The following is a 56,968-nucleotide window of genomic DNA, read 5'->3' as shown; positions in this document are numbered from 1 at the left end:
CACCCTGCGCCATCTCGGCTTCCGGGCGGCGGAGACCGTGGCCGAGACCGTGCGCGGCTGGCATTTCGGGCGCCGGGCCGCCGTGCGCAGCCCGCGGGCGCGGGAGGTGCTGACCGAGCTGACCCCGGCCCTGCTCAAGGCGCTCGCCGGCACGCCCGACCCAGATGCGGCGCTCGCCGCCCTCGACCGCGCCTTCGGCCGCATGCCCGCGGCGGTGGAGCTGCTCACCATCCTGCGCGAGCACGAGCGGCTGCGGCTGCTCTTCGCCGACCTCCTCGGCAGCGCCCCGCGGCTCGCCGAGACCGTGGCCTTCAGCCCCCACGTGCTCGACGCGGTGATCGATCCGGGCTTCGTCGAGCCGGCCACCGACGCGGCGGAGATCGCGGCGCAGTACCGGGCGCTGCTCGGCCGGCCTGGGAGCTTCGAGGAGTTCCTGGACCGCAGCCGCGACGCCGCCCGCCAGCTCCGCTTCTCGGCGGGCGCCCGCCTGCTCTCCGGCATTCTGACGCCGGAAAGCGCCGGCCGGGCCCATGCCGCCATCGCCGACACGGCGGTGGCCACGGCCCTGGAGGCGGTCTCGGCGGCCTTCTTCGCCGAGCACGGCGCCGTGCCGAAGGGGCGGCTCGCCATCCTCGGCTATGGCCGCCTCGGCGCCCGCCAGCTCACGGCGGAATCCGACCTCGACCTCGTGGTGCTCTACGATTTCGACCCCGAGGACCGCATGAGCGCCGGCCCCCGGCCCCTCGATGCGGCGGTGGCCTATAACCGCCTGACCCAGCGCCTCGTGGCCGCGCTCACGGCGCCGACCCGGCGGGGCCGGCTCTACGAGATCGACCTGCGCCTGCGCCCCGGCGGCGGCCAGGGCTCGGTGGCGACCCAGTTCCGCGCCTTCCGGGCCTATCAGGAGGGCGAGGCGGAGCTGTGGGAGCACATGGCGCTCACCCGCGCCCGGGTGATCGCGGGCGATGCGGGCCTCGCCGCGGAGGCCGAGGCGGCGATCCGCGCGGCGCTCGCCCGCCCGCGGGAGGCAGCCGAGGTCGCCCGCGCGGTGCGGGGCATGCGCGCCCTCGTCGAGACGCAGAAGGGCGACAAGGGCCCCCTCGACCTCAAGATGGCCCCGGGCGGCCTGCTCGACCTCGACTTCCTGGCCCAGGCCCTGGTGCTCGCCCATGCGGCCCGGGACCCGGACCTGATCGGCCGCGACACCGGCGGCGTCCTCGCCCGCGCCGGGGAGACCGGCCTGCTCGACCGGGCGGAGGCGGAGCACCTCGTCGCCGCCCATCGCTGGCTCGACGGCATCCACCATTGGCAGCGCCTGATGGTGGAGGGCGACCCCGACACGGCCTCCCCCGTGGCGCTGGCGCGCCTCGCCCGTGCCGCCTCCCTGCCCGATGCCCGGGCGCTCACCGCCCAGATCGAGGCCGAGCGGCGCTTCGTGCGCGACGCCTTCGACCGGGCGCTCGGGCGCGGCGCCAAGCCTGTGCCGTGACGCGCGCCCCGCCGAACTCGGCGGTCGCGGGGCGGTTGTCCTCGGGAGGGCGGGCGCACGGTGCCGGCTGGAAGGCCTCTGTTGGGACGGCCCAGCATCCCGGAGACCGGAGCCCCGCGAAGGGCCAGCCTGTCCGGGAGAGCGCGCCATGACCGTCGAACCAACTCTCAGGGGCCAGCGCATCCTGGTCGTGGAGGACGAGTATTTCATCGCGACCGATACCGCGCGCACCCTCCGGGAGGCCGGGGCCGCGGTGATCGGGCCGGTCCCCAGCGAGGAGGCGGCGCGGTTCCGGCTGGCGCGGGAGCGCCCCGACGCGGCCGTGCTCGACATCAATCTCGGCCTGGGAGCCTCCTTCACCCTCGCCGGGAGCCTGAAGGAGCGCGGCATCCCCTTCGTCTTCGTCACGGGCTACGACCAGTCCGTGATCCCGGCGGCCTTCGGCGGGGTCGAACGGCTGGAGAAGCCGATCCAGACCCGGCGCATCGTCGGTGCCCTGTCGAAGCTGCTGATGCAGACGGCTTGAGCCGGGCCTCCGGTGCTGCCTGGATCCTGCAGCCTCAGCGTGCTTCGGGCCGGTTCGGGGACGGGACCCCTCCCGACTTGCGCCGCCCCGCCAGGCGGGCCGCGATCCGCGCCGTGACGCGTGTGCGTCAGATGTGGCCAGGGCCGGTCCAGACATGGCCGGTCGGGAAGCGGCCAAGCGGCAAACGCATCCGTGATGTCGCCGCTGCGGCAGGATCGATCGCCGATCGATCCGCGGGCGTATGACACGAAAATACCAAACCTAATCCATGAAATTCGTTCCATGCGCCTCAGAAAATCGGGGCGAAAGGGACGAATTTCTGACGAAATCACAGTGTCATCATCGAGGAATATGGTGAATGGGCGTGAAAACGTTTCCATTTTCTTAACTGCATCGCCAGGAACGCAGGAGCGCCGCAACTGCAGCGGGCATTCCTTTAACATGCAGGCAAGCGCTCAAGCCCAAAGTCGACAGAACCGCGGAACAGCGGGTGTGGTCCAGATGATGTTGCTGTCGCTTCTGATCGATACGGATGGCGGAGGGCGCCCCCGGGACGGGAGCCTCGATCGCCGCGTGCGCATCGAGCAGGTCGACGTGGCCCTGCGGCTCGCCCCCTTCACCGTGCTCGTCAGCCTGAGCGTGGTCCAGGTCGTGACCTGGCTGTTCTGGTCACCGGCGACCGCGCTCTATCTCGGCGGCCTCGACGCCGTGACCATCGGGTTCTCGGTGGTCGCGATCGACCAGTGCCGGCGCTGGCCCACCCGGCCCAAGCCGGAGGCGCTGTCGCGGTTCTACCTGCTCGGCGTCTACGGCCTCTCCCTGGCCTTCGGCATCCTGCTCGCCTCGATCCCGGTCATGCTCTTCGTCGATAGCGACCCGCAGGAGCGGCTGCTGATCGCCTGCACCTGCGCCGGCCTGATCGCCTGCGGCATGAGCGCGGCCGTGCTGCCGGGCGCCGCGATCGGCTATTCCGGGCCGATCGTGCTGGGCTCCTATCTCGCCCTCGGGCTGACCCGCGACGTGTTCTACGCCTATGTCGCGGTGCTCCTGACCTTCTACGCGTCCTTCATCTTCGCCACGATCCTGCATTTCAGCCGGCTCGTGCGTATGCGCGTTGAGGTGCAGGTCGATCTCGAGCGCCAGCAGGAGCTGACCAGCCTGCTCCTGAACGACTTCGAGGAGAATGCGAGCGACTGGCTCTGGGAGACGGATGCCAATCTGCGGCTCCAGCACGTCTCGGCCCGCTTCGCCGAAGTGTCCGGCTTTCCGGCCTACGCCCTTCAGGACCTCTCCCTCGAACGGCTTTTCGCCCGGGCGGGGTCGGCCCCCGGCGCCGCGCAGATCTGGGACTGCATCGCGGACCGCCACGCCTTCCGCGCCGTGATGCTGCCGATGGAGATCGGCGGGCGCAGCCGCTGGTGGGAGGTGAGCGGCAAGCCGATCTTCGACCGCCGGGGCATCTTCACCGGCTATCGCGGGGTCGGCTCCGACATCACCGAGCGCAAGCTCTCGGAGAACCGGCTCTCCCACCTCGCCACGCACGATTCCCTGACGGAGCTGCCCAACCGCGTGCTGTTCCAGGAGCGCCTGGACACGGCCCTGGACGCCCTCGGCGCCGACGGGCGCCTCGCCGTGCTCTGTCTCGATCTCGACGAGGTCAAGGCGGTCAACGACGCCTTCGGGCACGGGGCCGGCGATGCGCTGCTCCAGGGGGTCGCCAACCGCCTGCGGGTGGTCTCCGGCAGCGGCGCGCTGGTGGCGCGGCTCGCCGGCGACGAATTCGCGATGCTGGTCGAGGGGCGCATCGCCCGGGACCGCCACGCGACCGGGGCGCTGGCGGCGCAGGTGGTCGACGCCCTTGCCATGCCCTTCTTCCTGGACGGCATCCGCGTCAGCATCGGCGTGAGCATCGGCATCGCCGTCGCGCCCGAGGACGGCAAGCAGGACATCATGCGCAAGGCCGACCTCGCCCTCTACCGGGCGAAGAGCGAGGGCCGGAAGGCCCACCGCTTCTACGAGGCGGAGATGGACGAGGTGATCGAGGCGCGCCGCGCGCTCACCGCCGACCTGCGGGGCGCCCTGGAGCGCCACGAATTCGTGCTCTACTTCCAGCCCCTCGTCTCCGCGGAGAGCGGGCGCATCCAGGGCTTCGAAGCGCTGGTGCGCTGGCGCCACCCGGCCCGCGGCTTCGTCTCCCCGGCCGAGTTCATTCCGCTGGCGGAGGAGACCGGCGTCGTCATCCCGCTCGGCGAATGGATCATCCGCGAGGCCTGCCGGATCGCGGCCGCCTGGGGCAGCCCCTTGAGCGTCGCGGTGAACCTCTCCGCGGTGCAGTTCCGCCATTCCGACCTCGCCGGGATCGTACGGGAGGCCCTGCGCGAGAGCGGGCTGCCGGCCGAGCGGCTGGAGCTGGAGGTGACGGAATCGGTCTTCCTGGCGGCGACGCCGGCGGTGCACGAGGTGCTGCGCGCCCTGCGGGGCCTGGGCCTGCGCCTGTCGCTCGACGATTTCGGGACCGGCTATTCCTCGCTCAGCTATCTGCGCCGGGTCGCCTTCGACAAGATCAAGATCGACCGCAGCTTCGTGAACGACCTGCCGGACGATGCCAGCGACATCGCCATCGTGCGCGCCATCATCGACCTGGCCTCGGCCCTCGGCATGACGGTGACGGCGGAGGGGGTCGAGACCGAGGCCCAGCGGGACTGCCTGATGCGCCAGGGCTGCCGGCAGTTCCAGGGCTACCTGTTCGGCCGCCCGATGCCCGCCGCCGAAGCCGCCGCGCTCGCCGCCCGCGGCGGCCTCACGGACCGGAAGCCGTACGCGGCGTGAGGGCTGTCTCCCATAGGGGACGGTCCGCTGAGGCGATTATTGATTGAGCGAGGGGGCGGGCCTGGCTCCCTCGTCCCGGTTGTGGGGATGAGGAGGCCTCCACCCCTCACATCAGCAGCGCGTCGCCGGACATGCCGACATCGCCGGAGAGGTTCGGGCGGTCGCCGGAATGGGGCGATTCCTTGGGCCAGTAGCGCAGGAAGCCCTGGATGATGGCTCCGGGGATGTCGAGCGGGTGGTAGGTCTTCACGTCCACGAACATCAGCGACTGCTCGCCCCGGCCGAGCAGGCCGTGGGTCTCGCTGTGGATCTCGTGGGCGAGGGTGACGAATTTCCGATTGTGCTTGGCGATGCGGATCCGCACCGTCACCGGCTCGAACTCCATCGCCTCCCGGCGGAACTCGTGCTGGAAGTTGCGGGTGAGGATGTAATAGCTCGTCGTCTTCAGGTCGAAATCCGGCATGCAGATGTTGAAGAACATCTCCCGCGCCTTGCCGACCCAGCGCACGTAGTTGGCGAAGTACACGTTCCCGACGGAGTTGGTGTCGTCGTAGGTCGGCAGCAGGTGCATGACGAACCACTGCCCGTCGAAGCCGAAGGAGGCGGCGGCGTCGGTGTTGGAGACCGTCAGCACCGCGACCTTCGCCTCGGGGGAAGCCGTGGCGGCGGGGGCGGCGGCCGGGGCGGGCTCGGGGCCGCCGAACAGAGCGTTGGCGGTGGGGATCGCCCCGAGCAGGGCGAGAAGCGGGGACAGGGCGAGCAGCGCCGGGCTCGGTGCCACGTAGCCGAGCAGGAAGATCAGCGCCGCGGTCACGCCGATCAGCCAGCACAGCATGGCGTCGTAGCGGCGCGGGGCGCCCAGGGTCTCGCCGACGAGGCAGGCGGCGGCCCCGACCAGCACCGTGGCGTAGGGCAGCATCAGGTAGATCATCGACAGCCCGGCCGAGACCATGGCCGTGGTGACCGCGAGGGCGGCCAGGACGATCCAGAGGGGGGAGGCCACGAAGCCGGCGGGGATGATGGCGAGCAGCGGCGAGACGCTGCGGCCGGTGGCGGAGGTGAGCCACCAGCGGGTCGCCGCGTAGAAGCCGTCGATCGTCGAGAGCGCCGCGATCACCACCCAGGTGACGTAGGCCGCGCGCCCGATCCCCGAAGGATGCTGCAGGAAGGCGAGCGTCACGGCGGCCTGCGCCCCGGCGACGCCGTCCGCGGCGACGATGCTCCCCTCCGGCCCCGCGGCGGCGGCGAGCAGGGCGTTGAGGACGAGGAGGCCGAGGAAGATCAGGGCGCCGAGGGCGTAGGCGGCGCGCACCGAGCCGCCGCCGCGGTGGATCTCCACCGCCCGCTGCCATTGCTGCACGTCGGTCCAGGGGCCGAGCAGGAAGCCGACCAGGGAGGGCAGGACGAGGCCGTAGAAGCGCCCGTCGAAGGCGGCCAGCGGCAGCGGGGCGGCGGCGGCGTTCTCGCGCAGGGCGGCGAGGGCGATCAGCGCGGCGGCGACCCCGACGACGAGGTAGGCCAAGTGGAGGAAGCGCAGGCGGGCGATCGGCACCGCATGCCCCACGGCGCAGGCCACGAGCACGAGCAGGCCCACGGCGACGGCGGGGCTCGCCCCGCTCAGGGGCAACCAGAGATAGGCGACGAAGGCGAAGAGGGTGATCGCGACCGCGCCGAGTTGGCCGAGCAGGAACAGCCCAGCATAGCCCGATTCCGCGCTGCGGAAGACCTTGGCTGGGTCGCGGCCCGGCGCCCCGAGCAGCCAGCCGAACAGGAACAGGCCGAAGGCATTGGGCAGGGCGAAGGCGAGGAAGCCCAGCCAGCCATAGGTGAGGGTGACGTGGAAGGCGTAGAAGAAGCCGAGGCCCCAGAGCCAGGACAGCCCGATCGTCGGGGCCCAGGAAACGGAACGGGATAATTGCGCAAAATCGGGCCGTGCGCCTGCTCCGCCGGGAGACGACATCGCCTGATACTCCAACACTACCCCCGTCGAGAGGTATGTCGGGGTTCGTGCCGGATGGCACGAACTTCATGCTCACAATCAGTGGTTTCTTCGGCAGTGTTGCCGGCGGGTTAAGGGGCCGCCGCGAATCCGGGCGAATCCGGCGGGTCTTCGCTGCGGTGCAATATCAGAAGACCGGAACGGCGCCCGGGCACTCCGCCTCGGGCCGCGCGGTCGCGCCCGCCGCCTCGAGCAGGGAGGCGACCGTCTCGCTGGCCCGGCCCCGGGCGGCCTCGTCCCCCGGTGCCTCCACCGGCAGGCGCACCAGCACGATCGTGCCCACGCCCTCCTCGGAGCGGATGCGCAGGGTGCCCCCATGCATCTCGGCGGTGGAGCGGGCGATGGCGAGGCCGAGGCCCGAGCCCTTGTGGGTGCGGGTGAGATTGGTCTCGACCTGCTCGAAGGGCCGGCCGAGCTTGTGGATCGCGGATTTCGGGATGCCGATCCCGGTATCCTCGATGAAGACGTGGACGAAGCCGTGGCAGGGGCGCGCCCGCACGCTGACGCGGCCGCCGGCGGGGGTGAACTTCACCGCGTTCTGGAGCACGTTGACGAGGATGTGCTGCAGGCCGCGCTCGTCCGCATGCACCTGGAGGTTCGGGGCGATCTCCACGTCGAGGGCGACGCCCTTGGCGCGGGCGCCCTCGGTGACGAGCATCAGGGCCCGGGAGACCGCACCCTCGATCGGGAGGCCGCGGCAGGACAGCTTCACCCGCTTCGCCTCGATGCGCGACATGTGCAGGATGTCGTCGATCACCGAGAGCAGGTAGGTGCCGCTGGTGCGGATGTCGCGGCAATAGTCGAGGTAGCGCTGCGAGCCGAGCGCGCCGAACACCTCGCTCTCCATCAGCTCGGCGAAGCCCATGATGGCGTTGAGCGGCGTGCGCAGCTCGTGGCTCATGGTGGCGAGGAACTCGGATTTCGCCTGGTTGGCGATCTCGGCCTGGGCCTTCTGGTCGAGATGGCGCTCGGCGAGATCGGCGAGTTGCTGGGTCTGCAATTCGAGGGTGCGGCGGGAGCGCTTGAGGTCCTTGACCGTGCCGATCAGCTCGCGCTCGGAGGCGACGAGCTGCTCCTGGTGGCGTTTCAGGCTGGTGATGTCGGTGCCGACGGAGACGTAGCCGCCGTCCTTGGTGCGGCGCTCGCTCACCTGGAGCCAGCGGCCGTCGGTGAGCTCCACCTCGAAGGTGCGGGCGGCGTTGCCGGGGCCGCCGCGCTCGGGCAGCTCCCGGCGGATCGGCGGCAGCACCCCGCGGCCCATGATTTCCTGATAGCGCCGGCCCGGCGTCGCGTCGTCGGCGGAGAGGGCGTGCAGGTCGCGGAACTTGGAATTGCACAGGACGAGGCGGTTGGCGTCGTCCCAGAGCACGAAGGCCTCGGAGATCGCCTCGACCGCGTCGCGCAGGCGCATATCCGCGGTGGCGGTGGTCTCGGCGAAGCGGCGCTGCTCGCTGACATCCACGGCGATGCCGACGAGGTGGCGGCTGCCGTCGCCGTGATCCTCCACGATCTCGGCCCGGGTGCGCAGCCAGATCCAGTCGCCGGCCGCGCCCCGCACCCGGAACTCGTGGTCCACGGTGGACTGGCTGGCGGCCAGCCCCTGGGCGAGGCTGTAGAGGTCGCCGTCCTCGGGATGGATCAGGGCGTTGACCCGGCCGAAGGACAGGACGCCCTCCGGCGGGTAGCCGAGCAGGGCGAACATCGAGTTGGACCAGAAGATCGTGCCCCGGGCGATGTCCCAGTCCCACAGGCCGCAGCGGCCGCGGCCCAGGGCCGTCTCGAGCCGCTGGCGGATCTGGTCGCAGACCGCATCGGCGGCTTCCGCCCGGCGGGATTGCAGGGCGTAGGCGAGGCCGGACCCGAGCACGACGCAGGCGACGGCCGCGAGCAGGATGGCCTGGTTGCGCAGCGCCAGCCACCATTGCGCGGTGACGTGGGTCACGGGCTGCAGCACCGCCACCTGACCGGTGCCGCCGAGGGTGCGGATGGCGGCGACCGCCTCGGTGCCGTCGGCGAGGCGCACCACCATCGGGCTCGCGCGCTCGCCCAGGAGGCCGAGGGGCTGCCCGTCCTCCAGCAGCCCGGTGAGGGTGGTCTCGCCGCCGGACAGGGCCGGATGCGCGGCCACGATCCGGTCGTCGGCGTCGATCACCAGGACCTGGCGCCCGGTCTCGAGGCTGCGCGGATGCAGCAGGCGGCGCAGGCTCTCGTTGGAGGACACGTCCCGGCCCTGGCCGAGGGCGCCCGTCGCGAGATGGGCATAGGCCTCGACGTCGAGGAGCGCCCGCCGCATCGCCTCCGTGTGCTGGGCCTGGAGCTGGAGGGCCGCGAAGCCGATGCTGCTGAGAAGGAAGAGGCCGAGGAGGATCGGGAAGGCGGTGCGCAGCCGCCGTTCGATGCGGGCCAGCCGCAGCTGGCCGGGGCTCAGCGGGCGGCGGATGCCCAGTATCGAGTCCGCGCGCAGGCGCGCGTCCAGAGAAGCGGTGGCCGCCCCCGGCATGAATCGACCTCAATGGCGTGGGTGAACGCCCGGAGTACGCGGCCTCAACCTCTCTCCGAATCGTATACATATTTGTGCATTTGCGGGGCCGATTTGTCCACGGGATTCACCGTACGCGATGCGGATTCTGAAACCCCATCGCTTGACTCTCGGAGGCGTCCGAGTCCGTTCAGGTGCCGGATTCGATTCGTAAATTTTTATCGAAATCAAGGCCTTAGCCGGCTCGGAGACTCCGCCCCACCATATCGGCCACATCGCGGGAAAGCTGCTTTGCGCCCGCAATCTCGCGGAGTGTCGCCTCGGCCACGGCCCGACGGACCGGCTCGAGCTGGCGCCAGGATCCGAAGGCCGTCATCAGGCGGGCCGCGGTCTGCGGATTGCGTGCGTCGACGGCCAGAACCGTCTCGGCGAGCAGGCGGAATCCGGCGCCGTCCGGACGGTTGAACTGGGTCTGATTGGCCAGGCTGAAGGCGCCCACCAGCGAGCGCACCCGATTCGGGTTGGTGACCGAATAGGCCGGGTCGGCCTGGAGAGCGCGGATGCGCGCCAGCGTGCCGTCCTCGGGAATCGTCGCCTGGATCGAGAACCACTTGTCTAGGACCAGGGGCTCGCCCCGCCAGTCCCGGCCGAAGGCGGCGAGCGCCGCCTCGCGCGCCTCCCCCGGGATCTGGGCGAGGCTCGCGAGCGCCGCGAGGCGGTCGGTCATGTTGCCGGCCGTCTCGAACTGCCGGGCGGCGAGCGCCGCGCCCCGCTCCGGATCGGCGGTGGCGATCAGATCGAGGGCCATGTTGCGCAGCGCCCGGCGTCCGGCCGAGGCCGCGTCCGGGCTGAAGGGGGCGCCGGCCGGGGCGTCGAGGGCCTCGCGCAGGGTTTCGAGCCGCGCGCCGAGCTGGCGGCCGATCTGCCGGCGCAGGGTGCGGCGCGCCGCAAAGATCGCGTCCGGATCGATGTCCGTGCCGATCTCGCTGGCGACGTCGCCCTCGCTCGGGAGGGTGAGGACCAGGGCGGCGAAGGCCGGGTCGGACAGGGCCTCGCCGTCGAGGAAGGCGCCCAGGGCCGCGACGAAGGCCTGCGCCTCGGGCCCGGCCTCCTCCGCCTCCGGCGCCCCGGCCCGGGTGCGGTCGATCATCAGGCGGAGGGCCACGCGCTGGGCCGCTTCCCAGCGGTTGAAGGGGTCGGTGTCGTGCCGCAGCAGGATCAGCCGCTCGGCATCGGTGACGGCCATGTCGACCCGCACCGGGGCGGAGAAGCCGCGGAACAGCGAGGGGACCGGAGGCGCCACGACCCCCTCGAAGACGAGGGAGTCCTCGGCCTTGTCGAGCACGAACACCCCGTCCTGCACCGGGGGCGAGGCCACCTCGATCGGGCCGGCCTCCCCGACGAGGCCGAGGGCGACCGGGACGACCAGGGGCGGCGCATCGGCACCGGCGCCCGGGCGGGTCTGGCGGAAATCGAGCCGGTAGCGCTGGCCGGCGGCGTCGTAATGGCCCTCGACCGCGATGCGCGGGGTGCCCGGGCGCTCGTACCATTGCGCGAAATGCGCGAGGTCGCGGCCCGTCACCGCGGCGAAGGCGGCCAGGAAATCCTCGACGGTGGCGGCGGTGCCGTCGTTCTCGGCGAAGTAGCGGTCCATGCCGGCGCGGAAGGCGGCCTCGCCGATCAGGGTGCGCAGCATGCGCACGATCTCCGCGCCCTTCTCGTAGACGGTCGCCGTGTAGAAGTTGTTGATCTCGGCATATTGCTTGGGCCGCACCGGATGGGCGAGCGGCCCGGCATCCTCCGGGAACTGGCGGGCGCGCAGGGTGCGCACCTCGCCGATGCGGTGCACCGCGCGGGAGCGCATGTCGGAGGAGAATTCCTGGTCGCGGAAGACCGTCAGGCCCTCCTTCAGGCAGAGCTGGAACCAGTCCCGGCAGGTGACGCGGTTGCCCGACCAGTTGTGGAAATACTCGTGGGCGATGATCGCCTCGATATTGGCGTAGTCCTGGTCGGTCGCCGTCTCGGGGCTGGCGAGGACGTATTTGTCGTTGAAGATGTTGAGGCCCTTGTTCTCCATCGCGCCCATGTTGAAGTCGGACACGGCGACGACGTTGAACACGTCGAGATCGTAGGCGCGGCCGAAGGCGCGCTCGTCCCAGGCCATGGAGCGCACCACGGCGTCGAGGGCATAGGCCGCGCGCGCCTCCTTGCCGGGCTCGACATAGACGCCGACCGCGACCGTGCGGCCTTCCATGGTGGTGAAGCGGGTCGAGACGGCGCCGAGCCGGCCGCCGACCAGGGCGAAGAGATAGGCGGGCTTGGGGTGCGGATCGTGCCAGACGGCGAAATGCCGGTCGGTGCCGGGCACGTCGCCGGCCTCGACCGGGTTGCCGTTGCCGAGGAGCACCGGCGCCTCGTCGCGGGGGGCCTCGATCCGGGTGGTGTAGACCGACATCACGTCTGGCCGGTCGAGGAAATAGGTGATGCGCCGGAAGCCGTCCGCCTCGCATTGCGTGCAGTAGACGCCGCTGGAGCGGTAGAGGCCCATCAGCTTGGTGTTGGCGGTCGGGTCGATCCGCGTCTCGATGGTGAGGGTGAAGGGGGCCTGCGGCGGCGCGTGCAGCACGAGGCCCGCGGGCCTCGCCTCGTAGGCCTCAGGCGCTAGGGGCGCGCCGTCGAGGGCGAGGGAGACGAGGTCGAGCTCGTCCCCGTCCAGCACGAGGGCCGCGCCCTCCCGCCCCGCCGGGTTCGGCCGGATCGCGAGCGTCGCCCTCACCCGGGTGGCATGGGGATCGAGGCGCACGTCGAGATCGACCCGGTCGATCAGGTGGTCGCTCGGCCGGTAATCCTCCAGGCGGATGGTCGGGGGCGTCTCGGTGCGCATCGGATCTCTGCCTCGCCGGAGGAAGGGGAAGCGCCCTCTATCGGCGGCTCGGACTCCGAGCGCAACGTGGCTCTCCGCATTGAAGCCCCGCCCCGCGGGCGCCAGATAGGCGCTCGGCAATCGGCAACCCCGGACGAACCGCAATGGAATACCTGCACACGATGGTCCGCGTGGCGGATCTCGACCGCGCGCTGGCCTTCTACGTCGACACCTTCGGGCTGCAGGAGGTGCGGCGCGTCGACAACGAGAAGGGGCGCTTCACCCTGGTCTTCCTCGCCGCCCCCGGCGACGTGGAGCGGGCCCGGGCCGAGAAGGCGCCGATGGTGGAGCTGACCTACAACTGGGACCCGGAGGAATATTCGGGCGGGCGCAATTTCGGGCACCTCGCCTACCGGGTCGAGGACATCTACGCCTTCTGCCAGAAGCTGAAGGATGCCGGCGTCACCATCAACCGGCCGCCGCGGGACGGCTACATGGCCTTCGTGAAGTCGCCGGACGGGATCTCCATCGAGATCCTGCAGAAGGGCGACGCGAAGCCGCCGCAGGAGCCCTGGGCCTCGATGGAGAACATCGGCACCTGGTGAGCGGTCAGCGCGTGGCGGCGGGGGTGATGCCGAGCTCGGCGAGCTTGGCATGCACCGCCTCCACCGGGCGCTTCAGCCTGAGGCTGATCACCTCCACCGGCACCTGCTCGCGGGCCAGGCTGCGCAGCTGCTGCACGGCGTCGAGGGTCCAGGTCGTCTCCGTCATGGCGTCCTCCGTGGTTGGCGGAAGGCGTGCCCTCGGGCCGGGCCCGGCGGCGCGTCCTTCGTTTGCGAAAGGTGGCGCTTCCCGGCCTGCGGGCAACGCGGGGCCCAAAATCCGTGCAGGCTCACGGAAGAGGCAGAGGCGGCGGCGGGCGCGATTCGTCGCCCGCGCTCTTGACCCCACGGGGCGCGGGGGCGCAGATCCGCCCCGGATCAGCCGGCCGGGCGGCCGCTCCGGGCTTCGGCCCGGGGAGGAAAGTCCGGGCTCCACGGAGAGACGGTGCCGGATAACGTCCGGCGGGGGCGACCCCAGGGACAGTGCCACAGAGAGCAGACCGCCTCGCGAAGGACGCGTTCTTCGCGAGGTAAGGGTGAAAGGGTGCGGTAAGAGCGCACCGCGGACGCGGTAACGCGGACGGCATGGCAAACCCCACCGGGTGCAAGACCGAATAGGGGCGACGCGCCTCTTCCCGAAAGGGGAGGGCAGGCCGGCTCTCCGGGCCGGTCGCCCGGGTTGGTTGCTCGAGGCGGTCGGCAACGACCGTCCCAGAGGAATGGCCGCCACGTCCGGCGCGCAGGCGCCGGGCCCTACAGAACCCGGCTTAAAGGCCGGCTGATCCGCCTGATTGCACGACGACTTTTTTCTCGCGCTCCGGTTCCGGCGCGGGCCGGCACATTGACGCTCGGTTAACCTTGATCGGGTCTGATCGCTCCGAAGCCACGGCCACGTTCGTTGACGGCCCTCGGAGCCCCATGGTACCCCGACCTCACCCGTTGACGATTTATTCAGGATCGGCGGGCACCCGCTCAGGTTCGAGGACGGGTGCCCGGAAGCGGGCCCATGGCCGCCGCATGGCCGGCGCCGCGACCCTCTCCGACGCCGCGCCTGCGCGGCTTCTCCGAGCTTCAGGACTGCATGACCCGGCTTTTCTCCGATCGCCCGGCGCCCTTTGCGATTCCCGATTCCGCGGGGGCGCGATGACCCGCGCGCCGAGGAAGGCGGCCGCCGCCGCGCCGGTCGAGGCGCCGCATGTGCCGGTGCTGCTGGCCGAGGTCCTGGCGGCCCTCGGCCCGGCCTCCGGTGAGGCGGCCCGCGTCCTCGTCGACGGCACCTTCGGGGCCGGCGGCTATACCCGCGCCCTGCTGGAGGCCGATCCCGCCGGCTCCGTCGTCGCCATCGACCGCGACCCCACCGCCATCGCCGCCGGGGCGAGCCTGGTCGCCGCCTCGGGCGGCCGGCTGAGCCTGGTGCAGGGCCGCTTCGGCGCCCTCGACGCGGCTCTGGAGGCGGCGGGCCTCGCCGCCGCCGACGGCGTCGTCCTCGATATCGGCGTCTCCTCGATGCAGCTCGACCAGGCCGAGCGCGGCTTCTCGTTCCGCCAGGACGGCCCCCTCGACATGCGCATGGAGCGCGCGGGGCCGAGCGCGGCCGATCTCGTCAACGAGGCGGACGAGGCCACGCTCGCCGACATCTTCTACCATTACGGCGAGGAGCGCCGCGCCCGGGCGGTGGCCCGCACCATCATCGAGACCCGGCGGCGCGGGCCGATCACCACGACCCTCGAACTGGCGGACCTGATCGCCGGCGTGGTCCGGGCCGATCCCGGCAGCGGCATCCACCCGGCCACCCGCAGCTTCCAGGGCCTGCGCATCGCGGTGAACGACGAGCTCGGCGAGCTGGTGCGGGCGCTGCACGCGGCCGAGCGCATCCTCAAGCCCGGCGGCCGTCTGGCGGTGGTGACCTTCCACTCGCTGGAGGACCGCATCGTCAAGCAGTTCCTCTCCGCGCGGTCCGGCCGGTCCGTGCAGGCCTCCCGCCACGTGCCGAGCGTGGCCAAGCCGCCGGAGAAGAGCTTCCGCCTGGTCACGAAGGGGCCGGTGCTGCCCTCCGAGGCCGAATGCGCCGCCAATCCGCGGGCGCGCTCGGCCAAGCTCCGGGCCGGCGAGCGCACCGAGGCGCCCGCGCCCGCGCCGCTGGCGGCGATCGAGATGCTGGCCGCGCTGCCCGGCGCGGCGTCCGGCGGTTCGGGCCGGGGAGGGACGCGGCGGTGATCCGGCTTCTCAACCTCATCGCGGTGATCGGGCTGATGGCCTCGGCGGTCTACGCCTACTCGATCAAGTACGACACGCTGTACCAGACCGCCCAGGTCGCCAAGCTGAAGAGCGCCCTGCACAAGGAGCGCCAGGCCATCGCCGTGCTGCGGGCCGAGTGGCAATTGCTGACGCGGCCCGACCGCCTGCAGGCGGCGGTGGAGCGCCACCTCGCCCTGGAGCTCATCGGCACCGGCCACCTTGCCCGGATGTCCGACCTGCCCGAGCGGCCCGACCGCGGCGACGAGATCGGCCGCCTGCTCGCCGCCACGGCGACGCCGAAGGACAAGCCGGGCGCCAAGGCCGACGAGCCGCGCACCACCGGCTCCATCACGACCCGCACCGTCAGCACCCGCACGCCGACCACGCCTTCGAGGTAGCTCCCGTGTCAGACGCGAACTCGCCCGATCCCGAGGCCGTCGCCGCGCCCGAGACGGCGCCGCTGCCCGAGGCCGCCCCCGGCCGCTTCCGCCTGGAGCCGGCCGAGAGCCCGCCCAAGCGGATCTGGCGCACCATGTTCCGCCTCGCCATCGAGCGCTCCTATGCCCGCGTCGGCCTGGTCGGGCTCGCCTTCGCCTGCGTGTTCGGGGCGATCAGCGTCCGCCTCGTGGTGATGGCGGCGACCCCCGGCAACAACAGCGATGACCACCGGGTCGCGGCCGCCGCCACCACGGCGATCCGCCCCGACATCATCGACCGCAACGGCGAGATCCTGGCCACCGACATCCGCACGGTCTCGGTCTTCGCCGAGCCGCGCAACATCTACGACAAGGACGAGGCGACCGAGCTGCTCACCGCCGTGCTGCCGGAGCTCAACGCCACGGAGCTGCGCGCCAAGCTCTCGACCAAGAAGGGCTTCGTCTGGGTCAAGCGCGAGATCACGCCCAAGCAGCAGGTCGAGATCCACCGCCTCGGCATCCCGGGCATCGGCTTCCTGCCCGACCACAAGCGCGTCTACCCGAACGGGGTCGCCGCCGCCCACGTGCTCGGCGTGACCAATCTCGACAATGTCGGCATCGCCGGCATGGAGAAATACATCGACTCGACCGGCCTGAAGGACCTCAACAGCCTCGGCTTCGTCGAGAAGCAGACCGACCTGAAGCCGGTGCAGCTCTCCATCGACCTGCGCGCCCAGTTCGCCGTGCGCGACGAGCTCGCCAAGGGCATCGAGCACTTCAAGGCCAAGGCCGGCGCCTCGATGATCCTGGACGTGAACACCGGCGAGGTGCTCGCTCTGGTCTCGATGCCGGATTTCGACCCCAACAATCCCGTCGACGCGCTCTCCGACGACAAGATCAACCGGATGAATGTCGGCGTCTACGAGATGGGCTCGACCTTCAAGGCGATGACCCTCGCCATGGCGCTCGATTCCGGCAAGTACAACGTCAACTCGACGTTCGATACCCGCGGCGGCGTGCTGAGCTGGGGCCGGCAGAAGATCCACGAATATCACGGCACCAACCGCGTCATCACCATGCCGGAGGTGTTCACCCACTCCTCCAATATCGGCTCGGCCAAGATGGCGCTCGGCATCGGCGTGCCCGGGCACAAGGCCTTCCTCAAGAAGATGGGCCTGCTCGACCGGCTGCGCACGGAGCTGCCCGAGAGCGCGAGCCCGATCATCCCGCCGCGCTGGACCGAGATCAACACGATCACCATCGCCTTCGGCCACGGCCTCGCCGTCGCCCCGCTCCAGGCGGCGGCCTCGGTGGCGGCCATCGTCAATGGCGGCGACCTGATGAAGCCGACCTTCCTCAAGACCGACGAGGAGACGGCCCGCGCCAAGGCGAGCCGCGTGATCCGGCCCGAGACCAGCGAGGCCATGCGCTTCATCATGCGCCTCAACGCGGTCGAGGGTTCGGCTAAGAAGGCGGCGATCCCCTACTACTTCGTCGGCGGCAAGACCGGGACGGCGGAGAAGGTGGTCGGCGGCCGCTACGTGAAGAACCGGCTGTTCACGACCTTCATGGCCGCCGCGCCCATGGACAACCCGAAATACCTCTTCGTGACGATCATGGACGAGCCCCAGGGCCTGCCGGAGAGCGGCGGCTACGCCACCGCGGCCTGGAATTCCGGCGTGGTCACGGGCAAGGTGATCGAGCGCGTCACGCCGATCCTCGGCCTGCCGCCCCGTTTCGAGCCGCCGTCGAAGCCGTTCCCGCTCATGGTCAAGCTCGGTGCCTATCACGCGACCCAGGTGGGCGGCCCATGACGGGGCCAACCCTCGGGGCGCTGTTTCCGGACGCCGCGCTCGCCGAGCCCGGCCGTCCCGTCGCGGGCCTCACCGCGGACAGCCGAAAGGTCGTCCCGGGCGGGGTCTTCGTCGCGGTGCCGGGCACGAAGGTCGACGGCCGGATCTTCGCCGCCAAGGCCGCCGCCTCCGGTGCGGTCGCGGTGGTGGGCGAGGGCGAGCGGCCCGCCGACCTTCCGGCCGAGACCGCGTGGGTCGCCGTTCCCGACGTGCGCCGCGCCCTGGCGCGGGCCGCCGCCCGCGTCTCGGGCCGCCAGCCCGAGACCGTGGTCGCCGTCACCGGCACCTCGGGCAAGAGCTCGGTCGCCGATTTCGTCCGCCAGATCCTCGCCCGCCTCGGCCGCGATGCGGCGAGCCTCGGCACGGTCGGCATCGTCACGAACCGGGGGGCGTCCTACGGCTCGCTGACCACGCCCGATCCCGTGAGCCTGCACGAGACCCTGGCCCGCCTGGCGGAGGAGGGCATCACGGATCTCGCCATGGAGGCCTCCTCCCACGGCATCGAGCAGCGCCGCCTCGACGGGGTGCGCCTCACCGCGGCGGGCTTCACCAATCTCGGCCGCGACCATCTCGACTATCATCCGAGCGTCGAGGCCTATCTCGAAGCCAAGCTCCGGCTGTTCACCACGCTCCTGCCGCAGGGCGGCCCGGCCATCGTCAATGCCGACGGCGCCTATGCCGAGCGGGTGATCGCCACGGCCGAGGCGGCGGGCCATGCCGTGCGCGCGACTGGCCGGGCGGGGGATTTCATCCGGCTCGTCGACGCGCGCACCGAAGGCTTCGCCCAGGCCCTGACCCTCTACGGCCCCGGCCCGACCGGCGGATCGGCCGAGTACAAGGTGGCCCTGCCCCTCGTCGGCGGCTTCCAGGTGGAGAACGCCCTGGTCGCGGCGGGGCTCGTGCTCTCGACCCCGGCCGGCGCGGCCGATCCCGCCGGCGTCTTCGCCGCCCTCGCCCATCTCATCGGCGTGCCGGGCCGCATGGAGCGCATCGGCGAGGCGAACGGGGGCCTCTGCCTCGTCGATTACGCCCACAAGCCCGAGGCGCTGGAGCACGTGCTCAAGGCCCTGCGCCCCTTCGCGACCGGCCGGCTCATCGTGGTCTTCGGCTGCGGCGGCGACCGGGACCGCGGCAAGCGGCCGATCATGGGCGGCATCGCCGTGCGGCTCGCCGACCGGGTCATCGTCACCGACGACAATCCCCGCACCGAGGAGCCGGCGGAGATCCGCGCGGCGATCCTCGCCGCCGCTCCGGGCGCCGAGGAGATCGGCGACCGCGCCCAGGCGATCCGCACCGCCGTGCGCGACCTGAAACCCGGCGACGTCCTGGTGGTGGCCGGAAAGGGCCATGAAACCGGCCAGATCGTGGGGGATCGCGTGCTCCCGTTCTCGGACCACGATGCGGTGCGCGCCGCGCTGGCGGAGCTGAAGGCATGACCGACGCCCCCCTCTGGACTCCGGCCGCCCTCGCGGCGGCGACCGGCGGCCGCCTGCTCGGCGAGGCCCGCCCGGTCACCGGCGCCTCGATCGACACCCGCAGCCTGCAGCCGGGCGACCTGTTCTTCGCGATCCGCGGGGAGGCGCGCGACGGCCACGACTTCGTGCGGGACGCCCTCGCCAAGGGGGCCGGCGCCGCCGTGGTGGCCGAGACCCGCGCGGAGGAATTCGCCGGGGCCGGCCCCGTGCTCGCGGTGCCGGGGCAGGGCGAGGATCCGGTCCTCGACGCCATGCGCGCCCTCGGCCGGGCCGCCCGCGCCCGCAGCCGGGCCGGCATCGTCGCGGTGACGGGCTCGGTCGGCAAGACCGGCACCAAGGAGGCCCTGCGCCACGTGCTCTCGGCACAGGGCGAGACCCATGCCTCCATCGCCTCCTACAACAACCATTGGGGCGTGCCGCTCACCCTCGCCCGCATGCCGGAGAGCGCCCGCTACGGCGTGTTCGAGATCGGCATGAACCACGCCGCCGAGATCGTGCCGCTCAGCGCCCAGGTGCGCCCGCAGGTGGCGCTGATCACCACGGTCGAGCCGGTCCATATCGAGCACTTCCCCTCGCTCTCGGCCATCGCCGACGCCAAGGGCGAGATCTTCTCCGGCATCGAGCCGGGCGGCGTCGCGGTGATCAACCGCGACAACCCGAATTACGAGCGCCTGCTCGCCCATGCCCGCGCCTCCCGCGCCGGGCGGGTCGTCAGCTTCGGCGAGCATGCGGAGGCCGATGTGCGGGCTTACCGCATCCTGACCCGGCCCGACGTCTCCGTGGTCGACGCCACGGTGATGGGTGTGCCGCTGGCCTACCAGCTCGGCACCCCGGGCCGGCACGTGGCGATGAATTCCCTCGGCGTGCTCGCCGTGGTGCATGCCCTCGGCGCCGACCTCGCCCGCGCCGCCCTGTCGCTCGCCGGGCTGAAGCCCCCGGTCGGGCGCGGCGAGCGCACGGCTCTGCTGATCGGGGAGGGCGAGGCCTATCTCGTCGACGAGAGCTACAACGCCAACCCCGCCTCCATGCGCGCGGCGATGGCGACGCTCGCCGGGATCGACACCCCGGGCAAGGGCCGCCGCATCGCCGTGCTCGGCGACATGCTGGAGCTCGGCGCCGCCGCGGAGGCCCATCACCGGGAGCTCGCCGAGGCCGTGAAGGCCAACGGCATCGATCTCGTCTTCACCGCCGGCGGCATGATGCGCCACCTGTTCGAGGCGCTGCCGGTGGCCCGTCGCGGCCTGCACGCGCCGACCTCCGCCGAGCTGACCGACGCCGTGGTCGCCGCCCTGCGCCCGGGCGACGCCGTGATGGTGAAGGGCTCCAACTCGATCCGCATGGGCCGGATTGTCGAGGCGGTGAAAGCCCGCTACGCGGTCGACCCGACCCTGCGGGCCGCCGCGATGCAGCGCGCGCCCTGACCGAATCTCCGCCCGGCGCCGCTCGTCCGCGCCGGCTTCCCTCCCGAACGCGAAGACGGCCCGGCCAACACCGATGCTCTATCTCCTGTCGGACCTGAGCGGCACGCTCACGCCCCTCAACGTCTTCCGCTACATCACCTTCCGCACGGGCGGCGCGCTGTTCACGGCGGGCCTGTTCGTGTTCTGGTTCGGCCCCTGGATCATCTCCCTGCTGCGCCTGCGCCAGGGCAAGGGCCAGCCGATCCGCGAGGACGGCCCGGCCACCCACCTGACCAAGCGCGGCACGCCGACCATGGGCGGCCTGATGATCCTGGCCGGCGCCGTGGTCTCGGTGCTGCTCTGGGCCAACCCGCGCAACCACTATGTCTGGGTGACGCTGGCCGTGACCCTCGGTTTCGGCGCGATCGGCTTCTACGACGACTACCTCAAGGTGACGAAGCAGTCCCACAAGGGCTTCTCCGGCCGCTTCCGGCTGGCCCTCGAATTCGCCATCGCCGGCGCGGCCTGCCTGCTGATCTCGGTCTACTCGCCCGCCGCCCTGCAGAACCAGCTCGCCTTCCCGGTCTTCAAGGACGCCCTGCTCAATCTCAGTTGGTTCTGGGTGCCCTTCGCCGCCTTCGTGATCGTGGGCGCGGGCAACGCCGTGAACATCACCGACGGCCTCGACGGACTCGCCATCGTGCCGGTGATGATCGCCTGCGGCACCTTCGGGGTGATCGCCTATCTCGTCGGCAACTCCTTCACCGCGGGCTACCTGCAGGTGAACTACGTCCGCGACACGGGCGAGCTCGCCGTGGTCTGCGGCGCGGTGATCGGGGCAGGGCTCGGCTTCCTCTGGTTCAACGCGCCCCCGGCCCAGATCTTCATGGGCGATACCGGCTCCCTGGCGCTGGGCGGCCTGCTCGGCACCATCGCGGTTGCCGCCAAGCACGAGATCGTGCTCGCCGTGGTGGGCGGCCTGTTCGTGCTGGAGATCATGTCGGTGATCATCCAGGTCGCCTCCTTCAAGCTCACGGGCAAGCGCGTCTTCCGGATGGCGCCGATCCACCACCACTTCGAGCAGAAGGGCTGGAAGGAGCCGCAGGTGGTGATCCGGTTCTGGATCATCGCCGTGATCCTGGCGCTGGCCGGCCTCGCCACCCTGAAGCTGCGCTGACCTCATCTCGCCGAGCGAACCGCCCATGACCCCAGCCACCACCTTCGCCGGACGAAAGGTCGCCCTGTTCGGCCTCGGCGGTTCCGGGCTCGCCACCGTCCGCGCGCTGCTGGCGGGGGGCGCCGACGTGCTCGCCTGGGACGACAGCCCGGAGAGCCAGGCCCGGGCGCGGGGGGAGGGCGTCACCGTCTCCGACCTGCGCGAGGCGGACTGGTCGGGTTTCGCCGCGCTGGTGCTCGCCCCCGGCGTGCCGCTGACCCACCCGGAGCCGCACTGGACCGTGGGGCTCGCCACGGCGGCGGGCATCCCGATCATCGGCGACATCGAGATCTTCTGCCGCGAGCGGGCGGCCGCGGCTTCGAAGGCGCCCTTCGTCGCCATTACCGGAACCAACGGGAAGTCCACCACCACGGCCCTGATCGCGCATATCCTCCGCGAAGCCGGCCGCGACGTGCAGATGGGCGGCAATATCGGCACCGCCATCCTCTCCCTGGAGCCGCCCGCCGAATCCCGCGTCCACGTGATCGAGCTGTCGACCTTCCAGATCGACCTGACGCCCTCCCTCGCCCCGAGCGTCGGCATCCTGCTCAACCTGACGCCGGACCATCTCGACCGGCACGGCACGATGGAGAACTACGCCGCGATCAAGGAGCGGGTGGTGGCCCGCGCCGACCTCGCCGTGGTGGGCGTGGACGACGCCTATTGCGCGGCCATCGCCGGACGCCGGGGCGCGCCGCGCCTGCGGGTGCATGTCGAGGGCCATGGCAGCGCCGAGGGCGACCTGATCGCCCGCGACGGCCGGGTCTTCGACCGGGACGGCCGCGTCCTGGCGGACGTGAACGGCATCGGCTCCCTGCGCGGCGCCCATAATTGGCAGAACGCCGCCATGGCGGTGGCCGTGGCGCAGGCGCTCGGCATCGAGGGCGAGATCCTGGCCGCCGCCCTGACAAGCTTCCCCGGCCTCGCCCATCGCATGGAGCAGGTCGGCCGGCGCGGGAAGGTGCTGTTCGTCAACGATTCCAAGGCGACCAACGCCGATTCCACCGAGAAGGCGCTGCTCGCCTTCCGCGACGTGCACTGGATCGTCGGCGGCAAGGCCAAGGAGGGCGGGATCGCGCCCCTGGCCCCGCTCTTCGACCGGGTCGCCCATGCCTACCTGATCGGCGCCTCGAGCGACGCCTTCGCGCAGACCCTGGAGGGCCGGGTGCCCTATACCCGCTGCGACACCCTCGAGGTGGCGACCGCCAAGGCGGCCGAGGCGGCGGCCGCTTCGCCCGCGGCCGAACCGGTGGTGCTGCTCTCCCCGGCCTGCGCCTCCTACGACCAGTTCCGCAACTTCGAGATCCGCGGCGACCGCTTCCGGGAACTGGTGAAGGCGCGGCCGGACTAAGTCGAGACCCGTTCCCGCGGCCGAACGACTGCTATCGCCCCTGCCGGAAGCACAGTAGAGTTCCGGCATATCGGCCGAAGGGCAGTCGAGACACCGTGCGACGCCTGCTGAAATTCCTCCACACGATGGGGGCGATCGGGCTGACGGGGGCGATGGCCTGCCTGCTGGTGATGCTCGCCCGCGCGCCCGCCCCGAGCGCGCTCTCCGAATATGCGGCGATGCGCGGCGCCATGGGCGCGGTGGCCACCTGGATCTTCTTCCCCTCCCTCGGGCTCACCCTGATCGCCGGGCTTTTGGGAATCGCGATCACCCGCGCCTACCACAATGCCGGCTGGGCCTGGCTGAAGGCCGCCACCGGCATCCTGGTCTTCGAGAGCGGCTTCGTCGGCGTGCTCGGGCCGATGCAGCACGAGGCCGAGCGCAGCGCCCTGGCGCTGGCGGGCCGGATCGACCCCGCCACCCTCGGCCTGACCCTCGGCCCCGAGCGCAACACCCTCTGGGTGCTGCTCGCCATCGCCGCCGCGAACGTCGCCCTCGGCATCTGGCGCCCGCGGCTGCGGCGTCGCCCGCTGCCCTCCGCCTGAGCGCCGGCGCGGATCAGCCGAACCGACCGGCGTGACGGCGGGCCCAGTCCTGGATCGCGGTGGGCGCGAAGCCGGGGAGGTCGGGCGAGGGTCGATGCGGCGCGGCCAGGATCCTGTCCGCGTCCTCCGGATGATCGGCGAGGTAGCGGAACTTCGACGCGACGCGGCGGCCCATCCCGGCGCCCATCGCCGCATCGATCTCCCGCTCGAAATCCGGGATCGGCTGTGCCCGATAGGCGATGGTCCGGCCCCACCCCGCCGAGAGACGCGCCGCGAGTTCGTCCCCGGTGACGCTCTCCGGGCCGGCGATCCGATGGTCCCCGCCGTAGCGCCCCTGCTCGATCAGCAGGATGCTGGCCCGCGCGCAATCGTCGGCACAGGTCCAGGCGATCCGCTGCCCGGCCGCGATCGGCGGCGCGAAGAGGCCCTTCGCGACGATCTCGGCCCGGGCGGAGGGCTTGAGCAGGTTGTCGAGATAGAGCGTGGGCCGCACCCGGGCGAAGGGGATGCCGGAATCGTGCAGGCGCCGCTCGAGGGCGGCATTGGCGACGAAGCTCGGCTCGTCGCAGGGCGCGCTGCGGCTCGCGCTGGCGAGCTTGAGGACGATCGAGCGGATGTGGCTCCGTTCGGCGGCCCGCAGGACGTTCCCGACCTGCCGCTCCATCGTCGCCTGCGCCCCGGTCGGCACCTGCAGCACGAGATGGGCGACGCCGTTCATCGCCGCCGCGAGGCTGGCGGGATCGTCGAGATCGCCCTGGACGAGATCGGAGGCGGGCAGGGCCACGGCGGCGCGGGGGTCGCGCACCAGGGCGCGCACGGGATGGCCCCGGTCGCGGGCAGCCCGGACCACGGCGCTTCCCTGGACGCCGTTGGCGAGAAAAACGAGAATCGATCCTGAAACGGACAAGGTTAGCTCCTTCGTCGGTCCGACCGAGGGAGCATCGCGTCGATGGCAGCCCGGACAGACCCGATGGCGCCGGAGGCGCCGGGACTGTCGGGGGTTCGCGGCCGGGGCCGGAACAGAGCTTCCGAAGGGGAAGGGCTTGGGCCTACCCAGACCAAGCCAGCCATTTTCGACGGGCCGATCGTCCGGCAGGCCGCGGGACCTGTCAAGCCGATGCGGCCCGGTCGGGCCGGTTTCCTACCGCGCCAGCACCTGCGCCGCCTCCCGGGTCGTCTCCACCGCGCCGGAGACCTGGGCGATGGCGGCGGAGATGGCGGTGATGTTGTCGGAGATGGCGCCGACCGCCCGGGCGGCCTCCTGCATGTTCACCGACATGTCGCGGGTCACCGCGCTCTGCTCCTCCACCGCCGTGGCGGTGGCGACGACGTGGCTGCGCATCGTGTCGACCGATCCGCTGATCGAGGCGAGGGCCGCGACCACCTCGGTGGAGATCGCCTGGACGCCGCCGATCTCGGTGTTGATCTGGCCCGTCGCCCGCGCCGCCTGGCTGGCGAGGTTCTTCACCTCCTGCGCCACCACGGCGAAGCCCCGGCCGGCCTCCCCCGCGCGGGCCGCCTCGATCGTGGCGTTGAGGGCGAGCAGGTTGATCTGCGCCGCGATGTTCTGGATGAGCCCGACGATGCCGGTCATGGCGCTGGCCGCGTCGGCGAGGCGCTTCGTGCGCTCTCCGGCGTCGCGAACGCGCTCGAAGGCGCTGTCGGTGGCCGCCTGCGACATCGCCATGCTCTGCGAGACCTCGGCCACCGAGGCGGCGAGCTCTTCCGAGGCGGCGGCCATGGTCTGCACGCTGCCCGCGGTGAGCCGGGCGGCATCGAGGGCGGAGCCGGATTCCTGCCGGGAGCGGCCGACCGCCTGGTCGATCTCGCCGAAGTTCCGGTCGATCATCGCCCGCAGCTGGGTGAGGAGCTCCGCCTGCCGGGTCACGTCCGTGGCGAACTTGACGATCTTGTAGGGCTTGCCCGCCTTGTCGAGCATCGGGTTGTAGGAGGCCTCGATCCAGATCTCGCGACCGCCCTTGCCGACGCGCTTGTACTGCGCCGCCTGGAACTCTCCCGCGCGCAGCCGATCCCAGAAATTGCGATACTCGAAGGATTCGCGGGTGGCGGGCTCGACGAACAGGCTATGATGCCGGCCCTTGATCTCGGGCAGCGTGTATCCGACCGCGTTGAGGAAGTTCTCGTTCGCCTCGAGGATCGTGCCCGAGAGGTCGAATTCGATCACGGCCTGTACGCGGTCGAGCGCGGCGAGCTTGGCCTGGATTTCGGAAGTGCTGTTCCGTGCGAACATCGTCTCTCAGGGCTCCGTCCGGGAGATGACGTCGATCCGGTAACCGGATCTGCCCGTTTTCGATCGGCGTCGTCTCGATCGCCACAGCGCGATTGCGCAACTTTGGCGTGTTATATTTCTGACGACACACGTTAATGAATGGCTTAAACGGTGCATTCTGGATACGGCTTTTCCGAATGCCCGCGGAAACGACCTTTCCGGCAAGAAGCCGCTAACCCTAAGGCGGTGTTAACCAATCGCTCCGAGAATCCCGGCCGGCCGCGGTCCGTCCCGCCTCCGCGGCCTGTCCGGAGGTCGGTTCACCCCATGATGTCGCGCGCGGAACGCACCCCCCTGACCGACTGGTGGTGGACGATCGATCGCGGCCTGCTGGCGGCGCTCGGTTGCCTGATGGTGGCCGGCCTCGTCTTCCTGATGGGCGGCGGCCCGCCGGTGGCGGAGCGGATCGGCCTGCCGACCTTCTACTTCCTCAACCGTCAGGCGATGTATCTCGTCCCGACGATACTGCTCATCATCGCCGTCTCCTTCCTGTCGGTGCGCCACATCCGCCGCTTCGCCCTCGTCACCTGGATGAGCGGCGTCGTGCTCTGCATCCTGGCCGGCAAGTTCGGCCCGGAGATCAAGGGCGCCCATCGCTGGATCCAGTTCGGCTCCTTCGGCCTGCAGCCCTCGGAATTCGTGAAGCCGGCCTTCGTGGTGGTGGCGGCCTGGGCCTTCTCGGAGGGGGCGCAGCGCCGGGACATGCCGGGCGGCCTGCTGGCCCTCGCCCTCCTGCCCGTCACCATCGTGCCCCTGATCCTGCAGCCGGATTTCGGGCAGACGATGCTCATCACCATCGTCTGGTGCACCCTGTTCTTCGTGGCCGGGCTGCACTGGTTTTGGGTCGCGGGCCTGGGCGCCGGCGGTCTCCTCGGGGTGTTTGCCGCCTACACCTTCCTGCACCACGTCCGCGAGCGCATCACCCGCTTCCTCGACAAGGATTCCGGCGACAGCTTCCAGGAATTCTGGTCGCGGGAATCCTTCAATTCCGGCGGCTGGCTCGGCACCGGCCCGGGGGAGGGCATCGCCAAGCGCCACCTGCCCGACGCGCATACCGACTTCATCTTCTCCGTGACCGGCGAGGAATTCGGCGTGCTGGTCTGCCTGGGCCTCGTCGCCCTCTTCGCCTACATCGTCATGCGCGGGCTCAAGCTCGCGCGGCGCACCGACGACACCTTCACGAGGCTCGCCATCACCGGTCTGACCACCCTCTTCGGCCTGCAGGCCTGTATCAACATGGCGGTGAACACGCAGCTGATGCCCGCCAAGGGCATGACCCTGCCCTTCGTCTCCTATGGCGGCTCCTCGCTGATCTCGCTGGCGCTCGGCATGGGCTTCCTCGTGGCGCTCACCCGCAAGCGGCCGCGCACCACGACGCTCAGCCAGCGCCCGCCGGGCACCGTGCCCTCCGCCGTGCCGGGGCTGATGCAGTGACGGTCTTCACCCCCCTCGTCCTGGTCTGCGCGGGCGGCACCGGCGGTCACCTGTTCCCCGCCGAGAGCCTCGCCCACGCCCTGCGCGCCCGCGGCATCCGGGTGGCGCTCGCCACCGACGCCCGCGTCGATTCCATCGCCGGCGACTTCCCGGCGGAGGAGATCGTCACCATCACCTCGGCGACGCCCTCGGGCCGCTCGCCCCTGCGCCGGGCCGGGGCCATGCTCAGCCTGGGCCGCGGCTTCGGCCAGGCGGCCCGGGCCGTGAAGCGGCTGAACCCGGCCGCGGTGGTCGGCTTCGGCGGCTACCCGACCGTGCCGCCCCTGCTCGCCGCCCAGCTCCTCAAGGTGCCGACCCTCCTGCACGAGCAGAACGCGGTGATGGGGCGGGCCAATGCCTTCCTCGCCCGCGGGGCCCGCACCATCGCCACCGGCTTCCGCGAGGTGCGGGGCATCCCGCCCCGGGCCACGGCGCGCCGGGTCCATACCGGCAATCCGATCCGCCCCGCGGTGCTCGCGGTGGCCGACGCGCCCTATCCGGCGCTCGCGGCCGGCGGCCCGCTGCATCTCCTCGTCTTCGGCGGCAGCCAGGGCGCCCGGGTGATGAGCGACGTGGTGCCCCCCGCGATCGAGGCGCTGCCCGCGGAACTGCGCAGCCGGCTCCACCTCGTGCAGCAGGCCCGCCCCGAGGATCTGACCGCGGTGCAGAACCGCTATCTCGCCCTCGGTCTCGCCGGCATCGAGGCCGCGCCCTTCTTCCGCGACCTGCCCGGGCGCATGGCGAAGAGCCATCTCGTGGTCGCCCGCTCCGGCGCCTCCACGGTCTCGGAGCTCGCCGCCATCGGCCGGCCCTCCCTGCTGGTGCCGCTGCCCGGCGCCCTCGACCAGGACCAGGCCGCCAACGCGGAGACGCTTTCGGCCATCGGCGCGGCGCTCGCCATCCCGCAGAGCGCCTTCACCCCGAGACGCCTGACCGCGGAGCTGGTCGACCTGTTCGGGAACCCGCAGAAATTGACCGCGGCGGCCGCTGCGGCCAAAACCGCCGGCATCCTCGACGCCGCCGAGCGTCTCGCCACGGTCGTCGTCGAGACGGCGGCCGCCACCTGACTCCGTGACGCCGGGCCGGCCCCGAGGCCGCCCGCGACCATCGCCCGAGACAAAGCAATGAAGCTGCCCGACAAGCTCGGCCCCATCCACTTCATCGGCATCGGCGGCATCGGCATGTCCGGCATCGCCGAGGTGATGCACAATCTCGGCTACACGGTTCAGGGCTCCGACGCCTCGGACAACGCCAATGTCCGCCGCCTCGCCGAGAAGGGCATCCGCACCTTCGTCGGGCATGCCGCGCCGAACGTCGAGGAGGCCGCCCTGGTGGTGGTCTCGACCGCGATCCGCCGCGACAACCCGGAACTCGAAGCCGCCCGCGAGCGCCGGCTGCCGGTGGTGCGCCGCGCCGAGATGCTCGCTGAGCTGATGCGCTTCAAATCCTGCGTCGCGGTGGCCGGCACCCACGGCAAGACCACGACGACCTCGCTGGTCGCGACGCTGCTCCTGGCGGGCGGCCTCGACCCGACCGTGATCAACGGCGGCATCATCAACGCCTTCGGCACCAATGCCCGCATGGGCGACGGCGACTGGATGGTGGTGGAGGCCGACGAATCCGACGGCACCTTCCTGAAGCTGCCGGCGGACGTCGCCATCGTCACCAACATCGACCCCGAGCATCTCGACCATTTCGGCTCGTTCGACGCGATCAAGGACGCCTTCCGGCGCTTCATCGACAACATCCCGTTCTACGGCTTCGCGGTGATGTGCATCGACCACCCGGCGGTGCAGGACCTCGTCGGCCGCATCGAGGACCGGCGCATCATCACCTACGGCGAGAACCCCCAGGCCGACGTGCGCCTGCTCGACGTGGACCTGCGCGGCGGTCAGAGCCGCTTCCGGGTGATGATCCGCGACCGCCGCCCGGGCTTCCGCCTGGAGATGGAGGATCTGGTGCTGCCGATGCCCGGCAAGCACAACGCGCTCAACGCCACCGCGGCGCTCGCCGTCGCCCACGAGCTCGGCGTCTCGCCGGACGCGATCCGCAAGGCGCTGGCCGGCTTCGGCGGCGTGAAGCGCCGCTTCACCCGCACCGGCGAGTGGAACGGCGCGGTGATCTTCGACGATTACGGCCATCACCCCGTCGAGATCGCCGCCGTGCTGCGCGCCGCCCGCGCCTCCACCGAGGGCCAGGTGATCGCCGTGGTGCAGCCGCACCGCTACTCGCGCCTGCACTCGCTGTTCGACGATTTCTGCACCTGCTTCAACGACGCTGACACGGTCATCGTCGCCCCCGTCTACGCGGCGGGCGAGGCGCCGATCCCCGGCATCGACCGCGACGGCCTCGTCTCGGGCCTGAAGTCCCGCGGCCACCGGGACGCCATCGCCCTGGAGAAGCCGGAAGACCTCGCCGGCCTCGTCGCCGCCCATGCCCGGCCGGGCGACTACGTCGTCTGCCTCGGCGCCGGCACGATCACCCAATGGGCCTACGCGCTGCCGGGGGAATTGGCGGCGCTGAAGGGGTGAGGGGATGCGTGCGGGCGAGCCGGAACGCACCCGGTTTCGGCGGTATCTCCGCTCGGCGCAGACCGAGGCCGAGCGCCGGCTCTGGTACCGTCTGCGCGACCGGCGCCTTGCTGGGTTCAAGTTCGTGCGTCAGGAAACGATCGGACGCTACGTGGCAGACTTCTGCTGTCGCGACGCCAAGCTGATTGTCGAGGTCGATGGCAGCCAGCATGCCGAGAGCGAACACGACCGCCTCCGGGATGCGTGGCTAGCGGCGCAGGGCTACCGTGTCCTGCGCTTCTGGAACGCGGAGATCGCCAACAACGTCGTCGGTGTCCTAGACACCATCCTTGCCGCGCTTCCCCCCTCTCCCCGCAAGCGGGGAGAGGGTCGCGACGACCCCGTCGTCGGCGCGACAAGCCCGAAGGGCGAAGGTGAGGGGGCGGCTCCGGAAGAGCCTTTGCCGGAGCCGCCCCCTCACCCTCGGCTGCCGCCTCGCTTCGGCGACGACAAGGTCGCCGAAGCCCTCTCCCCGCAAGCGGGGAGAGGGGAGATCACGTCATGACCAATCCTCTCTACGAATCGATCCGCGCCGCCGCGCCCCATCTCCGCGGGCGGCTTTTGGCCGATCAGCCCTTGTCGGAGCTGACCTGGTTCCGGGTCGGCGGGCCGGCGCAGGTGCTGTTCTCGCCGGCCGACGAGGAGGACTTGGCCGCGCTCCTCGCCGCCCTCGACCCGGCCGTGCCGGTCACGGTGATCGGGCTCGGCTCGAACCTGATCGTGCGCGACGGCGGCATCCCCGGCGTCACCATCCGGCTCGGCGGCAAGGCCTTCGGTTCAGTCGCGGTCGACGGCGACACCATGCGGGCGGGCACGGCCGTGCCGGACATGCGGCTCGCCAAGGCCGCGGCGGAGGCCGCCCTCGACGGGCTCGCCTTCTACCGGGGCATCCCCGGCTCCATCGGCGGGGCCCTGCGCATGAATGCCGGCGCCCATGGCGGCGAGACCACCGACGTGCTGATCGAGGCCCGCGGCATCGACCGCAGGGGCGAGCTCCGCCACTTCAGCCATGCCGAGATGGGCTTCACCTACCGCCATTCCGCGGCGCCCGAGGACGTGATCTTCACGAGCGCCCTGTTCCGCGGCAGGCCGGGCGACCGGGCCGAGATCGAGGCCGAGATGGAGCGGGTCACCGCCGCCCGGGAGGCCGCTCAGCCGATCCGCGAGCGCACCGGCGGCTCCACCTTCAAGAATCCCGAGGGCGGCAAGGCCTGGCAGCTCATCGACGCCGCCGGGTGCCGCGGCCTCGCCGTGGGCGGGGCGCAGGTCTCGGAGATGCACTGCAACTTCCTGATCAATCGCGGCGGCGCCACCGCGGCCGAGATCGAGGCCCTGGGCGAGGAGGTCCGCCGCCGGGTGCGGGAGACCTCCGGCGTCGAGCTGCACTGGGAGATCAAGCGGATCGGCGTGGCGGCGGCCGCCTGACGATCCGCCCCGAGACGAACGAAGCGCCTGCGGAGAAACCTCCATGTCCAAGCATGTCGCCGTCCTGATGGGCGGCTGGTCCTCGGAGCGCGAGATCTCGCTCCGTTCCGGCACCGCCTGCGCCCGCGCCCTGGAAGGGGAGGGCTACCGCGTCACCCCCGTCGATGTGGGGCCGGACATCGCCACCGTGCTGACCGCCCTGAAGCCCGACGTCGCCCTCAACGCGCTGCACGGCCCGGCGGGCGAGGACGGCACCATCCAGGGCCTCCTGGAGATCCTGAAGATCCCCTACACCCATTCCGGCGTGCTCGCCTCGGCCCTGGCCATGCACAAGGAGCGTGCCAAAACGGTCATGAAAGCGGCCGGCGTCGCCGTGCCGGAGGGCCGCGTCGTTAACCGTCATGATGCGGCGAAGTCACACCCGTTAACTCCTCCCTACGTGGTCAAGCCGATCGCGGAGGGGTCCTCCATGGGCGTGATCATCGTGCGCGAGGAGCGCTCGCATCCGCCCCAGATCCTGAGCTCGGACGAATGGGTCTACGGGGAGGAAGTCCTTGTGGAAACTTATGTTGCCGGCCGCGAGCTGACCTGCGCGGTGCTGGGCGACCGGGCCCTCGGGGTGATCGAGATCAAGCCCGCCTCGGGGGAGTGGTACGACTTCGACGCGAAGTACGCCGAAGGGGGGTCGATCCACGTCCTGCCCGCCGATCTTAAACCAAATGTTTACCAGCGTGTCCAAGAGTTGTCGTTAACGGCGCATCAAGCACTGGGCTGCCGCGGGGTCAGCCGTGCCGACCTTCGTTACGACGACACGCCCGGAGGCACGGGCGCCCTCGTCGTTCTGGAGGTCAACACGCAACCCGGCATGACCCAGACGAGCCTTGTGCCGGAAATTGCTGCCCACGCTGGCCTGAGTTTCGGTGAGCTCGTCCGATGGATGGTGGAGGACGCTTCTCTGAGTCGCTGAACGCCCCGGCTGCGTCCGGGCGCGCGCGTCTCACCCGCCTGCGGCTCCCGCGCGTCCTGCGCCGGTTCACCGCGGCGCGTCGCCTGCGCCCCGCCGTGCCGATCGAGGCGCGCGTGCCGCGCCATCTCGGCACGCCCCTGCTGGCCGGCACCCTCGCCGTCGTCGCCCTGTCGGGATTCGTCGCGAGCGGGCGCTACGACGCCTTCGTCGCCGAGAACGGCCGGCCCCTCGACGTCCTGGCCCGGATCGCCGGCTTCGGCGTCGAGAAGGTGACCATTTCCGGCATCTCGCGGATGTACGAGCGCGAGGTGCTGCACGCCGCCGGCATCGACTGGCGCACCTCCGTGCCCCTCCTCGACGTCGAGGCCGCCCGCCAGCGCCTCCTCGCCGAGCCGCTGATCGCCAGCGCCTCCGTGCGCAAGGTCTATCCCAACGAGATCGTCATCACCCAGGTCGAGCGGGAGCCCGCCGCCCTGTGGCAGCGCAACGGCGAGATCCAGGTGATCGCCGCCGACGGCACCGTGATCGACGAGATGCGCGACGACCGCTACGCGAGCCTGCCGCTCGTCGTGGGCGAGAACGCCAATGTCCACCTCAAGGAATACCTGTCGCTGATCGAGGCGGCGGGTCCCCTGGGCGAGCGCGTGAAGGCCGGCACCTACGTGTCCGGCCGGCGCTGGACCCTGAAGCTCGACGGCGTCGACATCCGCCTGCCGGAGGACGATCCCGTCGGGGCGCTCGGCCGCCTCGCCGATCTCGAGCGCAAGAACCGCCTGCTCGAGAAGGACATCATCGCGGTGGACCTGCGCATGCCGGACCGCGTCGTCGTCCGCTTGACCGAGGAGGCCGCCGCCGCCCGGGCGGAGAGCCAGAAGAAGACCAAGAAGGGCACCGCGACATGAGCCGCGACGCCCGCCACGCCCTCTCCCCGGTTCCCGCGTTCCTCGCCCGGTAGCGTCCGATGTTGTCCCATTCCGGCCTCACGCCGCGTCTGAAACCCCTCTCCGCCCGTCGGAGCGCGACGCTGTCGGTCCTCGACATCGGCACGAGCAAGATCGTGTGCCTGATCGCCGAGCTGCAGCCGGCCGAGCAGCTCTCGACCCTGCGTGGGCGCACCCATCTCGCCCGCATCATCGGCATCGGCCACCAGCGCTCGCTGGGCCTCAAGGGCGGCGCCATCGTCGACCTGGAGGCCGCCGAGGGCGCCATCCGCCAGGCGGTGCATGCCGCCGAGCGCATGGCCAAGGCCGAGGTCCAGTCGGTCATCGTCAACATGTCCGGGGGCCGGCTCGGCTCGCAGCATTTCGAGGCCCGCGTCGCCGTCCGCTCCGGCACGGTGACCGGCTCCGACGTGGAGCGGGTCCTCGAGACCGCGAGCGCCCACGGCGTCAGCCCCGGCCGGGCCGTTCTGCACGCCCTGCCCACCGGCTACGCCCTGGACGGTCAGGGCGCGGTCATCGACCCCTCGGGCATGATCGGCGACGCCCTGGGCGTCGACCTGCACGTCGTCACCGCCGAGGCCGCCGCCGCCCGCAACCTGATGCTCGCCGTCGAGCATTGCCATCTCGGCGTCGACGCCGTGATCGCCACCCCCTACGCCGCCGGCCTCTCGGCGCTCGTCGACGACGAGGCCGAGCTCGGCGTCGCCGTGGTCGACATGGGCGGCGGCACCACCAGCGTCGGCGTCTTCTCCGGCGGCCATCTCGTCCACACGGACGCGATCGCGGTCGGCGGCCATCACGTCACCATGGACATCGCCCGGGGCCTCTCGACCCGCGTCTCCGCGGCCGAGCGGCTGAAGACCCTCTACGGCTCGGCCATCGCCACGGCGTCCGACGAGCGCGACATGATCGCGGTCCACGGCGTCGGCGAGGACGAGAGCGACGCCCCGACCCACGTGCCGCGCTCGCACCTCGTGCGGATCATCAAGCCGCGGGTCGAGGAGGTGATCGAACTGGTGCGGGACCGCCTGCGCAATGCCGGCTTCGCCGGCCAGGCCGGGCGCCGGGTGGTGCTGACGGGGGGCGCGAGCCAGCTGGTCGGCCTGCCGGAGGTCGCCCGCCGGGTGCTCCAGGGCCAGGTCCGCATCGGCCGGCCGCTCGGCATCCGCGGCCTGCCGGAGGCGGCCAAGGGGCCGGCCTTCTCGGCCGCCGTCGGCCTGCTGATCTACCCGCAGGTCGCGCATGCGGAGCATTTCGAGCCGCGGGGGCACAGCGCCTTCGCCGGCACCGGAACCGACGGGTACTTCTCGCGGGTCGGACGCTGGATCCGCGAAAGCTTCTAGAGTTCTCGTATAAAAACAAAGAGTTAGGCGCCGCCGAGGGGCGCCGGTCGAAACAAGGTCACGAAAGGCTCGACACCATGGCCATCTCCCTGCAGGCGCCGGACATCCGGGAACTCAAGCCCCGCATCACCGTCTTCGGCGTCGGCGGCGCCGGAGGCAACGCGGTCAACAACATGATCGAATCCGGCCTGCTCGGCTGCGAATTCGTCGTGGCGAACACCGATGCCCAGGCGCTCACCTCCTCCAAGGCCGAGCGGGTCATCCAGATGGGTCTCAACGTCACCCAGGGCCTCGGCGCCGGCTCGCATCCGGAAGTCGGCTCGGCCGCGGCCGAGGAGGTGATCGACGAGATCCGCGATCAGCTCTCGGGCGCGCATATGTGCTTCATCACCGCCGGCATGGGCGGCGGCACCGGCACCGGCGCCGCCCCGGTCATCGCCCGGGCCGCCCGCGACATGGGCATCCTGACCGTGGGCGTGGTGACCAAGCCCTTCCAGTTCGAGGGCGTGCGCCGCATGCGCACGGCCGAGGCCGGCATCCAGGAGCTCCAGGCTGCCGTCGACACGCTGATCGTGATCCCGAACCAGAACCTGTTCCGGGTCGCCAACGAGAAGACCACCTTCGCCGACGCCTTCGCCATGGCCGACCAGGTGCTCTATTCGGGCGTCGCCTGCATCACCGACCTGATGGTGAAGGAGGGGCTCATCAACCTCGACTTCGCCGATGTCCGCGCGATCATGCGCGGCATGGGCAAGGCGATGATGGGCACCGGCGAGGCCTCCGGCGAGAAGCGCGCCAACCGCGCCGCGGAAGCCGCCATCGCCAACCCGCTCCTCGACGACGTCTCGATGAAGGGCGCCCGCGGCCTGCTGATCTCGATCACGGGCGGCGCCGACCTCACCCTCTACGAGCTCGACGAGGCCGCCACCCGCATCCGCGAGGAGGTCGATTCCGACGCCAACATCATCCTCGGCGCCACCTTCGACGAGAGCCTCGACGGCATCATCCGCGTGTCGGTGGTCGCCACGGGCATCGAGCCGGCGCTGATCTCGGCCCATTCGCCGAACAACCCGGCCGTGGTCGAGACCGAGCAGCGCATCGCCGAGGTGGCCGAGCGCCTGCGTGCCGAGGCCCGTGCCCGCGCCTCGACTTCGCAGCCGGCCCCGGTCGCCCGCCAGCCCGAGCCGCAGGCCGCCCCGGTCGCCCCGCGCTCGGTCCTGCCCGAGGCCGCCCCCGAGCCGGTCCGCGCCGAGGCTCCGGCTCCGGTGATGCGCGACGACGTGCTGCTGACCCAGGCCGCGCCCCGCGCCTCGATGCCCTACGAGCCCCAGCCCGTCGCCCCGGCCCCGGCGCCCGAGGCCGCTCCGGCCGCCGCCGGCCCCTACGTGCCGCCGCGTCCGCAGCTCGCCCGTCCGCCGCGCATGCCGCAGATCTCGGAGCTGCCGCCCCACACCCAGGCGCAGATCCGGGTGAGCCGGGGCGAGGAGCCGGCCGAGCAGGCCCAGGATTCCAAGCGCATGACGCTGCTGCGCCGCCTCGCCACGGTCGGCTTTGGCGGCCGCCGCGAGGAGGTCGAGGCGGCGCCGCTGCCGCCGATGCGCGCCCCGGCCGCCCCGCAGGCCGCCCATCCGGTCGCGCCGCCGGCGCCCCGCGCCGCCCCGAGCGTCCAGGCGCCCCAGTACCGCCCGGCCCAGGGCAACCTCGACGCCCAGGGCCGCGTCGCCCCGGCGCCGCGGATGATGGAGGACGACCACCTGGAGATCCCGGCCTTCCTGCGCCGCCAGGCGAACTGAGCCGGAGCCGGCCCTTCGGGACTTGTCCCGGCGGGCCGCCCCGCACCGATCGGCGAAGGCGCGCTGCGGGTTCCGCGGCGCGCCTTCGCGCGTGCGTCCGGCGCCGCCGGCCGGGGGTGTAGCGGCATTTATGCCACAGCGCCCGCGGCCGGAAAGGCGCTGTTAACCATTCGTTAATTGCTTGGGAAGTCACGGTTTTTTCTTAACTGTGTCGAAACCGTGGCTGTAACAGAACGTAAGAATCCGTGATTTGGCGGTGCAGTTCACCCCGTCTATACCAAGCCTCGGAACGACAAAGGCGCAGCGGCATGCACGGCCGCGAAGCGCCCGCAGAGGCTTCAAGCAGCGGACGGATCCCGATGTGACGTGCCCGAAAACGGGTGCGGGCGCTGGATCCTGGCCGAGGGCTAAGGGAATGCGGACGAACCAACAAACAACGATAAAATCGCCGGCGACCCTCAGCGGGATCGGCGTCCACTCCGGAAACCCGGTCGAGATCACCCTCCATCCAGCGCAAGCCAATCACGGAATAGCCTTCCTCCGCACGGGGACGCCCACCGGCAACGACCGGTTCATCAAGGCCCATCACGCCTGCGTCTCCGCCACCGAGCTCTGCACCGTCATCGGTGACAACGAGACCGGTGCCGTGGCCACCATCGAGCATCTGATGTCGGCCCTCTACGGGCTCGGGATCGACAACGTCCTCGTCGAGATCGACGGGCCGGAGATGCCGATCCTCGACGGCAGCGCCCGTCCCTTCGTCCAGGCCATCGACGCCGTCGGCATCGTCCATTGCGGCGCCGCCCGCCGCTGGATCAAGGTGCTGCGCCCGGTCCGCATCGAGGCCGGCCGCGGCTTCGCCGAGCTGCGCCCGATCGACCGGGGCTTCCGCCTCGACGTGGAGATCGATTTCGAGAGCCCGGTGATCGGCCGCAGCCGCAAGGCGCTGGACCTCACCCCCGCCGCCTATCGCCGCGAGATCGCCCCGGCCCGCACCTTCGGCATGATGCGGGACGTGGAGCGCTACTGGAAGGCGGGCTTCGCCCTCGGCGCCTCCCTCGAGAACACCGTGGCCGTCGGCGACACCGCCGTGGTCAACCCGGAAGGCCTCCGCTTCGCCGACGAGTTCGTCCGCCACAAGCTGCTCGACGCGGTCGGCGACCTCGCCCTGGCCGGCCTGCCGATCCAGGGGGCCTATCGCTCCTATTGCGGCGGCCACCGCATGAATGTCGGCGTGCTCACCGCCCTCTTCGCCGACCGGGCGAATTACTGCCTGGTCGAGGGCCAGGGCAGCCGCCGCGAGACCGCGCTGGCCGAGATCGGCGCCGGCCTGGGCCTCGCCGCCTTCGCCGCCGAGCTGTAACCCGCAAGCCACAGCCTTTCGCGGAAAGCGACGGCCCCCTTGCCGCCGCTTTCGCGCCCGAATCTGCTTCCACGGTAACCTCGCGTTAAGAGGGCGCGTCCCCCTGGCCCCCGGGGCCGGGGCGTGGCATCGGATGCCCCTGACGACGCGGTGTTGGCGTGGGAATGCGGGCCGGACGATGGTCGGCCGCGCCTGTTGAGGATGAGACCGGGATGCCTCTGAACTTCTCGACCCGCGGCGCCCTGGCGGTCGCGCTCCTGACCCTCGGCCTCGGTGGCTGCGACGGCTTCGATCCGACCGGCCTCTTCGCCGAGAAGTACGAGCCGAAGGTGATCGCCGACACCCCCGCGGACAAGCTCTACAGCGAGGGCTTGGCCAAGATGGAGGACCGGGACTACGAGGCGGCCACCAAGTCCTTCGAGCAGCTCGACAAGCAGTACGCCTATTCGGACTGGTCGCGCAAAGCGCTGCTGATGACGGCCTATTCGAACTACGAGGGCCAGAAGTACGACGACGCGATCAGCGCCTCGAAGCGCTATCTGCAGCGTCATCCGGCCAGCAAGGACGCGGCCTACGCCCAGTACCTGATGGCGATGTCGCAGTATAAGCAGATCCCGGACGTGACCCGCGACCAGGAGCGGTCCGAGCGGGCGCTCCAGGCGCTCCAGGAGCTGGTGCAGCGCTACCCGACCTCGGAATACGCCGCCGACGCCAAGGCCAAGATCCAGATCACCCGCGACCAGCTCGCCGGCAAGGAGATGGAGGTCGGTCGCTTCTACCTCGAGAAGCGCAACTTCCCGGCGGCGATCAACCGCTTCCGCAACGTGGTCAGCCAGTATCAGACCACCCGCCACGCCGAGGAAGCGCTGGAGCGCCTGACCGAGGCCTATATGGCGCTGGGCCTCACCGGCGAAGCGCAGACCGCGGCGGCCGTGCTCGGCCACAACTTCCCGGACAGCCCCTGGTACAAGGACGCCTTCGCCCTTCTCCAGAACGGCGGCCTGGAGCCCCGCGAGGAAAAGTCCTCCTGGCTCAGCAAGGTCTATCGCGGCGTCATCGGGCGCACGGCCGAGGCCAACTGACGGCCCGGACGGCGCGGACGGTCGGGGCGGTGCCAATGGCGCCGCCCTTTCTTTTGGAGAGGGCCCCGTCGTGCTCCGCTCCGACCCGCTTGGCCCCGACCCCGCTTGGCCCTAAACACGGGCCTCCTTCCACAGGCTTCCTTCCGCACGCGGCATGCTCGTCCAGCTCGCGATCCGCGACATCGTTCTGATCGACAAGCTCGAGCTGAACTTCGCCGACGGCCTGAGCGTCCTCACCGGCGAGACCGGCGCGGGCAAGTCGATCCTGCTCGACGCCTTCGCCCTGGCGCTCGGCGGCCGCGGCGACGGCAAGCTCGTGCGCCACGGCGAGGCGCAGGGCAGCGTCACTGCCGTGTTCGATGTCGGGCTCGACCATCCCGCCCGGGCGATCGCGGCGGAGGGCGGCCTCGACACCGAGGGCGACCTGATTCTGCGCCGGGTCCAGTTCGCCGACGGCCGCACCCGCGCCTTCGTCAACGACCAGCCCGCCGGCGTGCAGACGCTGAAGGCGATCGGCGCCGCCCTCGTGGAGATCCACGGCCAGCACGACGACCGGGCCCTGGCCGATCCGGCGAGCCATCGCACGATCCTCGACGCCTTCGGCGGCCTGGCCAAGCCCCTGGCCGAGGTGGCGGAGGCGTCCCGCCGGGTGCGGGGCGCCCGCACCGCTCTTGCCGAGCAGCGCGCCCGGGTCGAGGGCGCGCGCCGGGAGGCGGATTTCCTGCGCCACGCCGTCGAGGAGCTCGCCGCCCTCGATCCCCAGGCCGGGGAGGAGGCGACGCTGGCCGAGCGCCGCACGGTGATGCAGCAGAGCGAGAAGGTCGCCCGCGAGCTGAACGACGCCCTCGACGCGGTCGGCGGCCCGAACTCGATGGTGCCGCATCTCTCCTCGGCGGTGCGCCGGCTGGAGCGCCGCAGCGCGCAGCTGCCCGGCCTCGTCGATCCTTGCGTCGCCGCCCTCGACGCTGCCCTCGTCGCCCTCGACGAGGCCCGCAGCGTGCTCGACGCGGCGGTGCTCGCCGCGGAATTCGATCCCCGCGAGCTGGAGCGGGCCGAGGAGCGCCTGTTCGCCCTGCGCGCGGCCTCGCGGAAATACGACGTGCCCGCCGACGACCTCGCCGCCCTGCGTGCCCGCTACGAGGCGGACGTGGCGGCGATGGATGCCGGCGAGGAGGCCCTGGGCGGGCTCCAGACCGCCCTCGACGCGGCGGAGGCCGCCTATGCGGCGGCGGCGAAGAAGCTCGCCGACGGGCGGCGGCGGGCGGCCAAGGCCCTGGACGCGGCGGTGCAGAAGGAATTGCCGCCGCTGAAGCTGGAGCGTGCCCGCTTCATCACCGAGATCGCCACGGACGAGGCCTCCCGCGACCCCGCCGGCACGGAGCGGGTCGAGTTCTTCGCCCAGACCAATCCCGGCACGCGGCCCGGCCCGATGATGAAGGTCGCCTCCGGCGGCGAGCTCTCCCGCTTCATGCTGGCCCTGAAGGTGGTGCTCGCCGACCGCGGCTCGGCCCCGACCCTGATCTTCGACGAGATCGATACCGGCGTCGGCGGCGCGGTGGCCGATGCCATCGGCGCGCGCCTCGCCCGGCTCTCGGAGCGGGTGCAGGTCGTGGCCGTCACCCACGCGCCTCAGGTGGCCGCCCGGGCCGAGCGCCATTTCCTGATCGCCAAGGATCCCGTGAAGGGCGGCCGCGTCGCGACCCGGGTGAGCAGCCTCACCACCGAGGCGCGCCGGGAGGAGATCGCCCGCATGCTGGCCGGCGCCATCGTGACCGACGAGGCCCGCGCCGCCGCCGCCCGGCTTTTGATGAGCGCCGAGGCCTGATCCGCCCCGGTGGCGGTGACGTTCGGGTAACCTTAACAATAAGGAAATGTTAACCAAGCCGCGCGAGGCTGGTCCCGGACGCATCGACGACGATTGCCAGGGTCGGAGCATGGGCAAGGCGATGTCACGGGATTGGGCCGGCATTCTCGGGATCGGCGGAAACGTGCCGCCCCGGTTGAGCACCGATACGCGGATGCATCTCGGCACGACGCTCCGCGCGGTCTACGCGGAGAGCTGCGACCGTCAGCCGATCACCGACACGCAGGTCGATCTTCTCCTGCGCCTGCGCCACAAGGAGCGCGACCGCCGGCGGGGCGAATAGGGCGAGCGGGCTACTGCCAGCGGCGGCCGCCGGGCCGGCGCTTGATCTCCGCGGCGCGGATCATGGTGAGGATGCGGTCGAGATCCTTGAGGAGGCTCGCCTCCTCCATCCGTGCCGCCTCGATCTCCGCCGGGTTCGACCCGAATTGCTGCCGCTGACGGGCGAGGGTGAGGGCGCGCTCCAGCTCGGCCCGCTCGCCATGCAGGGCGAGATAGACCGCCTCCTGGGCGTTCGCGGCGCGACTCGGCCGCTCCGACGACGGTGAGGGCGGTGAATCCGCCACCTCGGCCTCCCGCATTCCACAACGACAACCGGCATGTCCTCAACGCACGGGCATCCTGGCAGGGTTCCTTCCCCGGCTCCGTGATCTCGGGCAGGGCGTTGTCACGTCCTTGTCATGTCATCGTCATATGCGCGGTGCGTCGGGTGATTACCGCAGCGCAGGCCGTGAGGTACGCGCAGGGTCCGCCTCAGCAGCGGGCCGGCGTCCCGCGCCCCCGGTGCCCGACACGACACGGAGATGCACGTGAAACCCTTCGCTTACGCGCTGGCCCTCGGTCTCGCGACCGCTCAGCTCGCCTTCCCCGCCCTGGCCGCCGATATCACCGGCGCCGGCGCGACCTTCCCCTTCCCGGTCTATTCCAAGTGGGCCGAGGCCTACCGCAAGGAGACCGGCACGGGCCTGAACTACCAGTCGATCGGTTCCGGCGGCGGCATCAAGCAGATCCAGGCCAAGACGGTCGATTTCGGCGCCACCGACGCCCCGCTGAAGGGCGCGCAGCTCGAGAAGGACGGCCTCGTCCAGTTCCCGACCGTGATGGGCGGCGTGGTCCCGGTGGTGAACATCGCCGGCCTGGAGCCGGGCAAGCTGAAGCTCAACGGTGAGCTGCTCGCCGACATCTACGCCGGCAAGATCGCCAAGTGGTCCGACCCGAAGATCGCCAAGCTGAACGAGGGCGTGAAGCTCCCCGACTCGCCGATCACCCCGGTCTACCGCTCCGACGCCTCCGGTACGACCAACATCTTCACGACCTATCTCTCCGGCGTCTCCGAGAGCTGGAAGAAGGAATACGGCGCGGCCACTACGATCAGCTGGCCGGTGGGTCAGGGCGGTAAGGGCAACGAGGGCGTCACCGCCACCGTCAAGCAGGTCCCGAACGCCATCGGCTACGTCGAGTCGGCCTATGCCAAGCAGAACAAGCTCGGCTACGCCCTCCTCGAGAACAAGGCCGGCAAGTTCCCGCAGCCCGACGACAAGGCGTTCCAGGCCGCCGCCGCCAGCGCCGACTGGAAGGCCGCCCCGGGCTTCGGCATCTCCCTGACCAACCAGGCTGGCGAAGGCGCGTGGCCGATCACCGCCGCGACCTTCATCCTGGTCTACAAGGAGCCCGCCGACGCGGCCAAGACCGCCGACGTGCTCAAGTTCTTCGACTGGGCCTACAAGAACGGCGACAAGCTCGCGACCGAGCTCGACTACGTGCCGCTGCCCGACAACGTCGTCGCCCAGATCCACGAGGAGTGGAAGACCATCAAGGGCAAGGACGGCAAGCCCGTCTTCGGGATGTAATCCCCTCGGCCTTCCCCCGCTCCGGCGGGGGAAGGCATTTTCAGGATCGGGCGTGCCGAGCACCCGGCCGTCGACGATCTTCGAGACCAGTTCCGCCTTTCCCCACAGATGGGGTGAGGGAAGACGACGGGACCCGCTCGCGCCCGCGGCTTCGGCGCGCTAAACGCCACCCCTTCGACAGAGCATGAGCGGATGACCGCGTTGACCCAAGAGATCGCCCTGGCGCGCAGCGAGCGAGCGGCCCGGACCGTTCCGAGCCGGAGCCTCGACAGCCTGTTCCGCGCCTGCGCCTACGGCGCGGCCCTCCTCGTCCTCCTCGTTCTGGTCGGCATCATCGGCTCGATCGTCTGGGGGGCCTGGCCGGCCTTCAGCGAGTTCGGCCCCGGCTTCGTCACCTCCAGCGCCTGGAATGTCGGCACCGAGCAGTTCGGCGCCCTGGTCGCCGTGATAGGCACCCTGGTCTCGGCCCTGATCGCCCTGGTGATCGGCGTGCCCCTCTCCCTGGCCATCGCCATCTACCTGACGCAGCTCGCCCCCGGCTGGGCGCGCAAGCCGGTCGCCATGGTGATCGAGCTGCTCGCCGCCGTGCCGAGCATCATCTACGGCATGTGGGGCCTGTTCGTGTTCGCGCCTCTCTTCGCCCATTACGTGCAGATGCCGGTCTCGAACCTCGTCGAGGGCCTGCCGATCGTCGGCACGCTGCTCTATTCCCGGGTGCCCTCCGGCGTCGGTGTGCTCACCGCGGGCATCATCCTCGCGATCATGATCGTGCCCTTCGTGGCCTCGATCACCCGCGACATGCTCGACCAGATCCCGACCGTGCTGCGCGAGAGCGCCTTCGGCATCGGCTGCACGACCTGGGAGGTGGTGCGCCACGTGCTGGTGCCGCAGGCCTCCGTCTCGATCATCGGCGCCGTCATGCTCGGCCTCGGCCGCGCCCTCGGCGAGACCATGGCGGTCACCTTCGTGATCGGCAACGCGAACCGGCTCTCCGCCTCGATCTTCGATCCGGGCTCCACCATCGCCTCGCGCATCGCCAACGAGTTCAACGAGGCGGACGGCCTGCAGCTCAACGCCCTGATGGCCCTCGGCTGCATCCTGTTCGTCATCACCTTCTTCGTCCTCATCGTCGCCCGCTACCTGACGCGGCGCGTGAAGGCCGCGTGAGCCGGGAGCGCTCTCCATGGACGCCACCAATCCCTACGCCTCGGCCGAGGCGGCTTCCGTCCCCCGCGGCTCCCGCGTCCGGCCGAGCCGGCGGGTCGCCGACCGGCTGCTGCGCACCTCCTGCACCCTGGCCACGGCCATCGGCGCCGTGGTGCTCGGCTCGATCCTGATCATGCTGATCTGGAAGGGGCTCGAGGGCTTCTCGCTCTCGCTCCTGACGCACCCGACGCCCGGCCCCGGCACCGAGGGCGGCGGCATCGCCAACGCGATCCTCGGCAGCCTGATCCTGACGACGATCGGCATCGCGGTCGCCACGCCGGTCGGCGTGATGGCGGGCACCTACCTCGCCGAGTACGGCCGGAACTCGCAGCTCGCCAACGTGATCCGCTTCCTCAACGACATCCTGCTCTCGGCGCCCTCGATCCTGATCGGCCTGTTCGTCTACACCCTGATGGTGCGGCCGATGGGCTCCTATTCCGGCTGGGCCGGCGGCGTGGCCCTGGCGATCATCGCGACGCCGGTGATCGTGCGCACCACCGAGGACATGCTGCGCCTCGTTCCGGGCTCGCTGCGCGAGGCCGGCGCCGCCCTCGGCGCGCCGATGTCCAAGGTCATCACCAGCGTGACCTGGCGCGCGGCCTCCGCGGGCATCGTCACCGGCGTGATCCTGGCGCTCGCCCGCATCGCCGGCGAGACCGCGCCGCTGCTGTTCACGGCGCTCAACAACAACAACTGGTTCCGGGCCGACCTGATGGGCGGCGTCGCGAACCTGCCGGTGATGATCTACCAGTTCGCGCTCTCGCCCTACGGCAACTGGCAAAGCCTCGCCTGGGCCGGTGCGCTGCTCATCACCGTCACCATCCTCGCGCTGTCGATCACCGCGCGCTTCGTCGTCAAGGACCAGCGGGCGCGCTGAACCGCGCGCGCCCCCGAGCCTATCCAGTCAAGGACGAGCCTCCATGAGCGTCTCCCCCGCCCTTCGCAGCCAGATGAACAACCGCGCGCCCGCCGACGACAAGGCGCCGATCCGCATCGCCGTGAAGGACCTGAACTTCTATTACGGCCAGTTCCACGGCCTGAAGGGCATCAACCTCAACTTCCACGACCGGCAGGTCACGGCGCTGATCGGTCCGTCCGGCTGCGGGAAGTCGACCCTGCTGCGCACCTTCAACCGTATCTACAGCCTCTACCCCGAGCAGCGGGCCGAGGGGCAGATCCTGGTCGACGGCCAGAACATCCTCGATCCGAAGGTCGACCTGAACGAACTGCGGGCCCGTATCGGCATGGTGTTCCAGAAGCCGACGCCCTTCCCGATGTCGATCTACGACAACGTCGCCTTCGGCCTGCGCCTCTACGAGAAGCTGCCCAAATCCGAGCTCGACGGCCGCGTCGAGGACGCCCTACGCAAGTCCGCCCTCTGGGAGGAGGTCAAGGACAAGCTCAAGCAGTCCGGCATGGGCCTCTCCGGCGGCCAGCAGCAGCGCCTCTGCATCGCCCGCTCCGTGGCCCAGCGTCCGGAGGTGATCCTGTTCGACGAGCCCACCTCGGCCCTCGACCCGATCTCCACCGGCCGCATCGAGGAGCTGATCGACCAGCTGCGCAACGAGTTCACGATCGTGATCGTGACGCACAACATGCAGCAGGCCGCCCGCATCTCGCAGTTCACGGCGTTCATGTATCTCGGCGAGCTGATCGAGTTCGGCCCGACGACGAAGATCTTCATGAACCCCGACAAGCGTCAGACCCAGGACTACATCACCGGCCGCTTCGGCTGAGACGAGATCCTTCCGCCGGGGCCGCGCGGAGCGGCCCGATCCTGGAGTCCAACAGATGTCAGAACATATCGTCAGCTCCTACGACCAGGATCTCGAGGACCTGCGCCGGGCCATCTCGGAGATGGGCGGCGTCGCCGAGAAGATGATGACCGACGCGACCGAGGCGCTGGTGCGCCGGGATACGGCGCTGGCCCAGGCCGTCATCACCGCCGACAAGCGGCTCGACACGCTCCAGCGTGAGATCGAGGAGCGCTCGGTGCTCCTCATCGCCCGCCGCCAGCCCCTGGCCATCGACCTGCGCGAGACCATCTCGGGCATCCGCGTCGCCGGCGATCTGGAGCGCATCGGCGACCTCGCCAAGAACATCGCCAAGCGGGTCGTCGCCATCGGCGACCAGACCCAGCCGCAGAAGATCGTGCTGGGCGTCCAGCACATGAGCGACCTCGTCCAAGAGCAGCTCAAGGACGTGCTCGACGCCTACGGCACCCGGGACGTCTCGGCCGCCCACGACGTGTGGCAGCGCGACAGCGCGATCGATGCGCTCTACAACTCGCTGTTCCGGGAACTCCTGACCTACATGATGGAGGATCCGCGCAACATCTCGTTCTGCACGCATCTCCTGTTCTGCGCCAAGAACGTCGAGCGCATCGGCGACCACACCACCAACATCGCCGAGACCATCGAGTATCTCGTCACCGGCGAGACTCCGGCCGGCGAGCGCCCGAAGAACGACGCCTCGAACTACGCCACCGTTCAGCCCGGCGCCGCCTGACCCTTCCTGTCGCGAGCCGCCGCCCGCATCCGTCGGGCGGCGGCTCCAGTCTTTGTACAGTCCGCTTCCCGACGTGCACCGGCCTCCGCCTCGTTGGGACGCGTTCCAAGAGGCACCCATGACGAGCGCCCGGATCCTGATCGTCGAGGACGAGGAAGCCCTCACCACGCTCCTGCGCTACAACCTCGAGGCCGAGGGCTTCGCCGTCGACCACGCCGCGCGGGGCGACGAGGCGGACCTGCTGCTGCGCGAGCAGATCCCCGACCTGATCCTGCTCGACTGGATGCTGCCGGGCCTGTCGGGCATCGAGCTGTGCCGCCGCATCCGCGCCCGCCGCGAGACCGAACGCTTGCCGGTGATCATGCTCACCGCCCGGGGGGAGGAGGGCGACCGGGTGCGCGGCCTCTCCACCGGGGCGGACGACTACATCGTCAAGCCCTTCTCGGTGCCGGAGCTGCTGGCGCGGGTGCGGGCGCTGCTGCGCCGGGCCAAGCCCGCCCATCTCGCCGACACGCTGGTGGCCGGCGACATCGAGCTCGACCGGGTGAGCCACCGCATCCGCCGCCAGGGCCGCGAGATCCATCTCGGGCCGACCGAGTTCAAGCTGCTCGAATACCTGATGCAGAGCCCCGGCCGGGTCTTTTCCCGGGAACAGCTCCTCGACGGGGTCTGGGGCCACGACGTCTATATCGACGAGCGCACCGTCGACGTGCATGTCGGCCGCCTGCGCAAGGCCATCAACCGTCCGCGCCAGACCGACCCGATCCGCACCGTGCGCGGATCGGGCTATTCCTTCGACGAGATGTTCGCGGGCGGCTGAGGGGTTTTTCGCGAGAGCGGTGGGGCGTTTCGAGCGCCCGCCGGCTCACGCGTCCGAGGACAGCTTCATCATCACGAGGCCGCTGACGATGAGCAGGGCGGCGATGACGCGCGGGGCATTCGCCGGCTCGCCGAGCACGAGGATGCCGACGAGGAAGGCGCCCACCGCGCCGATGCCGGTCCAGACCGTATAGGCCGTGCCGAGGGGCAGGCTGCGCATCGCGATCGAGAGAAGCACCACGCTCGCGACCATCGCGACCAGGGTGACGAGGGCCGGCACCGGCTTCGTGAAGCCCGCGGATTGCTTCATCGTGAAGGCCCAGACGACCTCCAGGATCCCGGCGGCGAACAGAATGAACCAGGCCATGGTCCGGCTCTCCTTGCGAAGGCCGGGCCGTCCCGGACATCCTGCCCCGATGCGGGTGAGGTCGTTGCCTCGCGGGAAACCTTAGTGCGCCCTATCCGAAAGGCGAGGCTTGCCGGGTGCAAGGCGGCACCCCGAAACGAAAAGGCGGGCCGGAGCCCGCCTGTCAGCCGCCTGTGCCCGGTCGGGCGCGCGTCAGCGGAAGCCCGCCACGCGACGGTCGCGCTTGCGCTCGGCCGCCGGCTGGTAGGCGATCTGGGCGTGCTGCGTGCAATAGGGCAGGCCGGTGATCGAGCGGGCGCCGCAGAAGCGGAATTCCGGCGAGGTCGGGTCGCCCATCGGCCAGCGGCACATGGATTCCCGCAGCTCCATGATGGTGACGCGCTGGGACACCGCGATCACCGCGGGCTCGGGCGCCGCCGGGGGCGGAACGATCGGGAAATCTGGGGCCGGGCGATGGGTCACGATGGCCGGCGGCTCGGGCAGGACCACCTCCTCCACCACGGCGGCGATGGGCAGGGTCTCCTCGCTCTCCGCGCCGGACTTCTTGCGGGGGGCGGCCTGGGTGGGGCCCGTGGGCTTCACCCGGCCGGCGAGGCCGAGGCGATGCACCTTGCCGATCACGGCATTGCGCGAGATCCCGCCGATCTGCGAGGCGATCTGGCTGGCGCTCAGACCGTCCTCCCACAGCCGACGCAGAAGCTCGACGCGCTCGTCCGTCCAGCTCGGAACCGCCTCGCTCATGGCCCCTCCACGTCGTCTCGTTCCCGCGGCCGGTGCCCGCGCCGCCTCGCCCGGTGGTGCCGGCGGCCGGGCAGTCCGAACCTGTCGGTGATGCCCGCCGGGTCTCCCCCCGGCGATGAAGCGGAGCCTACAGGAGCCCGTGAGGCCGGTGCAAGAGTCGAGCGGCCCCGCCGTCCTGTTTCCACCGCCAATGCCGCGATGCAGCCTCATCTCCGGGAAATGCTAGTATTAGTTGTAAATATCGAGAATATGCTCTTCAGATAGAAAGTCTTTTGATCCCCGTCGTTTGGCCAGCTTGCCGGGTCGGTCGGGGCTCGTCCGCGGCGCGCCCCGTGCGCCTGCCGGGATTGCGAGCGCTCGCATTGCCCGGCGCCGACGATTGCCTATGTTGGGCGCGACCGAGCCCGGGCCTGCCCGGGTTCGCCGGACAGCCTCGGGAACGCCCGCATGCGCCTTGCCCCGCTCTGCCTGCTCCTCACGGTGAACGCCGCCCTGGCGGCGCCTCCCGGACAGACCGCACCGCCCGCCGGCGAGCCGCCGGTGCGGCTCGCCAACCACAAGGCGGTCTACGACCTGTCCCTGGCCGGCAGTTCCGGCACCCGCGCGGTGGAGAGCGCCCGCGGGCGCATCGTGCTCGATTTCTCGGGCGATGCCTGCCGGGGCTACACGATGCAGACGCGGCAGGTGACGATGCTCTCCTCCAGCGAGAGCGGCGACCGCACCTCGGACCTGCGCAACACCACCTACGAGAGCGGCGAGGGCGATAGCTTCCGCTTCAAGACCGTGACGATCCTCAACGGCGTGCCGACGCCCGCGGTGGACGGCACCGCCGACCGCTCGGCCGAGGGCATGAAGGTGAAGCTCAAGGAGCCCAAGCGCGACCAGTTCGGCGCCTCGGGCGAGGTGCTGTTCCCGAGCCGCCACATGCGGCGCCTCGTCGAGGCGGCGCGGGCCGGGGAGACCACCCTCGGCGTGAAGGTGTTCGACGGCTCCGACGACGGCCGCAAGGTCTACGACACCCTGGCGGTGATCGGCCGGCCCTCGGCCCAGCCGGCCGCGGCCAAGGCCGACCGGGACAAGCCCCTGCGCGAGGGCCCGCTCGCCAGCATGCGGCGCTGGCCCGTGACGCTGAGCTACTTCACCCCGGGGGAGGGGGAGCGCACCCCCGTCTACACCCTGACCTTCGACCTCTACGAGAACGGCGTCAGCGGCGCCCTGCATCTCGATTACGGCGACTTCTCCATCGACGGCGACCTGAAGAGCATCGAGCTCACCAAGGCCGATCCCAAGGCCGAGGGCGAGTGCGGGCGGTAGGGGCGCTCAATCCGGCCGATCGTGGTGGCGCGGCGTCAGGCCCGCCTTGTCCAGCAGCGTGAGCAGCAGGTGGATCCCCGCGGCGAACGCCATGGCGGCCGCGAGCAGGCGGAACTGCGCCGCGCCGGCCACGATGCCGGCCGAGGCCGAGAACCAGACGCTCGCCGCCGTGGTGAGGTTCTTCACGTCGCTTTTCGCCACGAAAATCGTGCCGGCGGCGATGAAGCCGATCGCCTGGGCGAGGCCCTGGATCACCCGCAGCGGGTCGGCATCGCCCCCCTGCGCGCGCACCTGGGCATAGAGGCTCAGCGCGGAGGTGGTGATCAGCGCGGCGCTGAGGGCGACGAGGGCATGGGTGCGGATGCCCGCATCCTTGCCCCGCCATTCCCGCTCCAGTCCGAGCAGCAGGCCGCAGAGGGTCGCCGCGCCCAGGCGGACCAGGATCGCGCCGAGACTCAGGGTATCGGCATCGAGTGAGTTCACGTCGGCCAAGGGCTCCCCGACGACGCGCCGCGCCACTGCCCATGAAACGGAAATTCCGCGACGACGTTTCCACGACCCGACACGCAACCGGATCGAGGAGGCGACGATGATGAAGCGATTGACCCTGGCGACCGCCGCTCTGGCCCTGAGCACCGGCCTCGCGGCCGCGGCGGAGCAGCCCGCCGGCGACCGGCCCGCGACGACCGGCGCCACCCAGACCGGCAAGGACCTCAAGGAATTCCAGGCCGCGGCCCTTGCCAAGACCAGCCTCGCCCAGGCGCTGACCACCGCCGAGAGTCAGGGCGACAAGGGCCGCGCCATCGAAGCCGATTTCGAGCGCGCGGACGGCAAGAACCCGGCCCATTACGCGATCAAGGTCGTCTATCCGGACGGCAAGCTCGTCGAGTACGGGATCGATGCCGACACGGGCAAACTCTACAAGACCGAGAACCAGCCGATCGAGCGCTACTTCACCCGGCTGAAGCCCGCCGATTTCCAGAAGGCCTCGACCTCGCTCAAGGACGCCCTCGCCATCGCCGAGAAGCAGGCCGGCGGCGGCAAGGCCTACGAGGCGGAGGTGAAGCGGGACGGCTCGGCGGTGCGCTACGACATCTCCGTGGCCCTCGCCGACACCACCCGCGAGATCAAGGTCGGGCCGGACGGCAAGATCGTCGGCGATTGACCGCCGGCAGGACAACCGCCACTCCGGGGGCACGCCCCCGGAGTGGATCCCCCGATGACCGCAGAGCTGCGCCTCCTGAGCTTCGAGGGTCCCGGGCCGATCGGCTCGGTCCACGCCGTCCATGACGGGGCACGGCTCTTCGCCCTCGATTTCGGCGCGCCCGACGCGCGGCTGACGCGGCTCCTCCAGCGCCGCTTCGGAGCGGCGGTGTCGCTGCGCGCAGGGGGCGACGCCCTCGGCCTCCGCGCCGGCCTGCAGGCCTATTTCGACGGGGAGCTCGCGGCCCTCGACCGGATCCCGATCGATGGCGGCGGCTCGCCCTTCCAGAAGCGGGTCTGGGCGGCCCTGCGGGAGATTCCGGCCGGGCAGACCCGCAGCTACGGCGCTCTCGCCGCCCGTCTCGGCCTGCCGGGCGCGGCCCGGGCGGTGGGGCTCGCCAACGGGCAGAATCCGATCAGCCTCGTCGTGCCCTGCCACCGGGTGATCGGCGCCGACGGCACGCTGACCGGCTATGGCGGCGGGATCGCGCGCAAGCGCTGGCTGCTCGCCCACGAGGCCGCCCATCGGCCCGCGCTCCCGCTCTTCGCCGCGTCCCTCAGCCCCGTTCCGCCGGCCTGAAGCCGAGGCCCCGCTGCACGGCCGCGGCGCCGAAGCGTTCGCGGACCTTGTCGAGGGCTGCCTCCCGCCGCGCCACGGCGGCGACGCTGGTGTCGACGAGGTCGCCCCAGTCGGCATGGATCGCGGCGCAGAGATCGCCCCCGCCGATGCCGATCAGCCGGAAGCGGGTGCCGTCGCAGGCCTCGCGCAGCATCGGCTCCCCCTCCCGGAAGAGGCGGTCGGCCAGCTGCGTCGGGCTCAGGCCGCCGCGGGTGCGGGTGCGCAGGCGGAAGGACTCGTCCTTCAGCTTCAGGGTCACGCTGCCGGCGGCGAGGCCCGCCTTCTTGAGCCGGCCCGAGACCTTCTCGCAGAGTCGCCACAGGATCGGCCGCAACTCCGCGAAATCGGCGATATCGGCGGAGAAGGTCGTCTCGGCGGAGACGGTCTTGGCCTCCCGGCTCGTCTTCACCGGGCGGCCGTCGCGACCCTCGGCCAGGGCGATCAGGCGCTCCGCCTCCCGCCCCAGGGCGGCGTGAAGCCGCTTCGGATCGGCGCGGGCGATGTCGCCGACCCGGCGGATGCCCAGGCTCGCCAGCCGCTCCTGCGCCGCACCGCCGATGCCCGGCAGGATGCCCACCGGCCGGTCGGCGAGGAAGTCCCGCGCCTCCTCCGGGGCGATGATCGAGAAGCCCCGCGGCTTGTCGAGGTCGCTCGCGATCTTGGCCAGGAACTTGTTGGCCGAGAGCCCCACCGAGACCGTGATGCCGATCTCCCGCTCCACCCGCGCGGCGAACCGGGCCAGGGTCACGGCCGGGCTCGCCCCGTGCAGCCGCGCGGTGCCCGAGAGGTCGAGGAAGGCCTCGTCGATCGAGACCGGCTCCACGGCGGGGGTCAGGTCGAGCATCATCGCCCGCACCGCGCGGCCGACCTTGGCGTATTTCTCCATGTCCGGCCGCAGCACCACCGCCTGCGGGCAGAGCTTGAGCGCCTTGAACATCGGCATGGCCGAGCGCACGCCGTCGATCCGCGCGAGGTAGCAGGCGGTGGCGACCACGCCGCGCTTGCCCCCGCCGATGATCAGCGGCCGGTCCCGCAAGGCGGGGTCGTCGCGCTTCTCGATGGTGGCGTAGAAGGCGTCGCAATCGACATGCGCGATCGCGAGTCGGTCGCGGGCGGGATGGTGCAGGAGCCGCGGCGAGCCGCAGGCACGGCAGCGCTGCGCGCCGGCCGGCTGTTCCGTCAGGCAATCGCGGCAGAACGGGAACAAGGCTCGATCCTCGCCACGGCCGTGCTATCGCGGGGCCGTCGGCGCAACAGGTGTACGAATGGGGAACGGACAGGACAAGGCGGGGCGAGGCGCGCATCCCCAGCGCATCCTGATCCTCGGCGGCACCACCGAGGCGAGCGCCCTGGCCGCCGGCCTCGCGCCGCTCGCGGCGCATTTCGCGCCGACCCTGTCGCTCGCCGGCCGCACGGCTCGGCCCCGGCCCTTGCCGGTGCCCACCCGCATCGGCGGGTTCGGCGGGGCGCAGGGGCTCGCCGAGTATCTCGTCGCCGAGGGGATCGGGCAGGTGGTCGATGCGACCCATCCCTTCGCCGCGCGGATCTCCCGCAACGCCGCGGAGGCCTGCGCGGCGGCGGGCGTGCCCCTGCTGGCGATCCGGAGGCCGGCCTGGAACAGGCAGCCGGAAGACGACTGGACCGAGGTGGACGACATGGCCGGGGCCGCCGCGGCGCTGGGCGAGACGCCGCGAAACGTCTTCCTCACCATCGGGCGGCAGGAGGTCTCGGCCTTTCTTGCTGCGCCGCAGCATCGTTATTTTGTGCGCAGCATCGATCCCGCCGGGGTGGCTCTGCCGCAGTTGCAGGCGATCGCGGCGCGCGGGCCCTTCGACCGGGCGGCGGAGACGCGCTTCCTGCGCGAGGCCGGCATCGCGGTGATGGTCACCAAGAATTCGGGGGGCGCGGCCACCTACGCCAAGATCGAGGCGGCGCGCGATCTCGGGCTGCCCGTGGTGGTGGTGCGCCGGCCCCCCGTGCCGGCGGTGCCGTGGGTGGCGGATGCGCAGGCTGCTCTGGAGCGGCTGCGGCAGGGAATCGGGTGATGACGGCCTATCGGGACATCAAGGATCTCTACCTCGCCGGGCAGACGGCCGAGGCCGGGCGGCTGGTCGAGGCGCATCGGCAGGCGCTGGGCTCCGACGGTGCCGGCTGCACTCTCGCGGGCGTGGTGATGATGGCGCTCGGCCGGCCGGAGGCCGCCGTGCCCTGGCTCGATGCCGCAGCCCGCCACGAGCCCGCCTCGCCCCAGGTCTGGAGCAACCTGAGCGCGGCGCTGGAAGGCTGCGGCCTGCTGGCCGAGGCGCGGGCGAGCCTCGCCCGGGCGGTCTCCCTGGAAGAGGCGGAGGAGCCCGGCTGGCTCGGCTACGCCCGCACCGCCCTGCGGCTCGGCGGCCTCTCCGATGCCCTCGGCTACCTGACCCGGGCCCTGCATCGCGATTCCGAGGATCTCGACGCCCTCGCCCTGCTCGGCCTCGTCCTGCACCGGCTCGGGCGTTGGGAGGACGCCCTCGCCGCCTACGACCAGGTCGTCACCCTGCGCGCCGACGATGCGGAGACCTGGCTGAACCGGGGCGTGCTGCTGCACGAGGCCGGCCGGGTCGAGGCGGCGCTCGCGAGCTACGACGCAGCCCTGGCCCTCGACGCGCAGCGCGCGGATGCCTGGTCGAACCGCGCCAAGGCCCTGTGCGACCTGCACCGGCTGGAGGAAGCGGTCGCGGCCTTCACGCAGGCCCTCGCCCTGCGGCCGGGGGACCCGGTGCTGCTCGTCGACCGCGGGATGTGCCGCCTGCTCGCCGGGGACTATGCCGCGGGCTTCGCCGATTACGAGGCGCGCCTCCAGGGGGCCGAGCCGCCGCGGCCCTCCGGCTGCCCGACTTGGCAGGGGGAAGACCTCTCCGGCAAGCGCCTGCTCGTGAGCGCGGAACAGGGCTTCGGCGACACCTTCCAGTTCGTCCGCTTCCTGCCGGCGCTCGCGGCGCGGGGCGCCCGCGTCACCTTCCAGGTGCCGGTAACCCTGCATCCGCTGCTCGCGCCGCTCGCCGAGCATTGCACCCTGGTCGGGGAAGGGGAGGGCGAGGGTCCCTACGACTACCACGTCTCCCTCCTCAGCCTGCCGCACCGGCTCGGCCTCGAGGCCGGGAGCCTGGGGGCGGCGCCCTATCTGCGCGTCGGCGTCGAGGGAATCGCCCGCTGGGCCGGGGTGATCGGGGAGCGGGGCTTCCGGGTCGGCATCGCCTGGCAGGGCAATCCGCAGTTCCGGCACGACAGCCGGCGCTCGATCCCGCTCGCGCATTTCCTCACCCTCGCCGGCCTGCCCGGCGTGCGGCTCATCAGCCTGCAGCGCGGGCCGGGCCTCGACCAGCTCAAGGCGGTGCCGGCGAGCCTCGTCGAGCGCTTGCCCGAGCCCCTGGACGCGGAGGGGGCCTTCCTCGACACTGCCGCGGTGCTGATGAGCCTCGACCTCGTCGTGACCTCGGATTCGGCCATCGCCCATCTCGCCGGGGCCCTGGGCCGCCCGGTCTGGCTGGCCCTCAGCCACGTGCCGGACTGGCGCTGGCTGCTCACCGGCGAGGACTGCCCCTGGTATCCGAGCCTGCGTCTGTTCCGGCAGGAGCGGCCGGGGGATTGGGCGAGCGTCTTCGCCGCGATCCATGCGGCGCTCGCCCGCCGGGCGGCCGGCATCGTCTCCGGGCCGGTCTCCCTGCCGATGGTGCCCTGTTCCCTGGGCGAGCTGATCGACAAGATCAGCATCCTCCAGATCAAGTCCGAGCGGATCCACGACCCGGACAAGCTCCGCTATGTCCGCGACGAGCTGAAGCTCCTGACCGCGACGCCGGCCTTCGAGACGGCCTCCACGGAGACGCGCGCCGTCCTCGAGCTGCTCAGGGACGTGAACGGCGCCCTCTGGCAGGTCGAGGACGAGCTCCGGTCCCGCGAGGCGGAGGGCCGCTTCGATGCGGATTTCGTCGAGGCCGCCCGCTCCGTCTACCGCCTCAACGACCGCCGCGCGGCGCTGAAGCGGCGCATCGACGTGGCGGCGGGCTCGCTCCTGCGGGAGCAGAAGAGCTACGCGCTGCCCGACCCGGCCACGCTGCGCAGCGTGTAGACGAAGGGCAATCCCTCGCTGCGGGGGATCAAGCGGGTGCCGGTCGCCCCGATGATGACCATGGTCGCCATGTCGGCGGGGGCGGTGCGGGCTTCATCCAGCGTCAGCACCCGCAAAGTCTCGTCCGGCCGTGTCACGGCGCGGGCGAGGATCACGGGGGTGTCGGCCGGGCGCAGGCCGGCGGCGAGGTCCAGCGCCTTGCCGAGCTGCCAGGGCCGCGCCTTCGAGATCGGGTTGTAGAGCGCCACCACGAGATCGGCCCGCAAAACCGCCTCGAGGCGGGCGAGGATCGTCTCCCAGGGCTTGAGGTTGTCGGAGAGCGAGAGCGCGCAGAAATCGCCGCCGAGCGGCGCCCCGAGGCGGGCGGCGGCGGCGAGCATGGCGGTGATGCCGGGCTCGACCCGGATCGGCAGGTCGCGCCAGGCGGGCTCGCCGTTCTCCACCGCCTCGAACACCGCCGCGGCCATGGCGAAGACGCCGGGATCCCCGCCCGAGACCACCGCGACCCGCCGGCCGGAGGCCGCGAGTTCGAGGGCGTGGCGCGCCCGGTCGACCTCGACGCGGTTGTCGGTGGCGTGGCGCGTCAGCCCCGGCCGCTCCGGGACGCGGGCGACATAGGGGATGTAGCCGATCAGGTCCTGCGCCTGGTCGAGGGCGTCCTGCGCGGCAAGCGTCAGCAGGCGCGGATCGCCCGGCCCGAGGCCGACGATGGTGAGCGAACCGGTCATGGGCGCGAAACTCAGGGGCGCCGGCCTTCGCCGGGCACCAGCACCATCGAGAAATAGGGGGCGGAATCGTCCGCCTTCTCGGCGAGCGGGACGATGGTCTCCCCCGCCATGGTGCCGCGCTCGACATAGATCGCGCGGGCGAGCAGGCCCGCCTCCGCCAGGGCGGCGCGGACCTTCGGCAGGTGGCGGCCGAGCTTCATGATCACCGCGGCGTCGGTGCCCCGGAGCTGCGCGGCGAGCGCCTCCGGCGACAGGGTCGCCGGCAGCACGGTGAGCACGTCGTCGCCCCAGGTGATCGGGGTGTTGGCCCGCGTCCAGCAGCCGGACATGCCGGTGACGCCGGGGATCACCTCGACGGGAAAGCGCTCCTTGAGCCGCCGCCACAGATGCATGAACGAGCCGTAGAAGAAGGGGTCGCCCTCCGACAGGATCGCCACGTCGCGGCCGGCGCCGAGATGGTCGGCGAGCTTGCCCGCGGCGTCGTCGTAGAAGGCGGCCAGCGCGGAGACGTAGTCCGCGTGGTCCGGCGGAAGCTCGGTCGTGTAGGGATAGACCAGGGGGAATTCCCGGGCCGGATCGCGCACCAGGGCGTCGGCGATGGTGCGGGCGTTGCCGCGCTTGCCCTTCTTGCAGAAGTGCACGAGCAGCGGCGCCCGCTCCAGCACCCGAAGGGCCTTCAGGGTGAGGTAGTCGGGATCGCCCGGCCCCATGCCGACGCCGTAGAGCGTCCCGGTCCGGGCGAGGAGCGGGGCGGCTCCGCCCGCATCGGCTTCGCTCAAGACCGGCTCGAAGCGCTCGCTCGCCTCCATCACTCGACCTCGCTCGCGAGCGCGTTGACGGCGGCGGCCGCCATGGCGCTGCCGCCGCGGCGGCCATGCACCACGACGAAGGGCACGCGCCCGTCCTTCGCCAGCGCTTCCTTCGATTCCGCCGCACCGACGAAGCCGACCGGGATGCCGATCACCGCCGCCGGGGCGCCGACGCCCTCGTCGAGGAGTTCGAGCAGGCGGAACAGGGAGGTCGGGGCATTGCCGACCGCCACGACGCTGCCCGGCAGGTGCTCGCGCCACAATT

General features: G+C 71.3%; 50 protein-coding genes and 1 other RNA gene (2 of these 51 only partly in view). 37 read left to right on the top strand and 14 right to left on the bottom strand.

Translation table 11 applies throughout. The annotated features are described in order from the left end of the window. From MFF21_RS06000 to MFF21_RS05990, 3 genes are all read left to right on the top strand, one after another. Positions 1-1,489: the 3' portion of a bifunctional [glutamine synthetase] adenylyltransferase/[glutamine synthetase]-adenylyl-L-tyrosine phosphorylase gene (locus tag MFF21_RS06000; RefSeq protein WP_238310310.1), read on the top strand. It extends 1,442 nt beyond the left edge of the window; only the last 1,489 of its 2,931 coding nucleotides appear in the window; the start codon falls outside the window, past its left edge; it ends in the stop codon at positions 1,487-1,489. Between the two features lie 148 nt (positions 1,490-1,637). Beyond that, positions 1,638-2,015: a response regulator gene (locus tag MFF21_RS05995; RefSeq protein WP_238310309.1), complete on the top strand. Its 378-nt coding sequence runs from the start codon at positions 1,638-1,640 to the stop codon at positions 2,013-2,015. A 501-nt stretch (positions 2,016-2,516) separates the two neighbouring features. Continuing rightward, complete coding sequence (locus MFF21_RS05990) at positions 2,517-4,844, top strand: putative bifunctional diguanylate cyclase/phosphodiesterase (RefSeq protein WP_238310308.1); 2,328 nt, start codon at positions 2,517-2,519, stop codon at positions 4,842-4,844. 106 nt (positions 4,845-4,950) lie between these two features. Here the strand turns inward: MFF21_RS05990 and MFF21_RS05985 are convergent, their stop codons facing one another. From MFF21_RS05985 to pepN, 3 genes are all read right to left on the bottom strand, one after another. Then, on the bottom strand, positions 4,951-6,804 hold the full coding sequence (locus MFF21_RS05985) for an acyl-CoA thioesterase (protein WP_238310307.1): 1,854 nt from the start codon (positions 6,802-6,804) through the stop codon (positions 4,951-4,953). A 166-nt stretch (positions 6,805-6,970) separates the two neighbouring features. Continuing rightward, positions 6,971-9,343 (bottom strand): PAS domain-containing sensor histidine kinase, encoded by a 2,373-nt coding sequence (locus tag MFF21_RS05980; RefSeq protein WP_238310306.1) that lies wholly within the window; start codon positions 9,341-9,343, stop codon positions 6,971-6,973. Positions 9,344-9,557: 214 nt separating this feature from the next. After that, positions 9,558-12,206, bottom strand: a complete 2,649-nt coding sequence (gene pepN / locus MFF21_RS05975; RefSeq protein WP_238310305.1) for an aminopeptidase N — start codon at positions 12,204-12,206, stop codon at positions 9,558-9,560. 143 nt (positions 12,207-12,349) lie between these two features. Between pepN and MFF21_RS05970 the strand changes: the two genes are divergently transcribed. Then, complete coding sequence (locus MFF21_RS05970; RefSeq protein WP_238310304.1) at positions 12,350-12,790, top strand: VOC family protein; 441 nt, start codon at positions 12,350-12,352, stop codon at positions 12,788-12,790. A 4-nt stretch (positions 12,791-12,794) separates the two neighbouring features. Here the strand turns inward: MFF21_RS05970 and MFF21_RS05965 are convergent, their stop codons facing one another. Then, entirely contained in the window at positions 12,795-12,956 is a 162-nt protein-coding gene (locus tag MFF21_RS05965; protein WP_238310303.1) for a hypothetical protein, read from the bottom strand. A gap of 209 nt (positions 12,957-13,165) precedes the next feature. Between MFF21_RS05965 and rnpB the strand changes: the two genes are divergently transcribed. The 9 genes from rnpB to MFF21_RS05920 all read left to right on the top strand — a co-directional run bounded on the left by rnpB (position 13,166) and on the right by MFF21_RS05920 (position 23,320). After that, positions 13,166-13,573, top strand: an RNA gene (rnpB, locus tag MFF21_RS05960) — RNase P RNA component class A. A gap of 357 nt (positions 13,574-13,930) precedes the next feature. Then, positions 13,931-15,004, top strand: coding sequence for a 16S rRNA (cytosine(1402)-N(4))-methyltransferase RsmH (rsmH, locus tag MFF21_RS05955; RefSeq protein ID WP_238310302.1), 1,074 nt, complete (start codon positions 13,931-13,933; stop codon positions 15,002-15,004). Further along, positions 15,001-15,423: a cell division protein FtsL gene (gene ftsL / locus MFF21_RS05950; RefSeq protein WP_238310301.1), complete on the top strand. Its 423-nt coding sequence runs from the start codon at positions 15,001-15,003 to the stop codon at positions 15,421-15,423. Before rsmH ends, ftsL begins: the two co-directional genes overlap by 4 nt. Before the next feature lie 5 nt (positions 15,424-15,428). Continuing rightward, positions 15,429-17,255, top strand: coding sequence for a peptidoglycan D,D-transpeptidase FtsI family protein (locus tag MFF21_RS05945; RefSeq protein ID WP_373324937.1), 1,827 nt, complete (start codon positions 15,429-15,431; stop codon positions 17,253-17,255). After that, a complete protein-coding gene (locus tag MFF21_RS05940) occupies positions 17,252-18,730 on the top strand; it encodes a UDP-N-acetylmuramoyl-L-alanyl-D-glutamate--2,6-diaminopimelate ligase (protein ID WP_238310300.1) in 1,479 nt (492 codons plus the stop codon). Before MFF21_RS05945 ends, MFF21_RS05940 begins: the two co-directional genes overlap by 4 nt. Next, positions 18,727-20,190, top strand: coding sequence for a UDP-N-acetylmuramoylalanyl-D-glutamyl-2,6-diaminopimelate--D-alanyl-D-alanine ligase (locus MFF21_RS05935; RefSeq protein ID WP_238310299.1), 1,464 nt, complete (start codon positions 18,727-18,729; stop codon positions 20,188-20,190). Before MFF21_RS05940 ends, MFF21_RS05935 begins: the two co-directional genes overlap by 4 nt. Positions 20,191-20,263: 73 nt before the next feature. Continuing rightward, on the top strand, positions 20,264-21,346 hold the full coding sequence (gene mraY, locus MFF21_RS05930; protein WP_238310298.1) for a phospho-N-acetylmuramoyl-pentapeptide-transferase: 1,083 nt from the start codon (positions 20,264-20,266) through the stop codon (positions 21,344-21,346). 25 nt (positions 21,347-21,371) lie between these two features. Further along, positions 21,372-22,736, top strand: a complete 1,365-nt coding sequence (gene murD / locus MFF21_RS05925) for a UDP-N-acetylmuramoyl-L-alanine--D-glutamate ligase (protein ID WP_238310297.1) — start codon at positions 21,372-21,374, stop codon at positions 22,734-22,736. A 95-nt stretch (positions 22,737-22,831) separates the two neighbouring features. Continuing rightward, the gene (locus tag MFF21_RS05920) at positions 22,832-23,320 is read left to right on the top strand and encodes a hypothetical protein (RefSeq protein WP_238310296.1); all 489 of its coding nucleotides are present in this window, start codon (positions 22,832-22,834) and stop codon (positions 23,318-23,320) included. A 13-nt stretch (positions 23,321-23,333) separates the two neighbouring features. Here the strand turns inward: MFF21_RS05920 and MFF21_RS05915 are convergent, their stop codons facing one another. Further along, positions 23,334-24,227: an SDR family oxidoreductase gene (locus MFF21_RS05915; protein WP_238310295.1), complete on the bottom strand. Its 894-nt coding sequence runs from the start codon at positions 24,225-24,227 to the stop codon at positions 23,334-23,336. A 234-nt stretch (positions 24,228-24,461) separates the two neighbouring features. Further along, the gene (locus MFF21_RS05910; protein ID WP_238310294.1) at positions 24,462-25,571 is read right to left on the bottom strand and encodes a methyl-accepting chemotaxis protein; all 1,110 of its coding nucleotides are present in this window, start codon (positions 25,569-25,571) and stop codon (positions 24,462-24,464) included. Between the two features lie 306 nt (positions 25,572-25,877). On the opposite strand from MFF21_RS05910, the gene MFF21_RS05905 reads away from it, so the two are divergent. The 13 genes from MFF21_RS05905 (at position 25,878) to MFF21_RS05845 (ending at position 40,714) form a co-directional block, all read left to right on the top strand. Then, entirely contained in the window at positions 25,878-27,044 is a 1,167-nt protein-coding gene (locus tag MFF21_RS05905; protein WP_238310293.1) for an FtsW/RodA/SpoVE family cell cycle protein, read from the top strand. Further along, on the top strand, positions 27,041-28,150 hold the full coding sequence (gene murG / locus MFF21_RS05900; protein WP_238310292.1) for an undecaprenyldiphospho-muramoylpentapeptide beta-N-acetylglucosaminyltransferase: 1,110 nt from the start codon (positions 27,041-27,043) through the stop codon (positions 28,148-28,150). The genes MFF21_RS05905 and murG overlap by 4 nt, the downstream gene beginning before the upstream one ends. 57 nt (positions 28,151-28,207) lie before the next feature. Next, on the top strand, positions 28,208-29,614 hold the full coding sequence (murC, locus tag MFF21_RS05895) for a UDP-N-acetylmuramate--L-alanine ligase (protein WP_238310291.1): 1,407 nt from the start codon (positions 28,208-28,210) through the stop codon (positions 29,612-29,614). 4 nt (positions 29,615-29,618) lie between these two features. Next, positions 29,619-30,158, top strand: a complete 540-nt coding sequence (locus MFF21_RS24045) for an endonuclease domain-containing protein (RefSeq protein ID WP_308445653.1) — start codon at positions 29,619-29,621, stop codon at positions 30,156-30,158. Beyond that, complete coding sequence (gene murB, locus MFF21_RS05885; RefSeq protein WP_238310290.1) at positions 30,155-31,078, top strand: UDP-N-acetylmuramate dehydrogenase; 924 nt, start codon at positions 30,155-30,157, stop codon at positions 31,076-31,078. The genes MFF21_RS24045 and murB overlap by 4 nt, the downstream gene beginning before the upstream one ends. A 43-nt stretch (positions 31,079-31,121) precedes the next feature. Continuing rightward, the gene (locus MFF21_RS05880) at positions 31,122-32,045 is read left to right on the top strand and encodes a D-alanine--D-alanine ligase (protein WP_238310289.1); all 924 of its coding nucleotides are present in this window, start codon (positions 31,122-31,124) and stop codon (positions 32,043-32,045) included. Next, entirely contained in the window at positions 32,012-32,947 is a 936-nt protein-coding gene (locus MFF21_RS05875; RefSeq protein WP_238310288.1) for a cell division protein FtsQ/DivIB, read from the top strand. Before MFF21_RS05880 ends, MFF21_RS05875 begins: the two co-directional genes overlap by 34 nt. A 59-nt stretch (positions 32,948-33,006) precedes the next feature. Next, positions 33,007-34,329, top strand: a complete 1,323-nt coding sequence (gene ftsA, locus MFF21_RS05870) for a cell division protein FtsA (RefSeq protein WP_238310287.1) — start codon at positions 33,007-33,009, stop codon at positions 34,327-34,329. 77 nt (positions 34,330-34,406) lie between these two features. Continuing rightward, entirely contained in the window at positions 34,407-36,122 is a 1,716-nt protein-coding gene (gene ftsZ, locus MFF21_RS05865) for a cell division protein FtsZ (protein WP_238310286.1), read from the top strand. Between the two features lie 415 nt (positions 36,123-36,537). Beyond that, positions 36,538-37,485, top strand: coding sequence for a UDP-3-O-acyl-N-acetylglucosamine deacetylase (gene lpxC, locus MFF21_RS05860; protein WP_238310285.1), 948 nt, complete (start codon positions 36,538-36,540; stop codon positions 37,483-37,485). A 212-nt stretch (positions 37,486-37,697) separates the two neighbouring features. Beyond that, the gene (locus MFF21_RS05855; RefSeq protein ID WP_238310284.1) at positions 37,698-38,567 is read left to right on the top strand and encodes an outer membrane protein assembly factor BamD; all 870 of its coding nucleotides are present in this window, start codon (positions 37,698-37,700) and stop codon (positions 38,565-38,567) included. Between the two features lie 154 nt (positions 38,568-38,721). After that, entirely contained in the window at positions 38,722-40,392 is a 1,671-nt protein-coding gene (gene recN / locus MFF21_RS05850) for a DNA repair protein RecN (protein ID WP_238310283.1), read from the top strand. 175 nt (positions 40,393-40,567) lie between these two features. Beyond that, the gene (locus tag MFF21_RS05845; RefSeq protein WP_373324936.1) at positions 40,568-40,714 is read left to right on the top strand and encodes a hypothetical protein; all 147 of its coding nucleotides are present in this window, start codon (positions 40,568-40,570) and stop codon (positions 40,712-40,714) included. A gap of 10 nt (positions 40,715-40,724) precedes the next feature. Here the strand turns inward: MFF21_RS05845 and MFF21_RS05840 are convergent, their stop codons facing one another. Beyond that, positions 40,725-41,012, bottom strand: coding sequence for a hypothetical protein (locus tag MFF21_RS05840; protein WP_373324935.1), 288 nt, complete (start codon positions 41,010-41,012; stop codon positions 40,725-40,727). A gap of 228 nt (positions 41,013-41,240) precedes the next feature. On the opposite strand from MFF21_RS05840, the gene pstS reads away from it, so the two are divergent. The 6 genes from pstS (at position 41,241) to phoB (ending at position 46,815) form a co-directional block, all read left to right on the top strand. Further along, the gene (gene pstS, locus MFF21_RS05835) at positions 41,241-42,281 is read left to right on the top strand and encodes a phosphate ABC transporter substrate-binding protein PstS (protein ID WP_238310280.1); all 1,041 of its coding nucleotides are present in this window, start codon (positions 41,241-41,243) and stop codon (positions 42,279-42,281) included. 192 nt (positions 42,282-42,473) lie between these two features. After that, entirely contained in the window at positions 42,474-43,448 is a 975-nt protein-coding gene (pstC, locus tag MFF21_RS05830) for a phosphate ABC transporter permease subunit PstC (RefSeq protein WP_238310279.1), read from the top strand. Between the two features lie 16 nt (positions 43,449-43,464). Then, entirely contained in the window at positions 43,465-44,364 is a 900-nt protein-coding gene (pstA, locus tag MFF21_RS05825) for a phosphate ABC transporter permease PstA (protein WP_238310278.1), read from the top strand. A 43-nt stretch (positions 44,365-44,407) separates the two neighbouring features. Beyond that, positions 44,408-45,223, top strand: a complete 816-nt coding sequence (gene pstB / locus MFF21_RS05820; protein WP_238310277.1) for a phosphate ABC transporter ATP-binding protein PstB — start codon at positions 44,408-44,410, stop codon at positions 45,221-45,223. Between the two features lie 55 nt (positions 45,224-45,278). After that, positions 45,279-45,995: a phosphate signaling complex protein PhoU gene (phoU, locus tag MFF21_RS05815; protein ID WP_238310276.1), complete on the top strand. Its 717-nt coding sequence runs from the start codon at positions 45,279-45,281 to the stop codon at positions 45,993-45,995. Between the two features lie 118 nt (positions 45,996-46,113). Next, the gene (gene phoB, locus MFF21_RS05810) at positions 46,114-46,815 is read left to right on the top strand and encodes a phosphate regulon transcriptional regulator PhoB (protein ID WP_238310275.1); all 702 of its coding nucleotides are present in this window, start codon (positions 46,114-46,116) and stop codon (positions 46,813-46,815) included. A gap of 45 nt (positions 46,816-46,860) precedes the next feature. Here the strand turns inward: phoB and MFF21_RS05805 are convergent, their stop codons facing one another. Then, positions 46,861-47,181, bottom strand: a complete 321-nt coding sequence (locus MFF21_RS05805) for a DMT family transporter (RefSeq protein ID WP_238310274.1) — start codon at positions 47,179-47,181, stop codon at positions 46,861-46,863. A gap of 192 nt (positions 47,182-47,373) precedes the next feature. Beyond that, entirely contained in the window at positions 47,374-47,922 is a 549-nt protein-coding gene (locus MFF21_RS05800; protein WP_238310273.1) for a GcrA family cell cycle regulator, read from the bottom strand. Between the two features lie 447 nt (positions 47,923-48,369). On the opposite strand from MFF21_RS05800, the gene MFF21_RS05795 reads away from it, so the two are divergent. Continuing rightward, positions 48,370-49,236: a cell envelope integrity EipB family protein gene (locus MFF21_RS05795; RefSeq protein WP_238310272.1), complete on the top strand. Its 867-nt coding sequence runs from the start codon at positions 48,370-48,372 to the stop codon at positions 49,234-49,236. Positions 49,237-49,242: 6 nt separating this feature from the next. On the opposite strand, the gene MFF21_RS05790 is transcribed toward MFF21_RS05795, so the two are convergent. Next, a complete protein-coding gene (locus MFF21_RS05790) occupies positions 49,243-49,719 on the bottom strand; it encodes an MgtC/SapB family protein (protein ID WP_238310271.1) in 477 nt (158 codons plus the stop codon). Between the two features lie 106 nt (positions 49,720-49,825). Here MFF21_RS05790 and MFF21_RS05785 point away from each other — a divergent pair, with 106 nt between their 5' ends. Beyond that, complete coding sequence (locus tag MFF21_RS05785; RefSeq protein WP_238310270.1) at positions 49,826-50,401, top strand: PepSY domain-containing protein; 576 nt, start codon at positions 49,826-49,828, stop codon at positions 50,399-50,401. Between the two features lie 54 nt (positions 50,402-50,455). Continuing rightward, positions 50,456-51,019, top strand: coding sequence for a methylated-DNA--[protein]-cysteine S-methyltransferase (locus MFF21_RS23950; protein ID WP_283206508.1), 564 nt, complete (start codon positions 50,456-50,458; stop codon positions 51,017-51,019). On the opposite strand, the gene MFF21_RS05775 is transcribed toward MFF21_RS23950, so the two are convergent. Further along, positions 50,997-52,265: a DNA polymerase IV gene (locus MFF21_RS05775; RefSeq protein WP_238310269.1), complete on the bottom strand. Its 1,269-nt coding sequence runs from the start codon at positions 52,263-52,265 to the stop codon at positions 50,997-50,999. The genes MFF21_RS23950 and MFF21_RS05775 overlap by 23 nt on opposite strands. 58 nt (positions 52,266-52,323) lie before the next feature. On the opposite strand from MFF21_RS05775, the gene MFF21_RS05770 reads away from it, so the two are divergent. Then, entirely contained in the window at positions 52,324-53,103 is a 780-nt protein-coding gene (locus tag MFF21_RS05770; protein WP_238310268.1) for a cobalt-precorrin-6A reductase, read from the top strand. Next, the gene (locus MFF21_RS05765; protein WP_238310267.1) at positions 53,103-55,166 is read left to right on the top strand and encodes a DUF6165 family protein; all 2,064 of its coding nucleotides are present in this window, start codon (positions 53,103-53,105) and stop codon (positions 55,164-55,166) included. The genes MFF21_RS05770 and MFF21_RS05765 overlap by 1 nt, the downstream gene beginning before the upstream one ends. On the opposite strand, the gene cobJ is transcribed toward MFF21_RS05765, so the two are convergent. The 3 genes in view from cobJ to MFF21_RS05750 are tightly spaced (at most 11 nt apart) and all read right to left on the bottom strand, a layout consistent with a single transcriptional unit that may run on beyond the window. Then, positions 55,127-55,894 (bottom strand): precorrin-3B C(17)-methyltransferase, encoded by a 768-nt coding sequence (gene cobJ, locus MFF21_RS05760; protein ID WP_238310266.1) that lies wholly within the window; start codon positions 55,892-55,894, stop codon positions 55,127-55,129. The genes MFF21_RS05765 and cobJ overlap by 40 nt on opposite strands. An 11-nt stretch (positions 55,895-55,905) precedes the next feature. Then, positions 55,906-56,703 (bottom strand): precorrin-2 C(20)-methyltransferase, encoded by a 798-nt coding sequence (locus tag MFF21_RS05755; protein WP_283206507.1) that lies wholly within the window; start codon positions 56,701-56,703, stop codon positions 55,906-55,908. After that, on the bottom strand, positions 56,703-56,968 hold the 3' portion of the coding sequence (locus MFF21_RS05750; RefSeq protein ID WP_238310265.1) for a precorrin-8X methylmutase. It continues 367 nt past the right edge of the window; only the last 266 of its 633 coding nucleotides appear in the window; its start codon lies off the right edge, out of view — the gene reads right to left on this strand; its stop codon occupies positions 56,703-56,705. Before MFF21_RS05750 ends, MFF21_RS05755 begins: the two co-directional genes overlap by 1 nt.

The sequence above is a fragment of the Methylobacterium organophilum genome (assembly GCF_022179465.1).
GTDB classification, from domain to species: domain Bacteria; phylum Pseudomonadota; class Alphaproteobacteria; order Rhizobiales; family Beijerinckiaceae; genus Methylobacterium; species Methylobacterium organophilum.
This window is presented reverse-complemented; position numbering and strand designations above follow the sequence as displayed.

Coding starts and splice junctions, on each gene's coding strand:
- MFF21_RS05970 (WP_238310304.1), top strand. CDS start 12,350: ATGGAATACCTGCACACGATGGTCCGCGTGGCGGATCTCGACCGCGCG.
- MFF21_RS05965 (WP_238310303.1), bottom strand. CDS start 12,956: ATGACGGAGACGACCTGGACCCTCGACGCCGTGCAGCAGCTGCGCAGC.
- pstB (WP_238310277.1), top strand. CDS start 44,408: ATGAGCGTCTCCCCCGCCCTTCGCAGCCAGATGAACAACCGCGCGCCC.
- recN (WP_238310283.1), top strand. CDS start 38,722: ATGCTCGTCCAGCTCGCGATCCGCGACATCGTTCTGATCGACAAGCTC.
- MFF21_RS05765 (WP_238310267.1), top strand. CDS start 53,103: ATGACGGCCTATCGGGACATCAAGGATCTCTACCTCGCCGGGCAGACG.
- MFF21_RS05880 (WP_238310289.1), top strand. CDS start 31,122: ATGTCCAAGCATGTCGCCGTCCTGATGGGCGGCTGGTCCTCGGAGCGC.
- MFF21_RS05770 (WP_238310268.1), top strand. CDS start 52,324: ATGGGGAACGGACAGGACAAGGCGGGGCGAGGCGCGCATCCCCAGCGC.
- phoU (WP_238310276.1), top strand. CDS start 45,279: ATGTCAGAACATATCGTCAGCTCCTACGACCAGGATCTCGAGGACCTG.
- MFF21_RS05935 (WP_238310299.1), top strand. CDS start 18,727: ATGACCGACGCCCCCCTCTGGACTCCGGCCGCCCTCGCGGCGGCGACC.
- MFF21_RS24045 (WP_308445653.1), top strand. CDS start 29,619: ATGCGTGCGGGCGAGCCGGAACGCACCCGGTTTCGGCGGTATCTCCGC.
- cobJ (WP_238310266.1), bottom strand. CDS start 55,894: ATGACCGGTTCGCTCACCATCGTCGGCCTCGGGCCGGGCGATCCGCGC.
- MFF21_RS05910 (WP_238310294.1), bottom strand. CDS start 25,571: ATGTTCGCACGGAACAGCACTTCCGAAATCCAGGCCAAGCTCGCCGCG.
- pstA (WP_238310278.1), top strand. CDS start 43,465: ATGGACGCCACCAATCCCTACGCCTCGGCCGAGGCGGCTTCCGTCCCC.
- MFF21_RS05875 (WP_238310288.1), top strand. CDS start 32,012: ATGGATGGTGGAGGACGCTTCTCTGAGTCGCTGAACGCCCCGGCTGCG.
- pepN (WP_238310305.1), bottom strand. CDS start 12,206: ATGCGCACCGAGACGCCCCCGACCATCCGCCTGGAGGATTACCGGCCG.
- MFF21_RS05840 (WP_373324935.1), bottom strand. CDS start 41,012: ATGCGGGAGGCCGAGGTGGCGGATTCACCGCCCTCACCGTCGTCGGAG.
- pstC (WP_238310279.1), top strand. CDS start 42,474: ATGACCGCGTTGACCCAAGAGATCGCCCTGGCGCGCAGCGAGCGAGCG.
- MFF21_RS23950 (WP_283206508.1), top strand. CDS start 50,456: ATGACCGCAGAGCTGCGCCTCCTGAGCTTCGAGGGTCCCGGGCCGATC.
- murD (WP_238310297.1), top strand. CDS start 21,372: ATGACCCCAGCCACCACCTTCGCCGGACGAAAGGTCGCCCTGTTCGGC.
- MFF21_RS05995 (WP_238310309.1), top strand. CDS start 1,638: ATGACCGTCGAACCAACTCTCAGGGGCCAGCGCATCCTGGTCGTGGAG.
- phoB (WP_238310275.1), top strand. CDS start 46,114: ATGACGAGCGCCCGGATCCTGATCGTCGAGGACGAGGAAGCCCTCACC.
- MFF21_RS05990 (WP_238310308.1), top strand. CDS start 2,517: ATGATGTTGCTGTCGCTTCTGATCGATACGGATGGCGGAGGGCGCCCC.
- MFF21_RS05785 (WP_238310270.1), top strand. CDS start 49,826: ATGATGAAGCGATTGACCCTGGCGACCGCCGCTCTGGCCCTGAGCACC.
- murB (WP_238310290.1), top strand. CDS start 30,155: ATGACCAATCCTCTCTACGAATCGATCCGCGCCGCCGCGCCCCATCTC.
- rsmH (WP_238310302.1), top strand. CDS start 13,931: ATGACCCGCGCGCCGAGGAAGGCGGCCGCCGCCGCGCCGGTCGAGGCG.
- MFF21_RS05805 (WP_238310274.1), bottom strand. CDS start 47,181: ATGGCCTGGTTCATTCTGTTCGCCGCCGGGATCCTGGAGGTCGTCTGG.
- MFF21_RS05905 (WP_238310293.1), top strand. CDS start 25,878: ATGATGTCGCGCGCGGAACGCACCCCCCTGACCGACTGGTGGTGGACG.
- MFF21_RS05980 (WP_238310306.1), bottom strand. CDS start 9,343: ATGCCGGGGGCGGCCACCGCTTCTCTGGACGCGCGCCTGCGCGCGGAC.
- ftsZ (WP_238310286.1), top strand. CDS start 34,407: ATGGCCATCTCCCTGCAGGCGCCGGACATCCGGGAACTCAAGCCCCGC.
- MFF21_RS05755 (WP_283206507.1), bottom strand. CDS start 56,703: ATGGAGGCGAGCGAGCGCTTCGAGCCGGTCTTGAGCGAAGCCGATGCG.
- murC (WP_238310291.1), top strand. CDS start 28,208: ATGAAGCTGCCCGACAAGCTCGGCCCCATCCACTTCATCGGCATCGGC.
- MFF21_RS05855 (WP_238310284.1), top strand. CDS start 37,698: ATGCCTCTGAACTTCTCGACCCGCGGCGCCCTGGCGGTCGCGCTCCTG.
- MFF21_RS05795 (WP_238310272.1), top strand. CDS start 48,370: ATGCGCCTTGCCCCGCTCTGCCTGCTCCTCACGGTGAACGCCGCCCTG.
- MFF21_RS05985 (WP_238310307.1), bottom strand. CDS start 6,804: ATGTCGTCTCCCGGCGGAGCAGGCGCACGGCCCGATTTTGCGCAATTA.
- ftsA (WP_238310287.1), top strand. CDS start 33,007: ATGTTGTCCCATTCCGGCCTCACGCCGCGTCTGAAACCCCTCTCCGCC.
- mraY (WP_238310298.1), top strand. CDS start 20,264: ATGCTCTATCTCCTGTCGGACCTGAGCGGCACGCTCACGCCCCTCAAC.
- MFF21_RS05940 (WP_238310300.1), top strand. CDS start 17,252: ATGACGGGGCCAACCCTCGGGGCGCTGTTTCCGGACGCCGCGCTCGCC.
- MFF21_RS05800 (WP_238310273.1), bottom strand. CDS start 47,922: ATGAGCGAGGCGGTTCCGAGCTGGACGGACGAGCGCGTCGAGCTTCTG.
- lpxC (WP_238310285.1), top strand. CDS start 36,538: ATGCGGACGAACCAACAAACAACGATAAAATCGCCGGCGACCCTCAGC.